Genomic DNA, 54,868 nt, shown 5'->3' on the forward strand with positions numbered 1-54,868 from the left:
GTGGTGCGGCCGTCCGCGCGTACCACCGAGACGGGGCGGCCGTCCTCGTCGTACGCGAAGAGAGTGGCTGAGCCCAGCGGGTCCGTACGGGACAGAAGGCGCCCCCGGCCGTCCCGCTCGTAGCGGATGACCGCGCCGGTCGGATCGGTTTCCGCGACGATCTGCCGACGGTCGTCCACCTCGTACCGCGTGGTGTGGCCGAGGGCGTCCGTGATCGTCGTCAGGTCATCGGCCCAGGTGTACTGGAAGGCCATGACCCCGTCCGTGCCCGATTGGGAGACACAGCGGTGCCTGTCGTCGTAGACGTACTCGTAGCGACTGTCGTTGGTATCGGTCCAGGAGGTCATCCGGCCGTGCTCGTCGTAGCCGAAGCTCAGCGGGCGGCCGGAGGAATTGGTTACGGAGGACAGATGGCCGTCGGTGTAGCCGTATCGGAGGATCTCCTGCTCGCCCAGGTGCAGCGCGGTCACACGGGTGCCGTCGGTCGTCAGTTTCAGGTGGTATCCACCGTGGTGGACGATCGAGGTCGGGGCGCCGGAAGCTTCGTACTCGAAGGTGATCCAGTTGCCGTTGCGGTCGTCGATCTGCGTGAGGAGAGCCAGGGCGGCGGAGTGCACGGTGAAGTGGAGGACGCGGCCACTGTCCGGGTCCGTGACCGTGTACGTGTCGTCCTCGCGGTCCAGAGACCAACGGCGGAGGCCATGCGTAGGCAGTACGGGCGCGCCGGGAGCCGGGTGCGGGTACGCGAGGAGGCTGGTGTCGGCGCAGTGGAGGACGACCCCTTCGCTGTCGATCTCCAGATGCTGGTCAAGCGTGCTCGCCCATGTCGGCCCGAACCAGCGGCCCGCACGGTAGGAGGATTCGAAGGTGCGAGTGAGTACAAGGGGCAGGTTGCCCGGCAGGGTGACATCGGTCTGCGGCAGGATCACCCTGCCCGTGGCCATGTCGACGGGGTCGCCGCCTTCGCACTTCTCCCCGCCCGCACGGCATGTGCCGTGCGGATCCTCTGTGTGCCCGGTCCGGCCCTTGCCCTTGGGGTTGCCCGGGAGGTCGGCCACCCGCGTGAGGGCCTTCGCGCCGCCGAGGCCCTTCGTCCCCACTGCCTCCGGGACCAGCCTGCCGAAGAACTCGGACGGGTCGCCTTTCGCGGCGTCCCAGGCGTTCTTCAGGGCGCGGTCCGGGTTGGCGACGGTGGAGACGAGGCCGGCGAGCGTCATGTTGACGCCCTTGTAGTAGTCAGCCGGGTGGGTCAGGTTGTAGGGGTCGACGGGGTTGACGGAGCGGACGAAGTTGACCAGGCCGGCCGTGCCCTTGATGATGCCGCCGCCGAAGTGGGCGAGTTCGATGCCCTGGCCCAGGCCGTAGTCCATCAGTTCCAGCTTGGCCCGTTCGCGGCCCGTCGGCTCCTGGGGCGCGTGTGCCAGCGCGGCGCGTACGGCGGCTTTCGCGGTCTCGCCGGCCTCGTTGCGTGCCCTGCGGGCATCGCTCAGGATCTGCCGGGCGCGGGCGCGTTTGGCCTTGCCGGGGTCGGTGAACTCGCCGGGATGGGGCAGCGGACTGTCCCCGGTGCGGGCCGCGTTGTACGCGTCGACCTTCTTGTTGTACGTGTCGACCGCTGTCTTGGAGTCGTTGTCGCCCTCCTTGTACAGCGCTATCGCCTCACGCGCCTTGCCCTGCGCGCTGACGATCGCGTGCGAGTACGCCTCCAGCGCCTTGGCCGCGTTCTCCATCGCGTCCGAAGCGTGCAGCCAGTCGGTCGGCAGGGTCTGGAACTTCTCCCGGAAGGTGTCGGCCGCCTCGCCCTTCCAGTGATCGGCGTCGAGCTTCTTCATCCCGCCGCCGACCAGGTCGAACGCCTTCTGGAAGTCCCGCAGGTTCTTCACCGTCGCGGCGACCTTGTCCGGCTTGCCGTGGACGAGCTCGTTCGCTTCCTCGGTCTGCCCGAGCTGCTGCTCGCCGACTTCCGCGCCGAGGGAGGACGCCGTCTCGTCACCCCAGTCCTCGACCTCCTCCGCGAGGCTGTCGTATCCGTAGTGCCGCAGGCCCTCGCCGGCCTTGTCCGTCACATAGTCGACGCCTTCACCGACGAGCTCCTTGCCCTTGTCGATGCCGTCACCGATCTTGTCGATGCCCTTGTCGACCAGACCGCCCCAGTCCACCATCAGCGGTTCTCCCCCCACCGCGGCTGCTCGGCCTGATCGATGGTCGCCTGATCGGGATCGAGCATGTCCTTGAGTTCCTCGTCCATCCCGTCACGCAGCTTCGGGTCCAGCACACCCGAGCGCTCCATCGAGTCGAGCATCGAGTCCTCGACGTCGTACGCGGTGTTCTTCCAGGTCTGCTTCACCTCGCCGTGCGCCTCGGTGAACGACTCCCTGCTCCAGTCGGCGTCGTCCCACATGTGCTGGTCACGGATCGTGTCCCAGCGCATCTGCTTGACCTCGTCCTCGGACAGATGCGGGTTCCCGTTCAGCGAGTTCACCCCGATCTTGAACGAGTCCTTGACGTACTGCTCCTGCTCCGCGAACGAGCCCGCCGACAGGCCCACCCCCTGCGCAAAACCGTTTCCGCGAAGAGTCAGAGCACGTACGCCCCACTCCCACCGGTTGCAGAAGGTCTCGAACTCCGACGTCAGACCACCGTGACCCAACTCAAGACCCGACAAGGCCAGATCGGAAAACCCCCGACCCGTCGACGCCTCCCCGATCATCCCGAGCTCCTTCAGCTCGGTATGCGCCAGATCGATACCGTTCGCGATCTCCACCAACGCCCACGTCGGCGCCGCCAGATGCGGCTTCTCCCCACTCACCGCATCCCCCCGAGATCCACCGCCACCGCATCCGGCACTATGCCCCTGACCGGCGGAAACAACACCCCGTCCGCACTGCCCGCATCCAACGCCACCCCACCAGGACCCGGCAGCATCGGCACCATCACATCCAACAGCCGCGCACCCAGAACGCTCTGGTACGTCCACTCACGCGCCGCGTCCCCACGCGCCACCGCGAAGCGGGCCAGCGCCTCCTCGTCCGAGAACGCGCAGATCCACCGGACACCGCCGAAATCCGCGGTCCACAGACTTTCCTGTTCGTCGTACGGCACCAGCACCGCAGTACGCCGAAACTCCCCCAGCAAACGCGCAAACTCTCGCCGCGCCGTCTCTTCCATGTCGGGCGGTCCGGCGTCCGGCGCCGTCCCCGTAGGTACGGGCGGCGTGAGCGGAGCCACCTCCGGCTCCTTCTCGTGCGAACTCGCCGGCGCCGACGCATCCGCCAAGTCCGCCAGTTTCGAAAGCCGTTCCGGCCGCGATATGGCATCCCCGTCGTCAGTCACTCACGCATGGTGTCACGTGGCAGTTTTCACCAGCAACGAACTAAGTGGTCAAGCGAGGCACTTCTGGCCGATGGATACCGCCGGCGGCGCGGGGCGCGGGCCGCCGACGGGGAGAGCCCCGGAACCGATCCTGGTTCCGGGGCTCTCCTCGCGTGTGTGACGCGGCCGCGTCAGTCCTTCTTCGGCTCCTCCAGGCGCGGGAAGAGCACCGCGCCCTTCGTCACCGTCGAGCCCGCCGGGAGTCGGCCCCAGTCGCCGGCCGACTGGACCGGCTGGGTGGACAGGGCGCCCAGGGTGGCTTCCGCGCCGAGGGAGTCCCAGAGCTTCTGGGAGGTCTCCGGCATGATCGCGTTCAGCAGGACCGCGACCGCGCGCAGCGACTCGGCCGCCGTGTACAGGATCGTCGCCAGGCGGGCGCGGCCCGTCTCCGACTCGTCCTTCGCGACCTTCCACGGCTCCTGCTCCGTGATGTAGCCGTTGACCTGCTTCACGAAGTCGAAGATCGCCAGGATGCCGCCCTGGAAGTCCAGCTCCTCGCCGATCTTCAGGTCGGCCGTCGCCACGGCCTTCGCCAGGCCCTCGTGGATCGTCTTCTCCGCGTCACCGTCGGCCGTCGCGGCCGGCAGGGCGCCGTCGAAGTACTTGCCGACCATCGCCGCGACCCGGGACGCCAGGTTGCCGTAGTCGTTCGCCAGCTCGCTCGTGTAGCGGGCGGTGAAGTCCTCCCACGAGAACGAGCCGTCCTGGCCGAACGCGATCGCGCGCAGGAAGTACCAGCGGTACGCGTCCACGCCGAAGTGCGAGGTCAGGTCCTGCGGCTTGATGCCCGTCAGGTTCGACTTCGACATCTTCTCGCCGCCGACCATCAGCCAACCGTTCGCGGCCACGCGGCCGGGCACCGGCAGGCCCTGGGCCATCAGCATCGCCGGCCAGATGATGGCGTGGAAGCGCAGGATGTCCTTGCCGATGAGGTGGACGTTGGCAGGGAAGGTCTCGTTGAACTTCTCCGGGTTCTCGTTGTAGCCGACCGCCGTCGCGTAGTTCAGCAGCGCGTCGATCCACACGTAGATGACGTGCTTCTCGTCCCACGGGACCGGCACACCCCAGTCGAACGTCGAGCGCGAGATCGAGAGGTCCTCGAGGCCCTGCTTGACGAAGTTCAGCACCTCGTTGCGCGCGGACTCCGGCTGGATGAAGCCAGGGTTCGACTCGTAGAACTCGATGAGCTTCGGGCCGTACTCGCTCAGCTTGAAGAAGTAGTTCTCCTCCTTGAGGATCTCCACCGGCTTCTTGTGGACGGCGCACAGCTTCGTGCCGTCCTCGGCCTCGATGAGATCGCCCGGGAGCTTGTACTCCTCACAGCCCACGCAGTACGGGCCTTCGTACCCGCCCTTGTAGATCTCGCCCTTGTCGTACAGGTCCTGCACGAACTCCTGGACGCGGTCGGTGTGACGCTTCTCCGTCGTCCGGATGAAGTCGTCGTTCGCGATGTTCAGGTGCTCCCAGAGGGGCTTCCAGGCCTCCTCGACGAGCTTGTCGCACCAGGCCTGGGGCGTGACGTTGTTCGCCTCGGCCGTGCGCATGATCTTCTGACCGTGCTCGTCCGTGCCGGTGAGGTACCACACCTTCTCGCCGCGCTGACGGTGCCAGCGCGTGAGCACGTCGCCTGCGACGGTCGTGTAGGCGTGGCCCAGGTGAGGAGCGTCGTTGACGTAGTAGATGGGGGTCGAGACGTAGAACGCCTTCGCCCCCTGCTTCTCGGATCCAGTGGCCGCCATGGTCGAAATCCTAACGGGCAGTTCAAGATCCACTCACATCGATAACGGGTGGTGGGCGCACGGAGACGTCCGCGAAACGTTCGGCCCCGTAGAAAGTACCGGTGAGGCAGGGGCGAGGGAGGAACGTATGCGGGTACTGGTCGCCGAGGACGAAGAGGTCCTCGCCGAGCTCGTCGCCACCGGACTGCGGCGCGCCGGCTTCGCCGTCGACACCGTCTACAGCGGCGACGCCGCCCTCGCCTACCTGGGCCTGCACGACTACGACGTCGTCGTCCTCGACCGCGACCTGCCCCGCGTCCACGGCGACGACGTCGCACGCCGGCTCGTCGCCGAGGCCGCCCGGACCCGGATCCTGATGCTGACCGCCTCCGCCTCCACCGAGGACCGGGTCGAGGGGCTCGACCTCGGCGCCGACGACTATCTCGGCAAGCCCTTCGAGTTCCCCGAGCTGGTGTCCCGGGTGCGGGCGCTGCGGCGGCGCAGCGCCCGTCCCGTACCGCCGCAGCTGCAACGGGCGGGGATCGCCATGGACACCGTGCGGAGGTCCGTGACCAGGGACGGCCGCGCGCTCGACCTCTCCCCGAAGGAGTTCTCCGTGCTCCAGATCCTGCTGGAGGCGGACGGCGCCACGGTCTCCGCCGAGGAGCTGCTGGAACGCGCCTGGGACGCGCACATCGACCCCTTCACGGGCGCGGTACGGGTCTGCATGAGCAAGCTGCGCGCGAAGCTCGGCGAGCCCGCGCTGATCCGGACGGTGCAGGGCGTGGGGTACGCGTTGTGAGCGCGGGTCTCCTCGGGGCGGGCTCGACGATCCGGACCCGGATCGCGCTGGTGTACGGGGGAGCGTTCGTCGTCCTCGGCGGTTGTCTGCTGGGGGTCGTGAACCTGCTGTCCCGGGCCGGTACGGAGGGGGAAGCGGAGGCCATAGCGGCGCGGGTGCGGGTGGTGGCGCCGTTCGAGACGGTCACCGCGTACCGGCTGAGCGACGACGTCAGCCGGGCGGCGGGCGAGCAGTGGCTCATGTGGTCCTGCCTCGCCCTGGTCGTCATGGCCTTCGGTGCGGTCGTCGTGGGCTGGTGGACCGCCGGGCGGGTGCTGCGGCCGGTCCACGAGATGACCGCGCGGGCGCGGCGGCTCTCGGAGCGGAACCTGCACGAGAGGATCGCGGCGGGCGGGCCCGACGACGAGCTGAAGGAGCTCGGCGACACGATCGACGCGCTGCTCGGCCGGCTGGAGGCGGCGTTCGACAGCCAGCGGCGGTTCATCGCGAACGCCTCGCACGAGCTGCGGACCCCGCTCGCCACACAGCGCGCCGCGATCCAGGTCGGGCTGGACGACTCCTCCGAGGTCAAGCAGGTGCTGCTGGACAGCAACCGCCGCAGCGAACGGCTCATCGAGGGGCTGCTGCTCCTGGCCCGGAGCGAGCGGGGCCTCGAGGCGCGGGAGGACGTGCGGCTGGGGGAGGTCGTCGAGGAGGAGTGCGAGACATATGGGGTGGGGGTGGCGGCCGGGCCGGCCGCTGTGGCTGCGGGGGGCGCCGGGGGCGGTGTCGTGCGGGGGAACCGGGTGCTGCTCGGGCAGCTCGTACGGAATCTCGTCGCGAACGCGGTCGCGTACAACGTGCCCGGCGGGTCGGTGGAGGTGTCCGTCCAGGGAGGCGTGCTGACCGTCGTCAACACCGGATCCGTGGTGGCGGCCGACGACGTGCCCGGGCTCTTCGAACCCTTCCGGCGAGGGGAGGGGCGCGACCGGATGGGGCCGGGGGCGGGGCTCGGTCTGTCGATCGTACGGTCGATCGCGGCGGCGCACGGGGGAACGGTCGGGGCCGTGGCGCGGGGGGTGGAGCAGGGCGGGGGCCTGGTGGTGACGGTGACGTTGCCCGTCACCACCAGGCCCTGAGGTCTCGCGCCCCTGCTAGATCCGCCAGTCGGCGAGCAGCCCGCCGTAGAACGCGGAGTGCGCGGTCTCGGACGGGGTCGCGCCGGCGAGGAAGTGGCCGGTGCGGGGGGCGGTGAGCTTACGGAGGTAGTCGAAGGCCTTGTTGTCCTCCTCGCCCCAGGCCACGAACTGCCAGTGGATCGGGCGGTCGGCGGCCTCGGCGAGGGCCTGGGTGGCGGCGGTCTTCGACTCGGGGGCGCCGTCGGTCTGGAAGACGACGAACGCGGGTCGGGTCGGGTCGGCCTTCTCGTGGTGGGCGAGGACCTCTTCGACGGCGCGGTGGTAGTTCGTACGGCCCAGGCGGCCGAGGCCCGCGTTGATCTCGTCGATACGGCCCTCGAGGCCCTGGGGGCGCAGCTCGGCGGTGCCGTCGATGTCCGTCGAGAAGAAGACGGCGGTGACGGTGGCGTCCTCGTCGAGGTGGGCGGCGAGGGCGACGGTCTGCTCGGCGATGCGCTGCACGGAGCCGTCCTTGAAGTACCCGCGCATCGACCCGGACCGGTCGACGACGAGGTACACGGCGGCCCGCGCCCCGACGAGCCCCTGCTTCTTGAGCGCGGCCCCGGCGGCCTTGTACGCGTCGACCAGGTGGGGGGCGTCGGCCTTGACCCGGGCGAGCGAGGTGGCGGGGGTGCCCTGCGCCTTCGGCTCGGGGGACTCGGCGACCGGGGCCTCGACGGCCTCGACGGCCCCGACGGCCGCGGCGACCGGCTCGGGCGTGGTCTCGTCCGTGACGAGTGCGGCCTCCGGCTCGGTGGTGGCGTCGTCGGCGGACGTCTCCGACTCGGCCTCCGGCCCGGGGGCGGTGTCGGGCGCGACGTCTGCCTCCGGCGCGGTCTCCGTGACGGGAGCGGTGTCCGAGGCAGCCGCGACGAGCTCGTCCTGAGCCTGCGGCTCTGCCACGTCGGCCTCGGTGTCGTTCTGCGCCTCCGGCTCGGCGACAGCTTCGGCCTCCGGCTCGACGGGAGCTTCGGCCTCCGGCTCGGCAACGGCCACTTCCTGCGCCGTGGTTGCCTCAGCATCGCCCGCCGCCGTCACGACGTCGTCGTCTCCGGTCGCGTCCGCCGGCTCCGCCTCGGCCTTTGCTGCCTCGGCCTCGACCTCGGCCTCGACCTCCGCGTCCGCCTCGACCTCGACCTGAGCCTCGCCCTCAGCCTTCGCCTCAGCCTCCGGCTCGTCCGCGTCCGCCGCCGCGTCCGCCGCCGCGTCCGCCGTCGTCTTCGGCTCCGCCTTGGCGTCAGCCGCCTCAGCCTTCGCCTCAGCCTTAGCCTCGGCCTCCGGCTCGACCTCGATCGCCGCGTCCGTCGTGAGTGCCTCCGGCTCGGCCTCGGTCGCGTCCGCCGCCTCGACGTCCGGCTCGGTCACCTCGGTAGCGTCCGAAGCGAGCGCCTCGGCGTCCGGCTCAGCCGCCGCCTCCTCCGGCGTCGGCTCCGCCTCGGCGACAGCCGTCTCGACCTTGGCCTCGGCCGCAACCGTCTCCGGCTGAACCGCGGCCACAGCCGCCGTCGCCGCCGTCGCCTCCGTCGCCTTAGGCTCCGCCGACCTCGCGCCCGGGACCTTCGGGTTGTCGAAGGCGGCCGCCACCAGGTCGTCCGCGGCGCGCTGGGCCGCCGACTCCTTCGAGCGGGTGGGTGCCGGCGTCGACGCGCGTGCCCGCTCCGGCGCCGCAGCGGCCGTTCCCGCCGGCTCCGTCGTCCGTTCCGCGGACGTCGGAGAGGGGAGCGTCACCGACTGCTGCTCCTCGGACGTCGCGCGGTCCGCCTGGGGCGGGACGGAGGTTGCCGGAGTTTCGTCGTGCTGGTCCGCACGGTCGCGTCCGAACACCTTGCGCAGCAAGCTCCGAATGCCCATGGGCGAGGCCTTTCGCATGAGTTGGGTGCGATGAATGTCCGTACTGGGAGGAATCATCCCTGGCCAGGGCGGACACGTAAGGTTAGCGGCCCCTGGTGTGTCGCCATCGGCGCCCCATCGACCACCTGTCCGGCCCTCAAGTGGCCCCATGATCGGCCCCTCGACCGGCCCCCGACCGGCCCCTCAAGCGGACCCCCGGCCCACCCTGGCCCCACCCTCGCCCCGCCCTCCCGCTCCCTCGCCGATCCGCCCTCGACGGGATCCCAACCGCCCACCAACCGCCCCCGGTTCCCCCGCATTCATCCGACGTTCACTCCGCCGCCGCCCCCGTGCAGATGTGCACACATAACGTCACCGCGGACGGAATCCCGACACCATGTCGGGACCAAGGGGCGGCGCAAGTACGCGCCGGAGGAGGACCAAGTGCGCAAACTGCTGCCGCTGCTGAGCACCAACCCGCACGGAGGCGGCCGTTCCGCCCTCACCTGTCGGTTTCGCTGTGGTGACGCCTGCTTCCACGAGGTGCCCAACACCAGCGACAACGAGTACGTCGGCGACGTCATAGCGGGCGCCTACTCCCGCCGTTCGATGATGCGCACGGCCGCCGTCGTCACCGTCGCGGCCGCCGCCGGTGGCGCCGTCGTCGGTTCGGGCAGCACCCCCGCCGTCGCCTCCCCGGTCGAGGGCCAGGGCTACGGGCACAAGCCCGGCAAGCCCGCCGACGGCGCCCGCGGCCTGCGCTTCGCGCCCGTCGCGCCCAACACCGCCGACAAGGTCACGGTCCCCTCCGGCTACGAGCAGAACGTCGTCATCCGCTGGGGCGAGCCGATCCTCCGCGGCGCCCCGGCCTTCGACGCCGACAAGCAGACCGCCAAGGCGCAGGCCGGACAGTTCGGATACAACAACGACTTCCTGAGCCTGCTTCCGCTCCGTGGCGAGCGCAACCGCCAGGTCCTCGTCGCGAACCACGAGTACACCGACGAAATCCTGATGTTCAAGGGTTACGACGCCGCCAACCCGACCCGCGAGCAGGTCGAGATCGCCTGGGCGGCCCACGGTCTCTCCGTCGTCGTGGTCCAGGAGGAGCACCGCTCCGGCAAGCTCACGCCCGTCACCCGGCACCCGCTCAACCGTCGCCTCCACACCACCAGCGCGTTCGAGCTGACCGGCCCCGCCGCCGGTTCCGCGCTGTTGAAGACCTCCGCCGACCCGTCCGGCCGCAAGGTCCTCGGCACCCTCAACAACTGCGCCGGCGGCACCACCCCGTGGGGCACCACCCTGCACGGCGAGGAGAACTTCAACCAGTACTTCGCCAACGGCTCCAGCGCCACCGACAAGCGCTACGGCATCGGCACCGGCGCCACCGAGCGCAAGTGGGAGCGGTTCGACAAGCGCTTCGACCTCAAGCAGGAGCCCAACGAGGTCCACCGCCAGGGCTGGGTCGTCGAGCTCGACCCGTACGACCCCGACTCCACCCCGAAGAAGCGCACCGCGCTCGGCCGCTTCAAGCACGAGGCCGCGCAGCCCCGCCTCACCGAGGACGGCCGCCCGGTCGTCTACATGGGCGACGACGAGCGTTTCGACTACTTCTACAAGTTCGTCTCGTCGAAGCGGATGAAGAAGGGCAGCTCCCGCGCCGCCCGCGAGCACAACCTCACCCTGCTCGACGAGGGCACCCTCTACGTCGCCAAGCTGACCGGCGACAGCCCGGCCGCCGAGATCGACGGCACGGGCAAGCTGCCCAACGACGGTGAGTTCGACGGCAGCGGTCAGTGGATCCCGCTCGCCACCGGCAACGTCTCCCACGTTCCCGGCATGACCGCCGAAGAGGTGTACGTCTTCACCCGCCTGGCCGGTGACAAGGTCGGCGCCACGAAGATGGACCGCCCCGAGGACGTCGAGCCGTCCCCGCGCTCCGGCCGCGTCTATGTCGCGCTCACCAACAACACCGACCGCGGCAAGGCCGGCAAGGCCGGTGCCGACGAGGCCAACCCGCGCAACCTCAACAAGCACGGTCAGATCCTGGAGCTCGCCGAGCACTGGGACGACCCGTCCTCCGACGGTTTCGCCTGGCGCCTCTTCCTCGTCGCCGGCGACCCGAACGACCCGGCCACGTACTTCGCCGGCTTCCCCAAGGAGAAGGTCTCCCCCATCTCCTGCCCGGACAACGTCGCCTTCGACCCGCACGGCAATCTGTGGATCTCCACCGACGGCAACCAGCTCGGCTCGCACGACGGCCTCTTCGGTGTCGCCACGAAGGGTGAGCGCCGCGGTGAGCTCAAGCAGTTCCTGACGGTCCCGAAGGGCGCCGAGACCTGCGGACCGATCATCCAGGACCGCCGCGTCGTCGTCGCCGTCCAGCACCCGGGCGAGATCGACGGTGCCTCCGTCGAGAACCCCAAGTCGGAGTGGCCCGACGGACCCGGCAAGATCGTCCGTCCGTCCGTGGTCGCCGTCTGGCGCAAGGACGGCCGCGACATCGGCGTCTGAGCCGAGTGAGAGACGTGGTGTGGGGGGCGTGGCACCGTCCCTCACACCACCCCCAGGCCCTCCCTGAACCGTACGAACTGCTCCTCCGGATCCCCGGTGTACGACCACGGCACCCACGACGCCCGCGCCCCGAGCATCCCCAGCACCTCCCGTGCCACCTCCACCTGGCCCGCGTAACAGGCCGCGTGGGCCAGGTAGTTGAGGTCGGGCACCTCCTCCGGTGCCACCGGACGCCCCGGTTCACGGCCGCCGATCCAGCGGGCGTGCGTCCGGCGCAGCTCCGTCACCGCCAGCTCGTGCTTCCAGTGCTGGTCGAAGCCGCGCACCGGGCCCCGCCCGAGCGCCCCGTCCGCGATGTAGCGGTACTCCTCCACCCGCGCGAGCTGGACCAGGATCGGCAGCGGCGAGCCCGGTGGCGCCACGCCCGCCGCGTCCCGGGCGAAGTCGTACATCGCGCCGTGCGTGCCGTGCCACCGGGCCGACCAGTAGCGCAGCAGCTGCGCGTGACCCTCCGTGTTGTACGGGTCTCTCCGCCGCAACTCGTCGAACCACTGCCGCAGTTCGCGCCGCTGCACCCCGCCCTCGTAGAGCCGTGCCACCGACAGCAGTGAGACCCACGGCATCGGGTCCGCGGGCGCCGCCTGCGCCGCGCCGAGGCAGGTGTCCACGGTCGCGTCGAGCCGCCCCCGGTCCACGATGCTGCCCCGGCCGGCCGCGATGGCCGTGTCGAAGACCCGGACCACCTCGGTCGCGGCCCGTAGCACCGCCGCGTCCGGGCTGTCCGGTTCGGCCGCCCGCCAGGCGTCGACCGTCGAGCTGCCCGCGGCGGCGTGTGCCAGGAGCCGCAGCCGGTGCGTCCGGCGCGGCCAGTCCTCGCCCGTCGCCCGCAGCAGGTCCCGTACGCCCTGCCAGCGGCCGATGACCATGTCGTGGCGCGCCTCGGTGAGCGCGCGGTCCCCGAAGTCCGGGTCGAGGTCGGGCGTGAAGCGCGCCGAGCGCGCTGAGCGGGACGGTCGGCGGAGAGCGGCCATCCGGGTCCTCCCTCGGAAACCAGTAGTTCAGTGACCAGTAGTTCAGTGACCAGTAGTTCAGTGACCAGTAGTTCAGAAACCAGAAGCTCAGTGACCAGTAGCTCAGTGACCGGTGGTCGAGTGGCGAGCGGGAGCCCCGCCGTCAGAAGTCCGTCGCCAGGCTCTCGTCCGCCCGCCGCGCCCGCGGCCTCGTCGGGCCGAACGGGTCCGCAGCCGCCAGCGCGCGCGCCGCGTCGAGTCGGGCCGGGCGGTAGTACGCGCTCCCCTTCCGCCAGTACACGAGCATCGGGACGACCCCGGCGATCAGCCCGCCGAGGCCGATGGTCAGGGACGTCGTGGAGAGTTCGCCCAGCGACTCGACGAACGCCCACAGCATGAACGCGGCGCCGAGGAGCGGCCAGGCGCCGCCGACGAGGAAGTTGCGTACGGAGGTCAGCAGCATCCCCTTGTACGCGACGACCGCGGCGATGCCCGCGAGGCCGTAGTAGAACGCGATCTGGAGGCCGATCGCGGAGACCGCGTCGCGGAGGATCGACCCCATGGAACCGGCGGCGGCCGCCGCGCCGAACATCAGCAGCGCCGCGGCCCCGACGGCCGCGATCGCCACCCACGGTGTGTTCCAGCGGCGGTGCACGGTGCCGAGCGCGGCCGGCATCGTGCGGTCGCGGCCCATCGCGAACAGCGAGCGGGTCACCTGGATGAGGGTGGTCTCCAGAGTGGCGACCGTGGACAGCAGCACCGCGAGGATCAGCAGTTTGCCGCCGACGCCCGGCCAGATCTGCTGGCCGAGGACGGCCAGGACGTTCGCCCCCGCGGACTCGATCCGACCCGCGCTCAGCAGCACGTTGACCGCGACCGTGAACGCCTCGAAGAGGAGGAAGACGACGCCGACGCCGACGAGGGCGGCGAGCCCGGCGGTGCGGCGGCTGTTGCGGGTCTCCTCGCTGAGGTTGCTGGTGACGTCCCAGCCCCAGTAGTAGAACGCGGCGATCAGCGCACCCGAGGCGAAGCCGGCCGGGCCGTCGAAGTGCTCGAAGCCGAACCAGGACCAGTCGAAGGCGGTGGCGTGTCCGCGGTGCAGGACGGCGGCCAGGACGAAGGCGACGAGGATCAGCAGCTCGACGCCCGACATGAGCAGTTGGGCCCGGACGGTGAGCCGGGCGCCGCCGAGGACCACGAGCAGCATCATCAGGAACCAGCCCGCGCCGACGGCGGCGGCCAGCGGGGTGTTGTCGGCGAGTTCCGGATCGATCAGGGAGAGCGTCATCGCGCCGGCGGGCAGCGATCCGGCGACCATGAAGACGGTCGCGGAGACGACGAGGGCCCAGCCGGAGAGGAAGCCGAGGAAGGGGTGGAGGGTGCGCCCCACCCAGGAGTATCCGGCGCCCGCGTTGACGTCGATCCGGCCGAGGCGGGCGTAGGCGAGCACGATGCCCAGCATCGGTATCGCGCAGTAGAGCAGCGCCGCCGGCCCGGCGAGGCCGACCGTGCCGAAGAGGACGGCGGTGGTGGCGGCCAGCGAGTAGGCGGGTGCGCTGCCCGCGACGGCCATGACGATCGTGTCGAAGGTCCCGAGGACATTGGGCTGGAGGCCTCTGCCGGTAGTGGTGCGCATGGCGGATGTCCTTGGGGGCACGTGGGGGTGGCGCAGGACGAAGTGACCGTGTCGCCGGGTCACTTGTTCGCCGGAACGAGCACGGATCAAGGTGAATCGAGCGCATCGTAGTCGCACCTGTGGATTCCGGTAACGGCGGTATGGAGGGTTCCGTTCAGTGACCGCCGGTAAGGGCATCCGTACGCCCCGCGTCGGGTGTTTAGTCCGTCTCGCGCCGGGGAGTGGCGATGGCCCGGGCCGCGCTCACCTCCTGGCGCAGCGGTGCGAGCACCCCCTCTTCGTCGCCCCGCAGCTCCGTCCGTACCTCCACCAGGACGGCGCTGCTGCGCAGCCCGGCGGCGAGCTCCCGCAATTGCTGTTCCACTTCCGCCACTTCCGCAGGGTCGGGGGCGGGTGCGCCGTGGTTGACGCGGACCCGGGCGGCGGTCGTCGCGTCGACGATCCGTTCGACGGCGACGACCAGCGGCCACCAGGCGGAGGCGACGGTGCCGGTCGGCGGGGGTTCGGTCAGGGCGCGCTGGAACTCGGAGCGTACGGCCGACAGGTCGCGGTAGAGCCTGCGCCGGGCCCGGATCCGGGCGGCCTGGTCCGCCTGCTCGGGCGCGCAGAAGGCGCGGTTCACATAGGCCGCGGAGTCGGCGACGGCGTCCGCGAGCCGGTCGCCGATCCGGCTGTGCCAGGACTCCGGCCAGAGCAGATAGCCGGCGATCAGCGCGATCGCGCAGCCGACGAGCGAGTCCCACAGCCGGGGCAGGACGAGGTCGAAGCCCTGGTGGTTGAGGAGGTCGGAGAGCAGCAGGATGACGGGGGTGATCGCCGCGGTCTGGAAGGCGTACCCCTTCGCGGAGAAGGCGGGGATCAGCCCGGCGAGCACCAGCATGATCGGGACGTACCACCATCCGCGCGGCACCTCGGCGAAGACCAGGGCGGCGGTGACGAGTCCGATGGCGGTGCCTGCGGCGCGCAGCACGGCGCGGGAGAAGACGGAGCCGAAGTCCGGCTTCAGGACGAAGGTGACGGTGAGGGCGACCCAGTAGGAGCGGGGTACGTCGATGAGCGAGACCAGCGCCTGGGCGAGGCCGATGCAGAGCGCGAGCCGCAGCCCGTACCGCCAGGACGCCTCGGAGAACAGGACGGAGCGGGCCGTGCGCCGGACCCGTACGCGCAGGGCGGCGGGGCGGCCGAGGCGGTCGTCGACGTTGAAGGGGTTCGGTTCCGCTTCGTGGACGACGGTCGCCGCGTGGCGCAGGGCCTGGTCGACGGCCTTCTCGGACGGGCGCACGGCCTCCGGGAGATCGAGCACGGGGGTGCCGGTACGGCCGCCTTCCTCGATCGTGTCGGCCAGCTCGCGCACGGCGGCCGGGATCTCGGCGGGCAGCGGCCGGTGGAACCGCCGGGCCGCGAAGTGCGCGGCAGGGGCGGCCTCCACCAACGGGATCACCACGTTCAGCTGGGCGAGCAGCCGGACGAGGGTGGGCGCGCGGCCGTGGAAGCGGGCGCGGCGGGCGAGGACGAGGTCGTAGGACTGGTTGAGGGAGGTGGTGACGGCCTGGCGTTTCTCTTCGTACGTCTCCGAGCCGGCGGCTTCGAGGACGTCGGCGACGGCCCGGTACGTGCCGGCCACCGCCGCCCGCTCCGGGACGCCGCCGCGCAGTGGCCAGCCGAGCAGGGTGAGGAACAGGACCACGACCCCGCCGAGGGCGAGCAGCAGAGGCGCCTTCCACCAGGGCTCGGGCATGGGCAGGCCGGCGCCGACGACCGCGTTGAGGAGGAGCAGCAGGCCGGAGACGGAGGCGACGGCGCCGATCGAGGAGATCATCCCGGAGACGAGCGCGACGAGGGTCAGGACGACGACGGCGAGCCAGCCCTGGTCGAAGACGAGGGTGCCGAGGGTGACGCCGAGCGCGCCGAAGAGCTGGGGGACGGCGATGTTGTAGAACCGCATCCGGTACGCGTCGGCGGTGTCGCCGATGACGCCGGAGAGGGCGCCCATGGAGACGAGGGCACCGTAGACGGGCTCGTCGATCGCGAACCCGACGGCGAGGGGCGCGGCGAGCGCGACGGAGGCGCGGGCGACGGCGGCCCAGGGGATGGGCGCGGCGGCGGGTCGAAGCCCGGCGGTGAGCCAGGGGGGCGGGGTGAGCCGGGGGGTACGCGCCATGCGACCAACTTACGGCGCGGAGCCTTTCCACCCCTGTTGTGGGCATTCGTTCCGCGGGCGGCGCCCACGCGCCTCTCCTCCGCCGCCCCACCCCCGTGTGGGCAATCGCCCGCTGGGCCGGCCCCCAGCCCTGCGGAACGCCTGCCCACAACCGGGTGGGGCGGGGTTGAGGGTGGGTACCGCCCTGCGGGGGCGCCGGTTCGCAGACCGGGGGCGTCAGCTGCGGTAGCTTTCCACCTCCGCGGCCGGGCGGACCGCCGCCGTGTCCGGGTCCTCGCCGAATTCCGCTTTCGCTCGCCGCTGGCGCAGCAGGTCCCAGCACTGGTCCAGTTGCACCTCCAGCTCGGCGAGCCGGGTTCGCTCCTCGTCGAGCAGCCCGCCGACCCGCTGCCGCAGGGCCCGCTCCTCCTCGACGAGGGCGCCGATGTTCGCCAGTATCTGCTCGTCGTCGTACATCTGGTCCATGTAATCCAGCGTGGCCGATCAGCGGCCCGTGTGCAGGTCGAGCTCGGCGAGCACGGCCCGGTGGTCCGACCCCGCGAGGTCGAGGAACCGCACCCCGCGCACCCGGAAGTCGTCGCTGACCAGCACATGGTCGATCTGGACGTACGGCGGCAGCGCCCCCTGGCCCTCCCGCGGCCACGTCGGAGTCCGGGCCGCGTCCGCGAGCCGGGCGGCGTCGTGGAGCCGGCCGGCGTCGAGGAGCGAGCGGAACGCGGCGTGGTCCTGGGAGGCGTTGAAGTCGCCGGCGAGGATGACGGGCCCGCTGTCGCGGTGCGCGGCGGCGAAGTCCGCCACCCGCCCCAGCTCGCGCTTCCACCGGTCGACCTGGCGGGGGATCGGCGGCAGCGGGTGCGCGAGCCGGAGCTGCACGGTCCGGCCGCCGATCCGCGCCGTGGCGCCCGGCATTCCCATCACGGCCGGGATCGGGGGCTGCGCGGCCAGCGGGTACGCGCTCAGGACGACCGATCCCTTCGCACCCCAGTCGTCCACGACCGCGCGATGGGGGAGGTCCGCGCCCACGGCGGCGGTGAGGGTGCGGACACAGACGCGGTCGCACTCGGAGACGTACACGAGCTGCGGCCGCTCCCGGCGCACCGTCTCGGCCAGCGCCTCCGTGGCCTGGCCGAACTCGACGTTGGCGGTGAGCACGCGGAGCCGTTCGACGACGGGGCCGCGGGCGGTGGTCGTGTCCGGGCCGTACGGCGGGACGAACCAGGCGGTCACCGCGAGGACGACCGCCGCCCATCCGGCGAGCAGCCGCCGCCGCGCGACCAGCGCGAGCAGCAGTCCGAGACCTGCCGGGACGGCCAGCCAGGGCAGGAAGGACAGCAACTGCGGTACGGGGGTGACCGCGTCGACGCCGATGAGCCGGCATCCGACCACCACGCTCGGCACGGCGAGCGACAATCCCGCGGCCCAGGCGGCGAGGCGCCGTCCGGGCCGTACGGGGGGCGGGAGGGACTCGACGGCGGTACGGACAGAGGTCACGCCCTCAGTGTCGCAGCGCCTGCTGGACCTCCGCCGTCGTCTCTCCCGAGAGCGTGCGATTGCTGCGCGCCGTCCCGGTCTTGGACTTCCCCGGCTCCACGCCGTCGATGTTCACGACGACGGCGTCGAGCAGAGTGCCGCCGTCGTCACGGAAGTTGACCAGGACCGTGTAGTCCGCGTTCTTGTCGAGCGGGTTGGTGGCGGTGAGCTCCGCGGTGGTCCGGTCGCCGTCGACCTCGGTCGGGCCGGCCTTCACATCGCCGGTGGCGTTCACCCCGTCCTTGACCTGGTTCATCTTCTCCTGGGCCGCCGAGGCGGCCGCCGCCGTGGCGGAGGCGACGACGTCCTCCGCCGCCTGCTGGCTCTCCTCGGTGCAGCCGGTGACGCCCGTCATCGCCAGGGCGAGGAGGGCGGTGGCGGAGACGGCGAGGGCGCGGCCCCGGATCATGCCACGCCGCTCTTGCGGAAGGAGGTGTCGTCCGTGGCCAGTGCCCAGATCACGAAGATCGAGATGGCCATTGAGAAGAGCGCCCACCAGGGGTGATAGGGCAGGAAGAGGAACTGGGCGACGACGTTCAGGGAGGCCAGGGTGATGCCGCCCATCCGTCCCCACTCGGATCCCTTGAGGATCCCGGCGCCCGCGAGGCCGACGAGGATGCCGAGGATGAGGTGGATCCAGCCCCAGCTGGTCAGGTCGAACTTGAAGACGTAGTCGCCGACGCGGGTGTAGACGTCGTCCTCGGCGATGGCGGCGATGCCTTGGAGGATGTCCAGGATGCCGATGACCACCATGAGGACACCGGCGAACAGAGTGCCGCTGGAGGCCCCAGTGCCACCGGAAGCGGCCTGCGGTGCGCGGGGTGCGGTGTTCTGGCTCATGGGCTCATCGTCCGGCCGTTGCCCTGGAAGCGATCGTTCAACTGCTCCGAACGAGTGAGCGGCCGCCGGACGCACACGGCGCAGGCAGCCGGACGCACGCGCACGGCGCAGGCACCGCACGCACGCGCAACGGCCCGGGCAGCCGGACGCACGCGCAACGGCCCGGGCAGCCGGACGCACGCGCACGGCCCGGGCAGCCGCACGCGGCCGGACGCACGCAGTCGGGCCACAGCCGGACGCACGGCCGAGCTCAGACAGCGTCGAGGAACGCGGCGAGCGCCGCGTCGAACTCCTCCGGACGTTCCAGGTTCGGCATGTGCGCCGCCCGTTCGACGACCACGAGTCCGGAGTCGGGGAGCAGCGCGTGCATCGCCTCCGCGTCCGCCACCGGGGTGTACGCGTCGTCGCGGCCGACGACCACCAGCGCGGGCACGGAGACGGTGCGGAGCATGTTCGTGTAGTCGGGGCGCTCGGCCCGGCCGCGCAGCGCCGCCGCCGCTCCCTCGGGATCGGTGGCGCACATCATCCGGTGGACGTGGGGCGAGGCATGGGTGTTGTACGGCGCGACCATCCGGTCGATGACCTCGTCGGCGTACCCCTTCATGCCCTCCCGGACCAGCCGGTCGGCGACGGCGCGGCGGCCGGCCTTCCCTTCCTCGGTCTCGGCGCCGGGGAACGTGTCGGCGAGGATCAGGCCTCGGATGCGGTCGGGGAAGAGGCGGTGGCACTCCATGACGATCTGGCCGCCCATGGAGAGCCCGCCGAGGACGAACTCCTCGATGCCGAGGTGGTCGAGGAGGGCGGCGAGGTCCTCGGCGAAGGTGGAGAGCGGGGTGGTGCCGGGGACGACGGTGGTCGCTCCGTAGCCGCGCAGGTCGGGGGCGACGACCCGGTGCGTGGCCGAGAAGCGGTCGATCTGGGGCTGCCACATGGTGCGGTCGAAGGGATGGCCGTGGACCAGGACGAGCGCGGGGCCGGTGCCCCGGTCCTCGTAGCCGATCGTGAGTCCGTTGATCTCTGCGGAGGGCATGGTGCCGAGGCTAGGCAGCCGCTCCCGCTCGCTGCAATGGCGCGTCGGGTCCGGAGTGGGCTCCGGGGCGGCGGACGCGGTGCGGATGGGGATCGCCTCGCCCGTGCTCCCGGTCCCGGACGACGCGCTGCCGCGGCTCGTCGCGCTTGCGTCGGGGATCCTGGACATCTAATATCCAGAACATGAGGATGAACGAGGGCGTCGAATGGGCGCTGCACAGCTGCCTCAATCTGGCCTGGATCGGGCCGGAGCGGGCGGTGACGGCAGCGCGGCTCGCGGCGTACCACGAGCTCCCCGCCGCCTACCTCAACAAGCAGCTCCAGGCCCTCTCCCGGGCCGGGATCGTCAGCTCGGTCTCCGGCCCCAAGGGCGGCTTCCGGCTGGCGCGGCCGCTCGACCGGATCACCCTCATGGACGTCGTCACGGCGATCGAGGGCCCGGAGGAGGCGTTCCGCTGCTCCGAGATCCGACAGCAGGGGCCCGGTGCCGGACCGGCCGGGAGCTACGGGGCCGAGTGTGCGATCGCGGGCGCCATGGGTGCGGCGGAGCTGGCCTGGAGGCGGGAACTGGCGGCCCGCACCCTGGACGACGTACGGGAACGGGCGGAGCTCCAGGCACCCGCGGCCCCGGACCGTATCCGCCACTGGTTCGCCAACGCCTGACCGGCCGGCCGATTTGATCAGGGGTCCGATGCCGACGTGCCCTCCCGGATGGGAGGGCTTTTCAAGGGGGTGATTCTGGATGTTAGGCGTCCAGGTTAGAGAGCAGGGGAGCTGGGCCCGCGTCGGGGCGGTCACGCTCGGCATCTTCACCGTGATGACGGCGGAGCTGCTGCCGGTCGGCCTGCTCACCCCGGTCGCGTCCGAGCTGAACGTGTCCGCCGGTACGGCCGGCCTGATGGTGACCGTCCCGGGCCTCGTGGCAGCCGTCGCCGCCCCGCTGATCGCCCTTCGGGCGGCCCGGCCGGCGCCGACCGGCGCGCGGTCCTCGTCGTCCTGATGGCGCTCGTCGCCGCCGCGAACCTCGCCACCGCGGCCGCCGGACACGTCGCGCTCGTCCTCGGCGCCCGTGTCCTGCTCGGGATCGCCATCGGCGGCTTCTGGGCCCTCGCGGGCGGCCTGGCGCCCCGGCTCGTTCCCACCTCCGACATCGGGCGGGCCACCGCCGTGATCTTCGGCGGGGTCTCGGCCGCCTCCGTCCTCGGCGTCCCGGCGGCCACCACGGCGGCGGAATGGACCGGCTGGCGTGGGGCGTTCGCGGGAGTGGGGGTGATGGCGGTGGTGGCGACGGTGGCTCTTGCGGCGCTGCTGCCCCACCTGCCGGGCACCCGGCGCGCCCTCCGACTCCGCACCGGGTTCGGAGGGCTGCTGCGGCTGCCGCGCGACAACGCGCGCGTCCGCACCGGACTGCTCCTCACTCTCCTCCTGGTGACCGGCCACTTCCTCGCGTACTCCTTCGTCCGGCCCGTGCTCGCCGAGCACGTCCACATCTCCGAGGGACTCGTCGGCGTGCTCCTCCTCGGGTACGGACTCGCGGGCGTGGCCGGGAACTTCGCCGCGGGCCCAGCGGCCGGCCGCTCCCCCCGCCATACCCTCGCCGTCCTCTCCGCCGGCCTCACCGCCGCGCTCCTCGCGCTCGCCGTCACCGGGCGTACGACCCCGGCCGGCGCCGCCCTGCTGCTCCTGTGGGGGCTCGCCTACGGCGGGGTCTCCGTCGGGCTGCAGTCCTGGTTCATGGCCGCCGCACCCGAGGACGTGGAGACGGCGACCGGCCTCTACGTCAGCGTCTTCTGCCTCTCGATCGCGCTCGGCGCCCTCCTCGGTGGGCTGCTCGTCGACGCGACCACGCTCGTCGCGGTGCTCTGCACGGGCGCCGCGCTCCCTCTGGCCGCCTGCCTGACGGCCGTACTCCCCGGAAGGAACCGCACCTCATGACCAGCACCGACCAGCGCACGATCACCAACCCGGCGACGCTCCACGACCCGTCCCCCTTCGGCTACAGCCACGCCGCCTCCGCGCCCGGCGAACCGGTCTTCATCGGCGGCCAGTACGCCTCCGACGCGACCGGTTCCCCCGTCCCCGGGGACTTCGCCGCCCAGGTCGAGCTCTCCTTCACCAACCTCCGGCTCGCACTGGAGGGCGTGGGGCTCGGATTCGAGCACGTCGTACGGCTCGGCTCGTACATCGTCGACCACGACCTCGCGAAGCTGGAGGTGCTGGGCAAGGCGCTCCACGGCGCCTTCGGCGAACGGCTGCCCGCGCAGACGCTCAGCGGGGTCGCGTCCCTGGCGCTGCCGGGGATGCTCTTCGAGATCGACGCGGTCGCGGTGCGACCGGCGGGCTGATCCAGTTGCGGGGACGGGGGCTTCGGGTGTGCCCTTGAGGATGGAGGGGGCGAGAGTGAAGGAGCTCCTGCCATGGCCGCACACGCAGCGGTGCCGACCCGACGGCCCATGACCACCCACGGCCTGGGCCTGCCTGTGACGCTGGGCGTCATCTACGGCTTCTACGCGGCCTTCCTCGAACGTGATGGCGGACCGATCACGTGGGGCCAGGTCCTGCTCGGCTTCGTCTCCGCGATCGTCCTCGCCGGGGCGATGTACGCCCTGCACCGTGGCGGTCACGCGCTGCCGCGCGAGCTGCGGGCCACCGCGTGGGCGGCGCTGGCGGGCATCGCCATGGGGTTCCTGGTCAGTCTGTCCGACACGAGCGTGCTGTCGACGGTCATCCTGGCGCTGGTGGTGGCGGCCACGGTGGGCGGCATCGCCTTCTACTGGTTCTACACGCACGAGGACGCCACGGGCACGGACCGCACCCCGGTACGGCGGCGCGACTAATCGAGCGTCGTCAGGAGCGGGAAGCCGCCGAGGCGATACGGGTGACGTCCGCCCGTTCCGCCGTCGGCAGGGGCGCGCCGGCGCGTTCGCGGAGGGCCGTCGCCGTCGCCAGGAGAAGCCGCGCCCGACCCGGGCGGCCCGCCGCGGCCTCCGCGCCGGCCAGCCCCTCCAGGGCGAGCGCGCGGGCGCGCGGGTCCCGGATCGCGCGGGCCGCGGCGAGTGCCTGGAGATGCCAGGCGCGGGCCGTCTCCGGGTCGCCGCGGAGTTCGGCGACGAAGCCGAGTTCCACGAGGACGAGGTGGTTGCCCGCCTCCGACGACACCTCCTGGTACCAGTCCCGGATCCCGAGCAGCAGCCTCTCCGCCTCGTCGAGACGGCCCGCCCTCCGCGCCCCGAGCGCGAGCCCCATCTCCGCGTACACCTCGCCGAACTTGTAGCCGTGCTCGGCCGCTCCCCGCCGGGCCCGCTCGTGCAGCGCCGCCGCCCGCTCCCAGTCGCCCGCGAGCAGCGCGAGCCGGCCGAGGCCCGAGAGCCGGGCGGAACGTTCCGCCGCGAGCCCCAGCTCCTCCGCGAGCCGCAGCCCGTCCTCGTGCAGCCGCGCGGCCTCCGCGTAGTCCCCGTCGATCTGGGCGAGCGCCGCCAGCGGGGACACCGACTGCGACTGCCCCCAGGCGTCGCCCAGCGCGCGGAACAGGGCCCGCCCCTCGCGCCCGTGCCGGCCCTGCGCCACCAGGTCTCCCCGCAGCAGTGCGTGCGCCGCCCGCAGGGTGTGGAAGGCCGCCCCGACCCAGGGCCCGGCGTCCCCGAGTCCGTCGACGCCGTCGAGGATCCGTTCGCTCTCCGCGAGGTCGCCGGTGTTGAAGTGCCCGTACGCCACGAGCCAGCGCGCCCTCGCCCGCGCCTCCGGGTCGACGACGGCCCCGTAGGGCAGCGACTCCGTGTCGGCCTTCTCCCCGCACAGCAGCGCGAACCCGGCCTCCAGGCACCGCACTTCGGCCCCGTCACCCGCCCTCGCCAACCGGCGTCGGCCCTCGCGCAGCCGCCCGGACAGCAGCCAGTACCAGGACAACGCGACCGCGAACCGCTGCGGCGCGGAGCCGGACGGCCAGGCGTCGAACGCCGCCCGCAGATTCGCGCCCTCCGCGTCCAGCCGCCGCAGCCACTCCCGCTGCCCGGCGCCCCGGAGCAGGGGTGCGGCGCGCTCGGCGAGGGCCAGGTAGTAGGCGCGGTGCCGGTCGCTCGCGGCGGCCTCGTCGCCCCTCTCGTACAGCCGCTCCTTCGCGTACGCCGTGATCGACTCCAGCATCCGGTACCGCTCGCCGTCGCGGACCACGAGCGAGCGGTCCACGAGCCGGCCGAGCAGGTCCACGACGTCGAGTCCGTCGTCCCCGCAGACGGCCTCGGCCGCGTCGAGCGTGCAGCCGTCGCGATGGACGGAGAGGCGGCACAGCACGATCCGTTCGGCGGCGGAGAGCAGCTCCCAGCTCCAGTCGACGACCGCGCGCAGGGTCTGCTGGCGGGGCGGGACACCGCGCCGCCCGGTCGTCAGGATCCGGAACCGGTCTCCGAGCCGTACCGCCAACTCCCGTGTCCCCAGGGCCCGTACCCGTGTCGCGGCGAGTTCGAGGGCGAGCGGGATGCCGTCGAGGCGGGCGCAGATCTCGGCGACGTCGGCGCGGTTGTCGTCGGTGAGCGCGAAGGCCGGGGAGGCGGCGGCGGCACGCTCGGCGAAGAGGCGTACGGCGTCGGCGGGCGGGAGGGGTTCGAGCGGGCGCACGTGCTCACCGGGGACCCCGAGCGGCTCCCGGCCGGTGGCCAGGATCCGCAGCCCGGGAACGGCGCGCAGGAGTCCGCCGGCCAGGGCGGCGACGGCGTCCACGACGTGCTCGCAGTTGTCCAGGACGAGCAGGCCCGGCCGGTCGCGCAGCGCGGCGGCGAGGCGCTGCGTGCCGTCGCCGGGGCTGCCGAGGCGGGGCAGGGTGGCGGCCGTGTCGTCCCGGATCCCGAGCGCCCCGGCGACGGCCTCGGCGAGCTCGTCGGCATCCGCCCCACCACGCACCGCGCCGAGCTCGACGAACCACCCGCCCCCGGCCACCTCCTGCGCGAGCCGCGTCTTTCCGACACCACCGGTGCCGGTGAGCGTCACGAGACGCGCGCCGACGAGCAGCCCGCGAAGCTCACGCACCTCGTCGTGCCGCCCGACGAGCCCGGTCAGCGGCACGGGCTCCCCGCCGGGCGGGTGAGCACCGGCTTCGCGCACCGCGCCGCCGCGCGCCGGGCCGCCGCGCGCCGGGCCGCCGCGCGCCGGGCCGCCGCGCGCCGGGCCGCCGCGCACCGCGCCGCCGCGCACCGCGCCGCCGCGCGCCGGGCCGGCTCCGGCGATCGGCGGTTCGCCGGGGAGGCCCGGGTCCGGCGAGCTGGTGGGGGGTGTGTTGGGTCGGTCGGGGTGCGGTCCGGTGGTCGGGGGTGTGGCGGGTCGGTCGGGGTGCGGCGAGGTGGGCGGGGGTACGGCGGGTCGGCCGGCGTCCTGCCCCGTGGTCGGGGGTGTGGTGGGTCGGCCGGCGTCCGGCTGGGGCAGTTCCTGGCGGAGGATCGCCGTGTGCAGGGCCGTCAGTCCGGGGCTCGGATCCGCGCCCAGGTCCTCCGCCAGGTGGGCGCGAAGGTTCTCGTACGAGGCGAGGGCCTCGGCCTGCCGGCCGGCGCCGTACAGCGCGCGCAGGTGGGTCGCGCGCAGGCGTTCACGCAGGGGATGCGCGGCCACGAGCGGGGCGAGTTCGGCGGCCAGGGTCGCGCACGCGCCGGGCTCCGCCGTCACCAGCCGCGCCTCGGCGTGGTCCTCCAGGGCCGCGAGCCGCTCCTCGGCCAGGCGCCCCGCCTCCTCCCGTACGAGAGGGTGGTCGGCGACGTCCGCGTACGCGTCGTCGCCCCGCCACAGGCCGAGCCCCTCGGCGAGCAGCGTCGCCCGCTCCCGGGCGTCCGGGACGCGCACCGCGCGGGCGACGAGCGCGCGGAACCGAGCCGCGTCCGACTCGCCCTCCTCCACGGCGAGGAGGTAGCCAGGTGCCCGCAGCAGGACCCGTTCGCGACCGAGGACCCGGCGCAGCGCGGAGACCTTGACCTGGAGGGCGTTGGCGGCGCGGGCGGGCGGTCGGTCGCCCCAGAGCGCGTCGATCAGCAGGTCCGTGGGGACGGGCCGCCCCTCGCGTGCCAGGAGGCAGCCGAGCAGGAGGCGCACCTTCGCCTCGGGGACGGTCACGGCCCGCCCCGACGCGTCCCGTACGGACAGTGGACCGAGCACCCCGAACCGCATGGCGAAACCGTAACCCACCCCTCTCACCCACCCCCTCACCCACAGCTTTCCGTCAGCCGATCGTCAGCCGCCCCGCGCAGAGTCGTCCACGTACCGACCACCACACGCGGGGAGTTGCGCGCACATGAGTACGTACGCAGGTCAGAAGGCCGTCATCATCGGCGGCACCATGGGGATGGGCCTCGCCATCGCCAAGCGCCTCGTCGAGGGCGGCGCCGAGGTGCTGCTCACCGGCCGTAACCCGAAGAACCTCAAGGAGGCGGCGGTCGAGCTCGGGCCGTCCGTCCACGTCGTCTCCTCGGACCTCTCCGACATGGACGCCGTACGGGCGCTGCCGGCGCTGATCGAGGAGCGGCTCGGCGGCGTGGACCTGCTCTTCGTGAACGCGGGCATCGCGGAGCTGGCGCCGATCGCGGCGGCCACGGAGGACCAGTTCGACCGGATGTTCGCGGTGAACATCAAGGGCCCGTACTTCACCGTGCAGGGGCTGCTGCCGCTGCTGAGGGACGGCGGCGCGCTCGTCTTCACGACCTCGGTCGCCGATGTGACGGGCACGCCGGGGATGAGCGTGTACTCGGCGACGAAGGCGGCGCTCTGGTCGTTCGCGCAGGCGCTCGCGTCCGAGCTGGTCGGACGGGGGATCCGGGTCAACGCGGTCTCGCCGGGCTACATCGACACGCCCGGGGGCGGGGTCCAGGGGATCACGGAGGAGCAGCTCGCGGCGTTCCAGAAGGCCGGCGACGCGGCGACGCCGCTGCGCCGCCACGGCACGGCGGACGAGGTGGCGAAGGCGGCGCTGTTCCTGGCGACGGAAGCGACCTTCACGACGGGCGTGAAACTGGCGGTCGACGGCGGCCTGGTCCAGCACGTGACGGCCGCGGGCTGACGGGGCGGGGCCGGGGCAGCGGGGGCGGCAGGGCGGGCGCGTGGGCCGGGTCCTGGGGCGGGCGCTTCGTGCGGGCGCGTGGGCCGGAGCGGCGGGCGACCGCGGGCGCGTGGGCCGGGCGCTTCGTGCGGGCGCCTGGGCCGAGTCGGCGGGCGACCGCGGGCGGCGGGGCGCGGCCCGGGGCGGCGGGCCCCGGCGGGACCCCCTGTGCCGCGCCGCCCCGTCCGCCCCCGTCCGCCCCCGTCCGCCCCGCCATCCCGCACCGCCCCAGTGACGCCCCCGCCCCCACCCGTACAAACGACCCCCCGCCCTCCCCCTGGCATACCGGCCGGACCCGTCGGAGACTGGTTGAAGCGGAACCGACGCCGGCAGCCGGGAGGACAGCGCATGACCGACCTCGCCATCGAGACCGAGGGTCTGGTCAAGCTCTTCGGTACGAACCGGGCCGTCGACGGCATCGACCTGCGCGTTCCCGCAGGCACCGTCTACGGGGTCCTCGGACCCAACGGCGCCGGCAAGACCACCGCCGTCAAGATGCTCGCCACCCTCCTCCGCCCCGACGGCGGCCGGGCCCGCGTCTTCGGCAACGACGTCGTCAAGGACGCAGACACCGTGCGCGGCCGGGTCAGCCTCACCGGCCAGTACGCCTCCGTCGACGAGGACCTGACTGGCACCGAGAACCTCGTCCTGCTCGGCCGCCTCCTGGGCCACACCCGCCCCGCCGCCCGCGACCGTTCCGCGCAGCTGCTCGCCGCGTTCGGGCTCGCCGACGCCGCCGACAAGCAGATCAAGAACTACTCGGGCGGCATGCGGCGCCGAATCGACATCGCCGCGTCCATCCTCAACACCCCTGACCTGCTCTTCCTCGACGAACCGACGACCGGCCTCGACCCGCGCAGCCGCAACCAGGTCTGGGACATCGTCCGCGCCGTGGTCGCCCAGGGCACGACCGTCCTGCTCACCACCCAGTACCTGGACGAGGCGGACCAGCTGGCCTCCCGTATCGCCGTCATCGACCACGGGAAGGTGATCGCGGAGGGCACGAAGGGCGAGCTGAAGGCCTCCGTCGGTTCGGGTTCGGTGCACGTACGGCTCCGGGACCCCGAGCAGCGCCCGGAGGCCGAGCGGGTCCTCCGGAGCGCCCTGAAGGCGTCCGTGCAGCTCGAACCCGACCCCGTCGCGCTCACCGCCACCGTCAACGGTCACGGAACCGACCTCGGCGCCGCCGAGCAGGCCGCGCGGGCGCTGGCGGAACTGGCGCGGGCCGGGATCACGGTCGACAACTTCGGGCTCGGTCAGCCCAGCCTCGACGAGGTGTTCCTGGCGCTGACGGACAGGCCCGCGGACGCGACCGGGCCCCAAGGGAACGGCGCCCCCGCTCCCGGCGCCCACGCTCCAGGCACCCCTGCTCCCGGCGCCGACGGAACCGACGGAACCGACGGAACCGACGGAACCGACGGAACCGACACCGACCGGAAGGGACCGACGGCATGACCACCGTCACCACCGGCAAGGACACGCAGACCGCCGACACCCTCGACTTCGTCGCCCCGAAGGCGGACGAACTCGCGGCGCTGCTCGTGGGCCAGTCCCGCCCGCCGCGCCCCAGCGCCCTCTCCGCCTCGATGACCTTCGGCTGGCGGGCGATGCTGAAGATCAAGCACGTGCCGGAGCAGCTGTTCGACGTGACGGCGTTCCCGATCATGATGGTGCTGATGTACACGTACCTCTTCGGAGGCGCGCTGGCCGGTTCGGTCTCGGCGTACATCCAGTTCCTGCTGCCGGGCATCCTCGTGATGAGCGTCGTGATGATCACGATGTACACGGGAGTCTCGGTCAACACCGACATCGAGAAGGGTGTCTTCGACCGCTTTCGTACGCTCCCGATCTGGCGGCCCGCGCCGATGGTCGGCTATCTGCTGGGCGACGTCGTCCGCTATCTGATCGCCTCCGCGGTCATGCTCACCGTCGGCATGATCATCGGCTACCGTCCGGACGGCGGCATCGCCGGCGTCCTGCTGGGGGTCGCGCTGCTGCTGGTGTTCTCGTTCGCGTTCTCGTGGATCTGGACCATGTTCGGACTGATGCTGCGCAGCGAGAAGTCCGTCATGGGCGTCAGCATGATGGTGATCTTCCCGCTGACGTTCCTGTCCAACGTCTTCGTCGACCCGAGCACGATGCCGGGATGGCTCCAGGCCTTCGTGAACAACAGCCCGGTGACCCATCTGGCGACGGCCGTACGCGAGTTGATGGCCGGGAACTGGCCGGCGGCGGACATTGCCTGGTCGCTCGGGTGGTCGGCACTGTTCGTGGTCGTCTTCGGAGCGATCACCATGCGGCTCTACAACCGCAAGTAGCCCCTGCGCGACGTGAGCCGTCACTCGCCCCGCGGAGTCGTCTGCTGGACCGCCCACCGGTTGCCGTCCGGGTCGGCGAAGTAGACGAACGAGCCCCAGGGCTGGTCGTCGATCTCGCTGACCTCGATGCCCCGCGCGCTGAGGTCGGCGTGCGCCTCCTCGATGTCGGCGACGACGACCTGCATGTTGTCCAGGGAGCCCGGGGTCATCGTGGTGATGCCTTTCCCGAAGGTGATCGAGCACGCCGATCCGGGCGGGGTCATCTGGACGAAGCGGATGTCGTCGCTGACGGGGATGTCGTGATCGGCGTGGAAGCCCACCTGCTCGTAGAAGGCCTTGGCCCTGTCGATGTCGGTGACGGGGACGCCGATCAGTTCGAGCTTGATGTCCATGAAGGCATCATGCGCCCGGTTCGTCCCAGGCGCATGATCTGGCGTCACTCACCGTGAACCGCCCCGCGGCGAGCGCGACGCGGGCCTCGAGTCGCGAAACTCAGTCGAGTCGCAGGTCCGCGAGCTGGCGCTCGAACGGCACGACCTCGTCGTCGTTCGCCTCCCCCGCGGGGCCCCGCGCTGCCACGAGGTCGGCGAGGTCGTGGCCCGCCCGGGCGATCCGGGACGGCAGCCCGTCCGTGTACTCGTCGCCCCCCGAACCCCAGTCCTCCGAGGCCGCGTACACGGCCGTCGGGACGACCAGCGCCCGCAGGTAGGAGAAGAGCGGTCGCATGGCGTGGTCGAGCACGAGGGAGTGGCGGGCGGTGCCGCCGGTCGCCCCGATCAGCACCGGCTTGCCGGTCAGCGCGGCCGGGTCGATCAGGTCGAAGAAGGACTTGAACAGACCGCTGTACGAGGCGGTGAACACCGGGCTCACCGCGATGACCCCGTCCGCTCCCGTCACCGCGTCGATCGACTCCTGGAGCTCCGCCGAGGGGAAGCCCGTGACGAAGTTCTTCGCGATGTCGACGGCGTGGTCGCGCAGTTCGACGACCCGGACCTCGACCACGTACTCCTGCTCGGTGAGCCGTTCCTGGGCCGCCTTGGCGAGCCGGTCGGCGAGCAGCCTCGTCGAGGACGGGGCGCTGAGCCCGGCGGACACGGCGACCAGCTTCAGGGTCTGCATGACTCACGCCTCCTGGGTGCGTACGGCGGGGTGGAGCGGGGCGGTGGCCGGGACACCGGCCGGCCGCAGGTTGGCGAACTCCTTGCGGAGCACCGGGACGACCTCCTCGCCGAGGATGTCGAGCTGCTCCAGGACCGTCTTCAGCGGCAGACCCGCGTGGTCCACCAGGAAGAGCTGGCGCTGGTAGTCGCCGACGTAGTCCCGGAAGGAGAGCGTGCGGTCGATGACCTCCTGCGGGGAGCCGACGGTCAACGGGGTCTCGCGGCTGAACTCCTCCAGGGACGGGCCGTGGCCGTAGACGGGAGCGTTGTCGAAGTACGGGCGGAACTCCCGTACGGCGTCCTGGGAGTTCTTGCGCATGAAGACCTGGCCGCCGAGGCCGACGATGGCCTGCTCGGGGGTGCCGTGGCCGTAGTGCGCGTACCGCCGACGGTAGAGGCTGACCATCTTCTCGGTGTGCTGCTTGGGCCAGAAGATGTGGTTGGCGAAGAAGCCGTCGCCGTAGTACGCGGCCTGCTCGGCGATCTCGGGGGAGCGGATGGAGCCGTGCCAGACGAACGGCGGGACGCCGTCGAGGGGGCGGGGCGTGGACGTGAAGCCCTGGAGGGCGCTGCGGAACTTGCCCTCCCAGTCGACGACGTCCTCCCTCCACAGCTTGTGGAGAAGTGCGTAGTTCTCGATGGCGAGCGGGATGCCCTGGCGGATGTCCTGGCCGAACCACGGGTAGACGGGGCCGGTGTTGCCGCGGCCCATCATCAGGTCGACGCGGCCGTCGGCGAGGTGCTGGAGGGTGGCGTAGTCCTCGGCGATCTTCACCGGGTCGTTGGTGGTGATCAGCGTGGTCGAGGTCGAGAGGATCAGGTTCTCGGTCCGTGCGGCGATGTGCCCGAGGAGGGTCGTCGGGGAGGACGGCACGAAGGGCGGGTTGTGGTGCTCGCCGGTCGCGAAGACGTCGAGCCCGACCTCCTCCGCCTTGAGCGCGATGGCGACCGTGTTCTTGATCCGCTCGTGCTCGGTCGGCGTACGGCCGGTGGTGGGGTCGGTCGTCACGTCGCCGACGGTGAAGATCCCGAACTGCATCGTGCTCACCTCTCGATGGGGCGTTCCCGGGCTATTGGTTGAAGCTTAAACCATCCTGCTCAACCGTGAGTCCGAGCCCCGTATTCCGTGGGTGTCTCTCATCGCCTTCACCGTACCGGATAGCTATCCGTTTAGCTAGGGGTGCCCGGGCCCGCCCGTACTCCGGCCCGTACTCTGGTGGGCATGTCCGACTACGAGCGCTGGAAAGAGCGCGGCGTCCTCCTGCGCGTCTTCGTGTACGTCTTCGCCACGCACGCGTTCGCCGGCTTCGTCTGGCTGCTCTTCTACGTGGGGCAGAACGCCCAGAAGTAAGCACGGTCACGAGGAGGGGAAACGGGCCCTCCCGTAGAGTTCGCCGACGTGAGCACCGTTCCCCTGCCTGCGATATCGGTCGTCGGAATCGGCGCGGACGGCTGGGACGGGCTCCCCGAGAACGCCCGCCGGACCCTGCGCGCCGCCGAGGTCCTGATCGGCGGCCCCCGCCAGCTCGATCTGCTGCCCGCCGCCGAGTGCCCCGGAGAGCGCGTCGGCTGGCCCTCCCCGCTGCGCCCCGCCGTCCCCGGACTGCTCGCCGCCCACGAAGGACGCCGGATCGCGGTCCTCGCCAGCGGCGACCCGACGTTCTACGGCATCGGCCGCACCCTCGCCGAGACCGTCGGCGCCGACCGGCTCCACGTCCTGCCGCACCCGTCCTCCGTCTCGTACGCCTGCGCCCGCCTCGGCTGGCCCCTGGAGGCCGTCGAGACCGTCTCCCTGGTCGCCCGGCCGCTCGCCTCCCTCACCGCCTCCCTCCACGACGGGCGGCGGCTGCTGGTCCTCAGCGAGAGCCACCACACCCCGGCGCAGGTCGCCGCCCTCCTGCGGGAGAAGGGGTACGGAGGCAGCCGGATGCGGGTGCTCGAACAGCTCGGCGGCCCCCACGAGCGGCTCGTCGACGGCACGGCCGACACCTGGTCCGAGGACGAGCGGCTCGACGCCCTCAACGTCCTCGCCCTCGACTGCGTACGCGCCCCCGACGCGCTCCGCCTCGGCGCCGTACCCGGCCTGCCGGACGAGGCGTACGAGAACGACGGACAGCTCACCAAGCGGTACGTCCGCGCCGCCACCCTCGCGGCCCTCGCCCCCGCCCCCGGCGGACTGCTCTGGGACATCGGCGGCGGCTCCGGCTCCATCGGCATCGAATGGATGCGCACCGACCGCTCCTGCCGGGCGATCGCCGTCGAGAAGGACCCCGAGCGGGCCGCCCGGATCGCGCGCAACGCCACCACCCTCGGCGTCCCGGCGCTGCGGGTCGTCACCGCGGCCGCCCCCGACGGGCTCGCCGATCTCCCCACCCCCGACGCCGTCTTCATCGGCGGCGGCCTGACCGCCCCCGGCCTGCTCGACGCCTGCTGGGACGCGCTGCCCGAGCGCGGCCGGCTGGTCGCCAACACCGTGACCATGGAATCCGAGGCGCTGCTCGCGGAGCGCTACCGCCGGCACGGCGGGGAGCTGGTCCGGCTCGCCGTCGCCCAGGCCGTCCCCGTGGGCGGCTTCACCGGCTGGCGCCAGGCGATGCCGGTCACGCAGTGGTCCGTAACGAAAGCAGGAGTTGGAGCATGACCGTCTACTTCATCGGCGCGGGCCCGGGCGCGGCCGACCTGATCACCGTGCGGGGCGCCCGCACCCTCGCCGCCTGCGGCGTCTGCCTCTACGCGGGCTCGCTCGTCCCCCGCGAGCTGCTCTCCGAGTGCCCGCCGGACGCGCGCCTGGTCGACACCGCGGACCTCGACCTGGACCAGATCGTGGCCGAGATCGTCCGCGCCCACGAAGCAGGCCAGGACGTGGCCCGGCTCCACTCCGGCGACCCTTCGGTCTTCAGCGCCGTGGCGGAGCAGATGCGCCGGCTCGACGCGCTGGACATCCCGTACGAGGTCGTGCCGGGCGTCCCGGCGTTCGCGGCCGCCGCCGCCGCGCTCAAGCGGGAACTCACCGTCCCGACCGTGGGCCAGACGGTCATCCTCACCCGCATCGCCCAGCAGGCCACGCCCATGCCGGAGGGCGAGGACCTCGCCACGCTCGGCCGCAGCGGCGCCCTGCTCGTCCTCCACCTGGCCGCCCGCTACGTCGACCGGGTCGTGTCCGAGCTGCTGCCGCACTACGGCGCCGACTGCCCGGCCGCGGTCGTGGCGATGGCGAGCCGCCCGGACGAGATCGTCCTGCGGGGCACACTGGAGGACATCGCGGCGCAGATGAAGGAGGCCGGCATCACGAAGACGGCGGTGATCCTGGTCGGCCGCACACTGGCGGCCTCGCAGTTCCGCGACAGCCACCTCTACGACCCGGCGCGGGAGCGGCACGTCTGCTGAGCTCTTCCCCGCCCGTCGGCCGCCCTCGGAGCGGCGGCACCTCAATGCCCCCGTGACGCGCCCGGGCCGGACACCCGACGAGTGTCCGGCCCCGGCTTCTAGGCGTTCGGCCGCTTGCCGTGATTCGCCTTCTTCTTCTTGCGGGCGCGCTTCTTGTTGCCTCGCTTCGCCATGGGCACATCCCTCTCTCGTGGGGCGTCCTGCCCTCGCAAGCCTAGGTTCGCGGGGGAGACGGCGCATCCGGTGTCAGTGGAAGCGTCGAGCTGCCCACGAGGTCTGGTAGTAACATGTACTACATGGAGACCACGGCTCGAGAGTTCAACCAGAAGTCCTCCCAGATCCTCGCCGCGGCGGCCCGGGGTGAGACCGTGACGGTCACCAAGAACGGTGTCGCGGTCGCCCGCGTGGTGCCCATAAGCGATGAGATTCCCCCCTACCCCACCGACCCCATGGGAGCGATCGATCTTCCCGACCTCGTGCTCCCCGACCTCACCGACGACGAGATCGAGGACGTGCTCAAAGGGATGGGGACTCAGGCGTGATCGCCGTCGCCGACACCAATGCTCTCTACCGCCTTCTCGACCCGCGCCTCACCGGGCATGAAGAGCACAAGGAAGGGCTTGCGGCGATCAGCCACCTGGTGATCTCGCCGATGGTTCTGGCCGAGCTGGACTACCTGATCGCGGCGCGCGCGGGAGCGCGGCAAGCTCTGACCGCGGCCAGGTTCATCGAGCGGTACACGGCCACGCGTCGGTTCGAGGTGCCGACGGTGGCCGCGCATCTGTCCACGGCGATCGCCGTCGCCGAGGGTTACGCGGACGCAGACGGAGGAAAGGGTGTCGGGTTGACCGATGCCATGAACGTCGCGCTGGCGGCCGCCTATGGCACCGAGGTTCTCTTCACCACGGACCGTCACTTCCGCATGATCAGACCTCTGACCGGCCACAAGGCGTTCCGGCTGTTGCCCGACGACCTGTAATCGTCGCCTCACGAGGCGACCGGCCCCGCCGTCGTCGAACGGCCCACCACCGTGCCCGCGCGGTCGATGCAGACGACGTCGACCGCGACCGGGGCGCCGCGGAGGACCGCGAGGGCCTCGTCCCGGGAGCGGGCGGCCACCAGGTCGCCCAGGGGGACGCCGGCCGCCTCGCAGAGGCGGAGGGCCGCCAGGCCCGTGTTCGCCGTGGCGATCTCCTCGGCGAGAGCCTCGGACGCGCCGCCCGTACGGGCCAGGTCCGCAAGGAAGCCCTTGTCGACCTGCGAGCGGGCCGAGTGGAGGTCCAGATGGCCCGCCGCCAGCTTCGACAGCTTCGCGAAGCCGCCACAGATCGTGAGCCGGTCGACCGGATGGCGACGGATGTACTTCAGCACCGCCCCCGCGAAATCCCCCATGTCGAGCAGCGCGATCTCCGGCAGGTCGTAGAGCGTCGACACCGTCTTCTCGGACGTGGACCCCGTACACCCCGCCACATGGGTGAGACCCGCCGCCCGCGCCACGTCCACCCCGCGGCGGATGGAGTCGATCCAGGCCGAGCACGAGTACGGCACGACGATGCCCGTCGTCCCCAGGATGGACAGCCCGCCCAGGATGCCGATCCGCGGGTTCCAGGTCGAGCGGGCGATCTCCTCGCCGTGGTCGACGGAGACCGTGATCTCCACATCGCCCGTCCCGCCGTGCGCCGCCGCGACCTCCGCCACATGCGCGCGCATCATCTGGCGCGGGACCGGGTTGATCGCCGGTTCCCCGACCTCCAGGGGCAGGCCGGGCAGCGTCACCGTACCGACGCCCGCCCCCGCCCGGAAGACGACACCGGACCCGGCCGGCAGGATCCGTACCGTCGACCGGACCAGCGCGCCGTGCGTCACGTCCGGGTCGTCGCCCGCGTCCTTCACGATCCCCGCCATCGCGGCGTCGGAGGCCAGCTCCTCCGCCGCGAGCGCGAACGCCGGACGCCCGCCCTTCGGCAGCGTGATCGTCACCGGGTCGGGAAACTCGCCGGTCAGCAGCGCCGTGTACGCGGCCGTCGTCGCCGCCGTCGCACAGGCACCGGTCGTCCAGCCCGGGCGCAGACCCGTGTGCTTGAGTTGGGCGTCGCGCCCGCCGCCCGGACCGCTGCCGGCGCTCATGAAAGGACTCCCGTGCACGTACTCATTCTCGGCGGCACGACCGAGGCCCGCGCCCTCGCCACGGCCCTGCACCCCCGCGTCCGCGTCACCAGCTCCCTTGCCGGACGCGTCGCCGAGCCCCGGCTGCCGGCCGGCGAGGTACGCGTCGGGGGCTTCGGCGGCGTCGACGGACTCGTGACCTGGGTGCGCGAGCACCACGTGGACGCGGTCATCGACGCCACCCATCCCTTCGCGGAGAACATCAGCTTCAACGCGGCCCGAGCGGCCGCCACCGCCCATGTTCCCCTGCTGGCCCTGCGCCGCCCCGGCTGGGTCCGGGTGGAGGGCGACGACTGGCACGAGGCCGCCTCGCTGGAGGAGGCGGCGGAGGTGGTGGGGGACTTCGGCGAGAGGGTGTTCCTGACGACCGGACGCATGGGGCTCGCCGCGTTCGCCGAGTGCCCGCAGTGGTTCCTCGTACGGTCCGTCGACGCCCCCGAGCCCCCGATGCCGGCCCGCACCGAAGTCCTCCTGGACCGGGGACCCTTCACCCTGGAGGGGGAGTCGGAGCTGTTGAGCCGGTACGGCATCGATGTCCTCGTCACGAAGGACAGCGGCGGCGCGGCGACGGCCCCGAAGCTCCGCGCGGCGAGGGAGGCGGGGATCCCGGTGGTGATCGTCCGGAGGCCTCCGGTGCCGGAGGGCGTCGCGGTGGCGGGGACGGTGGGGGAGGCGGTGGAGTGGGTGGGGGGTTTCTGAGGGGGTTGGGGTGGGGGGTTTGGTGGGGTCGGGTTTCTGAGGGGCTTGGTGTGGGGGGTCTCGCGGGCTTCTGGTTTCTGAGCGTCCTGGTGTGGGCGTTCTTGCGGGCTTCTGGTTCGGCCGCCCTCGTTCCGAGTGTGGCGACCGGAGTCGGTGGGTCAAGGGCGCTCCTGCGTCGCGTCGGCTCCGCCGATTGCGCTTCGCTTCACCCTTGACCCACCGCCTCCGGTCGCCTTTTCACACTCGGAGGGCGGCCCGGGGGCGTGGCCACGCGACAACTCCCTCGGTCCTGGACGGGGATCGGCGCCTGCGGGTGCGTGGGTGGGATTGCGCGGCAGTTGAATGGGGTGGCCCGGCGGCGCTCAGCGTGTGCTGGCCGGTGAGTGGCTGGGATTCATGCCCCGCTGGTCACTCCCGGTTGGTGGTGGGGTGAGTTGATCAGCTGAGCGACCCTAAGACTCCACAACTCGCCTTCGGCGGGCCCCAAGGGGCGCTATCCGGGGAAGTTACCGCGAGTAGTGGAGAGTTAGGGACACACTCGCCGTCTGCCGAGCAGCACGCGGAATGGGCGTGCGCCTTCGCCGTGTGAACGCCTAGAGTCTGCGCGTTCATCAGGAGAGGGAATTCATGCAGGTCAGACATGTCAGAGGGCTGGCTGCTGCCGTCGCGCTGGGGGCTGTCGCGATGGGCACCGCCGGCTGCGAGCGGGGAGCATCTGCGGCCGAACAGCCCGCGATCACGGCACCGGAACCGTACGAGGGGATCGAGGAGCTGCCGGAGGCGCTGTCCTCGGACGGTACGACGATCACGGTGGGGGATCCGCTCGTCGCGATGAGCGTGCGGCTCTACGAGGACCCCCGTTGCCCGGTCGTCGAGGAGTTCGAGGCGACGGGCGCCAAGGCGGTCCGCGCCATGACGATCAAGCGCGAGGCGAGGACCGAGTACACCTTCGCCTCCTTCAAGGACCAGCGGCTGGGAGGGGACGGCTCCAAGCGGGCCGTCAACGCGCTGCGTTCGGCGCTGGACGCGCAGAAGTTCGCCGAGTACCACGCCGTACTGGTGAAGAACCAGACTGCGGTCGAGATGTCCGGTGGCTTCACCACCTCCCGGCTGCTCGAGCTCGCCGACGAAGTACCCGGGCTGCGCAGCAAGACCTTCGACGCGGCTGTCTCCACCATGAAGTACAGGGACTTCGTGACCGCTTCGCAGCAGGCCTACCAGCAGACCGGGGACGACCCGATCGGACCGGGTACCCCCACCGTCGTCGTCAACGACCGGCAGATCCCCGAAGCCATCTACGGCGTCATCTTCGACGAGAAGACCCTCGCCGGAATGCTGACCCGGATCCACGAGGACCCAACCGTCTGGAGACAGTAGGTCCGCCCACCTCCCTGGATCGGATCCGCGAGCGCCCCATGCAGGGAAGTTGCTGCCAGTGGAGCGTAGTTACGTCCATCCGCTGCTCGGCAGACGGCGAGTGTGTCCCTAACTCTCCACTACTCGCGGTAACTTCCCCGGATAGCGCCCCTTGGGGCCCGCCGAAGGCGAGTTGTGGAGCCTTGGGGTCGCTCAGCTGATCAACTCACCCCACCACCCACCGGGGGGTGACCAGCGGGGCATGAATCCGAGCCGACCGACGGCCGCAGCACGCTGAGCGTCGCCGGGCCACCCCATTCAACTGCCGCGCAATCCCACCCACGCACCCGCAGGCGCCGATCCCTGCCCAGGACCGGGGGAGTTGTCGCGTGGCCACGCCCCCGGGCCGCCCTCCGAGTGTGAAAAGGCGGGTGGAGGTGGCGGGTCAAGGGTGGAGCGAAGCGGAATCGGCGGAGCCGACGCGACGGAGGAGCGCCCTTGAGGCGTCGCCGGAACCCGCCACACTCGGAGAGAGGGCGGCCGAGCCAGAAGCCGACGAGGGGCGGTCAGCCGGTGAGCCCCGCGACGAACATGGACCAGGCCTCGGCGGCGACCCCGAACGTCGGGCCGTCGGTGACCTTGGAGACACGGAGGTGGACGGAGTGGGGCAGGCGGCGACCTCGACGCAGTCGCCGCCGCTACCGGAGCTGTAGGACGAACTTGCGCCGGTCGAACGCGACCTCGACGCAGTCGCCGCCGACCTGCTCGACAAGCCGGACGGGAAGTCCGTCCGCGTCGAGTATCTGGACACCGAAGGGCTGGGGACCTTCACCCGTTGACGTGCAGTGCGAGTCCGGCGCCCGGGCCCGGTGACGACGACCGGCCCCGTCGCGACGTTTCGCCCCGCCGCGACCGGACCCGTCCCCGCGCCCCGCCCGTCATTCCTCCGGTACCGCCGCGGCCCCGTCATTCCTCCCCTACCGCCGCGGCCCCGTCACTCCTCTGGGTACCGCCGCGGTGTCCAGGTGATCGTGCGGCCGTCGCCGCGTTCGACCGCGCGCGTCTGCGACGAGCCGATGAGCAGCAGCGTCCGCATGTCGACCTCGCTCGGCTCCAGGGTCTTCAGGGTCACCACCCGTACCGACTGCTCCGGGCCGCCGACGTCCCGTGCCACGACCACCGGGGTCTCGGGCGAGCGGAGTTCGAGCAGCAGGTCGCGGGCGGCCGCCACCTGGTGCGTACGGGACTTCGAGCCCGGGTTGTAGAGCGCCAGGACCAGGTCCGCCCGGGTGGCGGCGCGCAGGCGGGCGGCGATCACGTCCCAGGGCTTGAGCCGGTCCGAGAGGGAGATCGTGGCGTAGTCGTGGCCGAGCGGGGCGCCCGCCGCGGCGGCTGCCGCGTTCGCGGCCGTCACACCCGGGAGGACCCGTACGGGCACGTCCGCGTACCGCTCCTCCGACGCGACCTCCAGGACCGCCGTGGCCATGGCGAAGACACCGGGGTCGCCGCCCGAGACGACCGCGACCCGGCGCCCGCGCCGGGCGAGGTCGAGGGCGAACTCGGCGCGCTCGGACTCGACCTTGTTGTCCGAGCCGTGCCGGCGCTGGCCGGGGCGCAGCGCCGGGACGCGGTCGAGGTAGGTGGTGTAGCCGACCAGGTCGTCGGCGTTGACCAGCGCGCCGCGCGACTCCGGCGTCAGCCAGGGAGCGCCCGCCGGGCCGGTGCCGACGACGACGACCTCGCCGCCGGTCTCCCGGGACTCGGGGGTGACGGCGTCGATACGGGAGGGCAGGACGGCGACCGAGAAGTACGGGACGGTCTCGGCGTCCACCTCGGCGAGGATCTCCGTCCGTTCGCCCGCCATGAACGCCCGCTCCACGTACCGCGCGTCGTCGAGACGGCCCGCGCGCTCCAGGGCGCGGCGCACGGTCGGGAAGGTGCGGCCGAGCTTCATCACGACCGCCGAGTCGGTGCCCGCGAGGCGGGCCGTCAGCTCGTCCTCCGGCAGTGTGCCGGGGATGATCGTCAGGACCTCCTCCGCCTCGCACAGCGGCTCGCCGAGCCGGGCCGCGGCGGCGGACACGGAGGTGACGCCGGGGATGACGGTGGTGTCGTAGCGGTCCGCGAGCCGCTTGTGCATGTGCTGGTACGAGCCGTAGAAGAGCGGGTCGCCCTCGGCGAGGACGGCGACGGTGCGGCCGGCGTCGAGGTGGGCGGCGAGGCGGGCCGCGGCCTCCTCGTAGAAGTCGTCGAGCGCGCCCCGGTAGCCGCCGGGGTGGTCGGTGGTCTCCACCGTGAGCGGGTACATCAGCCGCTCCTCGATGTGGTCCTCGCGGAGGTGCTCGGCGGCGATGGAGCGCGCGATGGAGCGGCCGTGGCGGGCCGAGTGGTAGGCGACGACGTCGGCGGACGCGATGGCCTTCACGGCGGCGACCGTCATCAGGTCGGGGTCGCCGGGGCCGAGGCCGACTCCGTACAGCTTGCCGGGGGCGTTGGCGCTCATGCCTGGATCTCCGCTTCCGTCGCGATGGCGTTGATCGCGGCGGCGGTCATCGCGCTGCCGCCGCGCCGGCCCCGTACGACGAGGTAGTCGAGGCCCAGGGTCTGGGCGGCGAGGGCGTCCTTCGACTCGGCGGCGCCGATGAAGCCGACCGGTATGCCGAGGACGGCGGCCGGGCGGGGCGCGCCCTTCGCGATCATCTCCAGGAGGTGGAAGAGGGCGGTGGGCGCGTTGCCGATGGCGACGACGGAGCCTTCGAGGCGGTCGCGCCAGAGTTCGAGGGCGGCGGCGCTGCGGGTGGTGCCGAGCTCGGCGGCGAGGGCGGGCACGGAGGGGTCGGAGAGGGTGCAGACCACGTCGTTGTCGGCGGGCAGCCGCTTGCGGGTCACTCCGCTCGCGACCATCTGCGCGTCGCACAGGATCGGTGCGCCGGCGCGCAGGGCGGCGCGGGCGCGGGAGACGACCTGCGGCGAGTAGGCGAGGTCGCGGACGAGGTCGGTCATGCCGCAGGCGTGGATCATGCGGACCACGACCGTGGCGACGTCGGCGGGCAGATCGGCGAGGTCCGCCTCGGCGCGGATCGTGGCAAAGGACTGGCGGTAGATCTCCGCGCCGTCCTTCTCGTAGGCGAACATCGTGTCGTTCTCGCTCATCTCGTTGTGCGGGCCGTTGCGACTGCTTCGGTCAGGGAGGTACGGGGGGTGGGGCGGCCGTCCACGAGGTAGGTGCCCTCGGCGGTGGCGAGGACGTCGACCCAGCTGCCGGGGGCGCCTTGGGGGTGGCCGCACCGGCGCTCGCACCCCGAGAAGTGGACGGGGAGGCCCGGAGTGCCGGGTACGGCGTCCGCCCGGACGTCGGCGAGGGACTTGGCGCAGCCGGGGCGCCCGGTGCAGGCGCCGACGCCGACCCAGGGGGATTGGGGGTCGGTGATCAGCCCGGCTGCCTCCAGCTCGGGCAGCCGCGTTCGGGAGGCCCCGACGACGACGGCCCCGCGCCAGGGCGTGAGCCGCACCTCGTCGGCGGGCAGCAGCGCCCGCAGCTGGGTGGCCGTCAGCCGTCCGAGCGGCGCGAGCACGTGCAGTGCGTTCCCGCCGAGGGGCCCGGGCGCGGGCGGCGCGCCGTGCGGCAGCGGCGGCGCGGGGACGACGGGCCGGGCGTCGACCCCGGCCCGTGCGAGCGCGGCGGCGAGGTCGAGGAGGCAGGTTCCGGCATCCGGCGCGGCGGCTGTTCCGGCGCTGGGAGTCCCGGTGTCCGGCATGGCTGTCACTCCGGCGGCGTCGACGGCCTCCGTGTCCGGCGCGCCCGCGTTCGGCAGCTCCTTTACACGCCATGCCCCGTTCCCGGCGGCCTGTGCGGCCCGCAGGAACGCGTCGGTCGCGGCGAGCGCCGCGCGCGGGGCGTCGGCGCCCGCGACGCGGAACGCCTGCCCGCCGACGTACAGCAGGGCGTCGGCCGCGCGCGGGGCCGGGCCTTCGCAGCCGCCCGCGAAGGTGTCTGTCTCGCCGGGCGTCGGGCTCTCGCCCGCGGAGGCTCCGGTCCCGCCGGGGGACGGACGACCGGCCGCGGAGGCTCCGGTCCCGCCGGGGGACGGACGACCGGCCGCGGGGGCGTCTGTCTCGCCGGGCGACGGGCTCTCGCCCACCGAGGCTCCGCTCCCGCCGGGCGACGGACTGCCGGTCGCGAAGGTGTCTGTCTCGCCGGGCGACGGACTGCCGCCCACCGAGGCTCCGGTCCCGCCGGGTGACGCGCTCCCACCCGTCCACCGGTCGCCGGCCGCCGACGGCGCTCCTGCGATCAAGGTCACATCTCCGCCCAGCCCCGCCACGTCTCCGCGGCCGTCGTCCAGGACGAAGAGGAAGCGGCCCGAGAGGGCCGCCGTCCAGGGGGTCGCGCAGAGCAGGGTGTCCAGCTCACGGGCCCACAACTGCACGTCCGCGTGGCCGAGTCCGTCCAGTCCCGCGGTCGGGGAGGCGACGATGTTGCGGACGCGTTCGTGGGTGGCCGAGGGCAGCAGGCCCGCCTCCGTCAGCCGCTCCGCCAGATCGACCCCGCAGCCCTCGCCGAGGCCGCGCAGCTCCACGTTCCCCCGGGATGTGACCGTGACCCGGCCGTCGCCCAGCGACTCCGCCGCCGACGCCAGGACCTGGACCTGGCGAGACGTCAACAAGCCTGCGGGCAGGCGCAGTCGGGCCAGGCCGCCGTCGTCGGCGGGGTGCAGGCGCAGCGCGCCGGGGCAGGCATCGCCACGGTCCCGTATGAGAGGTTCGCCCCGGTTGGGCGTTGTGGGCGGGGTGGGCGGCATGGCGGCGAGCATACCCACGTGGATCGGGGCGACCCCTGGGGACGACCCCTGCCCGTCGTGAGCACGATCTACTATGCAGACGGCATGGGGTCCCAGGACCCCGGGGAGGAAGCCCGGTGAGAATCCGGCGCGGTCCCGCCACTGTGAGCCAGGTCGCACCAGCGGCCGGGTGAGTCAGGAACTCCCGCCGTCCATACGACCACCCGGGGCGCGGACAACCCCGAGGAAGGCCTGCGCACGCATGCGAATTCTGTTGCTGTCGCACTCCGACACCGACCTGCTCAGCGCCCGCGCGGCCGGCGGCCCCGTCGAGTACCGGTTCGCCAACCCCTCCCGCCTCGCCCTGGACGACCTGCCCGGGCTCCTCGACGGCTCCGACCTCGTCGTCGTCCGTCTTCTCGGCGGTCTGCGCGCCTGGGAGGAGGGCCTGCAGGCCCTGCGTGCGGCGGAGAAGCCGCTGGTCGTACTCTCCGGCGAACAGGCCCCCGACGCCCAGCTCATGGAGACCTCCACCGTCCCGGTCGGTGTCGCCACCGAGGCCCACGCCTACCTCGCGCACGGCGGCCCGGCCAACCTGGAGCAGCTGGCCCGCTTCCTCTCCGACACCGTGCTGCTCACCGGCCACGGCTTCGACGCCCCGGCCGCCGCGCCGACCTGGGGCCCGCTGGAGCGCACGCCCCGGACGACCGACGGCCCGACGGTCGCCGTGCTCTACTACCGCGCCCACCACATGAGCGGGAACACCGCCTTCATCGGCACCCTCTGCGAGGCCATCGAGGACGCCGGTGCCCAGGCCCTGCCGCTGTACGTCGCGTCCCTGCGCGCCCCCGAGCCGGAGCTGCTCGACCGCCTGCGGGGCGCCGACGCGATCATCACCACCGTCCTCGCGGCCGGCGGCACCAAGCCCGCCGAGGCGCAGGCCGGCGGCGACGAGGAGGCCTGGGACGCGGGCGCGCTCGCCGCCCTCGACGTACCGATCCTCCAGGCGCTCTGCCTCACCGGCTCGCGCTCGGCCTGGGAGGAGAACGACGAGGGTCTCTCCCCGCTGGACGCCGCGAGCCAGGTCGCCGTCCCCGAGTTCGACGGCCGGCTCATCACCGTCCCGTTCTCCTTCAAGGAGATCGACGAGGACGGGCTGCCCGCCTACGTCGCCGACACCGAGCGCGCGGCCCGCGTCGCCGGGATCGCGGTCCGCCACGCCCGTCTGCGCCATATCCCGAACGCCGAGAAGAAGCTTGCGCTCGTCCTCTCCGCGTACCCGACGAAGCACTCCCGGATCGGCAACGCGGTCGGCCTCGACACCCCCGCCTCCGCCGTCGCGCTGCTGCGGCGCCTGCGGGAGGAGGGCTACGACTTCGGTCCGGTCGAGGAGATCCCCGGCCTGGTCTCCGGCGACGGCGACGAGCTGATCTACGCCCTGATCGAGGCCGGCGGCCACGACCAGGACTGGCTCACCGAGGAGCAGCTGGCGAAGAACCCGGTTCGCATCCCGGCGGCCGACTACAAGCGCTGGTACGCGCAGCTCCCGGCCGAGCTGCGCGAGGCGGTCGAGGAGCACTGGGGCCCGGCGCCCGGCGAGATGTTCCTGGACCGGTCCCGTAACCCCGAGGGTGACATCGTCCTCGCCGCCCTGCGGCGCGGGAACCTGCTGATCCTCATCCAGCCGCCGCGCGGCTTCGGCGAGAACCCGATCGCGATCTATCACGACCCCGATCTCCCGCCGTCCCACCACTATCTGGCCGCCTACCGCTGGATCGCGGCGCGCGCCGAGGACGGCGGCTTCGGGGCGGACGCGATGGTCCACCTCGGCAAGCACGGCAACCTGGAGTGGCTGCCCGGCAAGAACGCCGGCCTGTCGGCCGCCTGCGGCCCGGACGCGGCGCTCGGCGACATCCCGCTGGTCTACCCGTTCCTGGTCAACGACCCGGGCGAGGGCACGCAGGCCAAGCGGCGCGTGCACGCGACGCTCGTCGACCACCTGGTGCCGCCGATGGCGCGCGCCGACTCGTACGGCGACATCGCGCGCCTGGAGCAGCTGCTCGACGAGTACGCGCAGATCTCTTCCATGGACCCGTCGAAGCTGCCCGCGATCCGCGCGCAGATCTGGACGCTGATCCAGGCGGCGAAGCTCGACCACGACCTGGGGCTCGAGGACCGTCCGGAGGACGACGGGTTCGACGACTTCCTGCTGCACGTCGACGGCTGGCTGTGCGAGGTCAAGGATGCGCAGATCAGGGACGGTCTGCATGTGCTCGGCGGGGCGCCGGTGGGCGAGGCGCGAGTGAACCTCGTGCTGTCGATCCTGCGCGCCCGGCAGATCTGGGGCGGTACGCAGGCCCTGCCGGGTCTGCGAGAGGCCCTCGGCCTTGACGAGTCGGCCGCGACCCGGACCACCGCCGACGAGGCCGAGGCGACGGCGCGCGAGCTGGTCGAGGCGATGGAGGCGGCGGCCTGGTCCGTGGACGCGGTCCCGGCGGTCGCCGCCGCGTACGGCGCAGATGTCCAGGCCGTGCTCCGCTTCGCCTGCGAGCAGGTCGTTCCGCGACTCTCCGCCACGACCGACGAACTCACCCACGCCGTCCACGCGTTGGACGGCGGCTTCGTGCCGGCCGGCCCGTCCGGCTCGCCGCTGCGCGGTCTGGTGAACGTGCTGCCGACCGGCCGGAACTTCTACTCCGTCGACCCCAAGGCCGTTCCTTCCCGCCTCGCGTGGGAGACCGGCCAGGCGCTCGCCGACTCGCTCCTGGAGCGCTACCGCTCCGACAACGGCGAGTGGCCGACGTCCGTCGGTCTGTCCCTGTGGGGAACGAGCGCGATGCGCACGGCGGGCGACGACGTGGCCGAGGCGCTGGCCCTGCTGGGCATCCGCCCGACCTGGGACGACGCCTCGCGCCGGGTGAACGGTCTGGAGCCGATCCCGCTCGCCGAGCTGGGCCGTCCGCGCATCGATGTGACGCTGCGCATCTCGGGCTTCTTCCGGGACGCGTTCCCGCACGTCATCGGCCTTCTCGACGATGCCGTGCGGCTGGCCGCCTCACTGGACGAGCCGGCCGAGGACAACTTCGTACGGGCGCACGCGCAGGCCGACCTGGCCGAGCACGGCGACGAGCGGCGGGCGACCACCCGTATCTTCGGCTCGCGGCCGGGCACGTACGGCGCGGGCATCCTCCAGCTGATCGACTCGCGCGACTGGCGTACGGACGCGGACCTCGCCGAGGTGTACACGGTGTGGGGCGGGTACGCGTACGGGCGTGGTCTCGAAGGGCGCCCGGCGCGCTCGGAGATGGAGACGGCGTACAAGCGGATCGCCGTCGCCGCGAAGAACACGGACACGCGCGAGCACGACATCGCCGACTCGGACGACTACTTCCAGTACCACGGCGGCATGGTGGCGACCGTCCGCGCGCTGACGGGCTCGGCGCCCGAGGCGTACATCGGCGACTCCACCCGTCCGGAGACGGTCCGCACCCGGACCCTGGTCGAGGAGACCTCGCGGGTCTTCCGCGCCCGGGTGGTCAACCCGAAGTGGATCGAGGCGATGCGCCGCCACGGCTACAAGGGCGCGTTCGAGCTGGCGGCGACGGTCGACTATCTCTTCGGCTACGACGCGACGACCGGTGTGGTCGCCGACTGGATGTACGACAAGCTCACGGAGACGTACGTCCTCGACCCGGAGAACCAGGCCTTCCTGAAGGAGGCCAACCCCTGGGCCCTGCACGGCATCGCGGAGCGCCTCCTGGAGGCCGAGTCGCGCGGCATGTGGGAGAAGCCGGACCCGGAGACCCTGGCGGCGCTGCGGCAGGTGTTCCTGGACACGGAGGGCGACCTGGAGGACGACGGGGAGGGCTGACGGCCCGCCCGCCGACGGTACGATTCCGGCCGCACGAACGTGCGGATCAGGTCTCCAGGGGTGGGGTGAGGGGCATGCGTGCCCTCGGCGGAAGAGGATCCGGTCCGGCGGCGGTGGCGCTGCTGGCCGGGCTGGTACTGAGCGGGTGCGGAGGGGGCGGCGGTACGGACGGGGACCGGAGCCGTCACCCGTCCCCGTCAGGTTCCCCTTCCGCCTCCTCGGCGTCACCGACGGCGACGCCTTCGCCGAGTGCGTCGACGTCGGTGAGCCCGTCCGCGACGACGTCCGCGACCCGTACGACCCCGCCGCCGACGGCGTACATGTCACCGCGCCCGAAGGCGAGCGCGAAGCGGAAGACCGGCACCCGGTCGCGGACGGAGCCGCAGAACCCGAACTCCGGGCCCAACCCGGTCCCGGCGCCGGACCGCCCGTCGCCCACGCCGGAGATGCCTCCGCCGTACACGCCAGGGGACGATGTGATCGTGATCCCCGTACCGACCTTCGAGCAGTCCCCCTTCACGCCGGACAGGGTGCGCTAGGTCGTGTCCGGGCGCCAAGTTCGAGCCGTCGGCCCCGGAAGCCCGCTCGGATGCGGCGGTCGTGGGTGACGATCACCAGGGTGCCCGGGTAGGTGGCGAGGGCTGCCTCCAGATCTTCCACCAGGCCGGGGGCCAGATGGTTGGTCGGTTCGTCGAGGAGGAGCAGGTCCGACGGGCGGGTGACCAGGCGCGCCAGTTCCAGCTTGCGGCGCTGGCCCGTCGACAACTCCCGTACCGGCGTGGACAGATCGGCTGCCCGGAAGAGCCCGAGCCGTAGCAGCTCCTCCTCCCGGCCCTCCCCGAACGCCGCGGCGACGGTGCGGGGGTCGTCCGGCAGCTCGGTGTCCTGGCGGAGCATCCCGACCCGGGGAGGGGCCGTCATCGTCCCGCCGTCCGGGGTCAGTTCGCCCGCGAGGATCTTGAGCAGGGTGGACTTGCCGGCGCCGTTCGGGCCGGTGACCAGGAGGCGTTCACCGGGGGCCAGGTGCAGGGAGGCCGGCCGCAGCCGGCCCTCCATCCGTACGTCCGTCAGCGCGACCGCGCCCGCCGCGCCCTCGATGGACGCCGTGAACCGCAGCGGCTCCGGCGGTGCCGCCACCGCGTTCTCGGTGAGCCGCTGGAGCTTCTCGCGGGCGGCCCGGATCCTGCTCATCGCGCCGTGCGCCCGCGAGCGGGCGCGGAAGGCGCCGGCTCCGCTGAAGGCCGCCGGGGCCTTGCGAGGGATGGCGGAGAAGCGGTCGATGGTGGTGTCGGCGAGTGCCGTGTGGCGGGCGAGTTCCGCCCGCCACTCCTCGTACTCCCGCTCCCACCGGGCCCGTTCGGCCGCCCGGCCGGTCAGATAGCCGGCGTAGCCGTTGCCGTATCTGCGGACCGTGCGCAGCTCGCCGTTCACCTCCAGGACGGAGGTCGTGACCCGGTCGAGGAAGACCCGGTCGTGGGTGACGGCGACGACCGTCCCCCGGTGGGCGCGCAGCCGTTCCTCGAGCCAGGTGACGGCCTCGTCGTCGAGGTCGTTGGTCGGCTCGTCGAGCAGCAGCAGTTCGGGGTCGGCGGCCAGGGTCGCGGCGAGGGCGAGCCGGGAGCGCTGTCCGCCGGAGAGTGTGCCGAGCGGGCGGTCGCGGTCGAGCGGCTCCCGCTCGCCGAGCTGCCGCAGGGTCGTCTCGACCCTGCGGTCGGCGTCCGGCCCGCCGCGCGCCTCGTACGCGGCGAGGAGGGTGGCGTACCCCTCGAGGTCGCCGGTGCGGGCGAGCTCCGCCTCGGCGGCCCGGATCGCCCGCTCCAGCTTCCGTACGTCGGCGAGCGCGAGGTCGACCGCGTCGCCGACGCGTGCGGTGCCGGGGAGGTCCTGGGTCTGGGCGAGGTGGCCGAGACCGCCGGGGGAGTCCACGGCGACGGTGCCGTTGTCGGGCTGTTCCAGGCCGGCGAGGAGCCGGAGGAAGGTGGACTTTCCGGAGCCGTTGTCGCCGACGACGCCGACGCGTTCGCCGGGGCGGACGGTGAGGGAGACCCGGTCGAGGACGAGCCGGTCGTCGTAGCGCTTGGTGACGTCGGTGAGTTGGACACGGAACAAGGGCGGATCCTTTGCCTGGGCGACGATGGAACGAGACGTCTCGTCTCGTTCCATCGACCATAAAGGGTCGCTCGCCATTCCGCAAGACGTTGCGTCTCGTCAGTTCTGGGATCGTTCGCCCAGCACCCGCACGGCCTCCACGATCAGGTCCCAGAAGCCCGGCACGTCGACCTCCATGCCCACCTCCGCGTTGGCCGGCCGGCCCGTCACGCCGTCCAGGTCCACGACCGTCGCCCCGCGCGTGTGCGTGCCCGTCAGCTCGATCGTCACCGCCGCCCGCACCAGGCTGATCAGTGAGGGGTCGATCAGATGCGCCACGGTCAGCGGATCGTGCAGCGGCGGTGCGTCGAAGCCGTAGACCTCGCGGTAGGTGGCGGCGAAAAAGGTCAGCAGCTCGATGCAGAGCTTGGCGAGCGGCGTGCCCAGCGCGGCGATACGGGAGATGACGTCCGGGGTCGCCTGGGCCTGATGGGTGGCGTTGAGTCCGAACATCGTGATCGGCAGCCCGCTGTCGAAGACGATGTCCGCCGCCTCCGGGTCGCACAGGATGTTGAACTCCGCGGCCGGTGTGGTGTTCCCGCGCCCGGTCGATCCGCCCATCAGCACGATCCGCTCGATCCGGTGCGTCAGCTCCGGATGGGCGAGCAGCAGCGTCGCGATGTTGGTCAGCGGTCCGGTCGGGACGAGCGTCACGGGCGCGGGCTGGGTGAGCAGGATGTCCCGGGTGAGGGTGAGGGCGTCGCGCGGATCCTGCGGCACGTCCGGCTCACCCTCGCCGAACCCGGGTCCGTCGAGCCCCGAGCCGCCGTGGATGTTCTCGGCGACCAGCGGCGCGCCGTGCAGCGGCCGGGACCGGCCGGCCGCGATCGGCACTCCGCGGATCCCGGCGACCGCACACACCCGGCGGGCGTTGAGGGTGGTCTTCTCCACCGTCTGGTTGCCCGCCACGGTGGTGATGGCCAGCAGGTCGACGGCCGGATGGGCCGCGGCCAGCAGGATGTTGAAGGCGTCGTCGTGACCGGGATCGCAGTCGAGGATCACGGGTACCGGCATGCGTCCACCGTCCCACACGGCCGCCCGGTCGTCACCCGTCCAAGCATCCCGAGCACTGAGCGCATTGTTCTAGTAGAGTACGAACAACTTCACCGTCTGGGAGGTTTTCGTGAACCGTGTCCCGACCCGCCTGCGCGCCTTCGCCGCCCTGCCCTTCCTGCTCGCGCTCGCCCTCCACCTGACCCTGCTCGGACTCTCGGGCGACCGGCTGCCCGACCCGCTCGCCACCCACTTCTCCCCCAGCGGGCGCGCCGACGGATGGACCGGCCTGGCGGCGTTCGCCCTCATCAGCTCCGTGCTGCTCCTCGGGCTGGGCGCGGGCTGGGTCGCGCTCGTACGGCGGCGCGCGCTCTGGGGCGCGTGGCTGACCGCCGGTGCCATGGGCACGCTGCTGGTCCTGGTCGTACGGGACAACCTCGACGCGGCCGACGCTGCCCAGGTCGTGTCGCCCCTGGTCAACCTCACGGTGGCGGCGGGAGTCGGCGGTGTCGCCGCGCTGGTGGGGTGGGCGCTGGCCCGGCTCGTACCGGAGGGGGAACTCCTCGCCCGTGCGCAGGAGGGGGACGTGGAGACGCTGCCGCTCGGCCCGAACGAGGTCGCCGGCTGGTCGCGCGGTACGGGCTCGCGTCCGATGACCGTGCTGGGGGCGGTGCTTGTGGCGGCCGGTCCGGCCCTGCTGCTCCTGGCGCCGTGGCCGGTCGGGCTCGTCGTGTGCGCCGCCGGAGCGCTCGTCCTGGTCCTGGCCCAGGTTCGCGTCACGGTCGACCGGCGCGGGCTGACCCTGCGCTCCGCGCTCTCGCCCTGGCCCCGCCTCCGGGTGCCGCTCGACGAGGTCGCGAGCGCGAGCGCGCGGGAGATCGACGCGCTCGCGGAGTTCGGCGGCTGGGGCTACCGCGTCCGCGCCCATCGCACGGGCATGGTGATGCGCTCGGGCGAGGGTCTGGTCGTACGGCGGGACGGCGGACGGGAGTTCGCGGTCACCGTGCCCGACGCGCGGACGGCCGCGGCCCTGTTGAACACCCTGGTCGAGCGGCGTGGGAGGGTCTGACCATGCTCTTCCGGGTCGACCCCGCCTCCGCCGTGCCCCTCGGCGACCAGATCGCCGCCTGTGTGCGCGGGGCCCTCGCCGACGGCTCGGCGAACCCCGGCGAACGCCTTCCGGCCGCCCGGGAGCTCGCCGACTCCCTGGGGGTCAACGTCCACACCGTCCTGCGCGGCTACCAGCGGCTGCGGGAGGAGGGCCTCATCGAACTCCGCCGCGGCCGGGGCGCGGTCATCGTCCCGGACGCCCCCGCCCCGGACCGCGCCCGGCTCGTCGAGCGCGTCCACGGGGTCGTGGCGGAGGCCCGCACACTGGGCCTCACGGACGACGAGCTCCTGTCACTGGTCCGGACGAGCCTCGCGGGGCCGTAGGGCCGACCTCGCCGGGGTCGGGTGCCCGTGCCGGGGCCGACTACCGCGGCGCCCGTACGCGCGCCGACGGGCGCAGGGCCGCTGTCGACTCCGGCCGACCCGGCGCCGGCCGACCCGGTGTCCGTCCTGGCGTCGAGCGACCCTGCGGCGTCCGACCCCGCGCGCCCGTCCCAGCGCCAGCCGACCCGGCGTCCGTCCCGGCGCCCGCCGATCCCGCGCGCCCGCCCCAGCGCCGGCCGACCCCGCGCCCGTCCCAGCGCCAGCCGACCCCGCGTCCGTCCCCGCGCCACCTACCCCAGAACCCGCACCGGCTCCCCCGTCAGGTACGCCTCGATGTCCTCGACCGCCTGCCCGAAGTAGCGGGCGTAGTTGCCCTCCGTCACGTACCCGAGGTGCGGCAGCGCGAGGACGTTCGGCAGGGTGCGCAGTAGGTCGTCGGGGGCGAGCGGTTCGGTGGCGAAGACGTCGAGCCCCGCCCCCGCGATCCGGCCCTCGCGCAGCGCCCGCAGCAGCGCCTCGCCGTCGACCAGGCCCGCGCGGGAGGTGTTGACCAGGTACGCGGACGGGCGCATCGCGTCGAGTTCGGCCTCGCCGACGAGCCCCCGGGTGCGGTCGGACAGGACCATGTGCAGCGAGACGATGTCGCTGCGTTCCATCAGCTCCCGCTTGTCCGCCGCGAGGGTCACCCCGTGCTCGGCGGCCCGTTCCCGCGTCAGGTTCGGGCTCCAGGCGAGGACGTCCATACCGAAGGCGAGACCGATGCGGGCGACCCGGCCGCCGATCTTGCCCAGGCCCACGAGCCCAAGGGTCCGGCCGGCCAGGTCCATCCCGACCGTCGACTGCCAGGGCCCGCCCTCGCGCAGCGCCTGCGCCTCGGTCCGTACCTGGCGGGCCAGGCCCAGGATCAGGGCCCAGGTGAGTTCGGCGGGCGGCTCGGAGCTGCTGGCCGTACCGCAGACGGTGATCCCCAGTCCGGCCGCTGCGTTCAGGTCGATCGAGGCGTTGCGCATCCCGGACGTGACGATCAGCCGCAGTCGCGGCAGCCGCTTCAGCAACTCGGCGTCCAGCGGCGTCCGTTCCCGCATGACGACCACGATCTCGCAGTCCTCGATCGAGGCGACGAGCGCGTCCCGGTCGGTCAGGTGCTCGCGCAGCACGCGTACGTCGACGCGGTCGGCGAGCGGAGTCCAGTCGGCGGAGGAGAGGGCGACGCCCTGATAGTCGTCGAGTACGGCGCAGCGCTGCTTCATGACCATGCCCCCATGATCGCGCGGACGGCCGACCGTACGACAGAGGTCCGTGGCCCGCTCGCCGGTGCTGCGGCACCCGGGTGACGGGGCGCGATCGGCCCACCTGGATCCTGGTGGCCGCGGCGATCGTCGTGTACATCCCCGGCCATCCGACGGGCTGGGTCGTCGTGGGCCTGGCGCTGGCGCCGCTGTTCGCGCCGGCCGTGACGGAGTTCCTCGCGCAGGACGAGAAGGACGAGAAGGACGAGAAGGACGAGAAGGAGGGGGAGGGCGGGGAGAAGGGGCCGGAGCGGGAGCCCGTGTGAGGGCTGTACGAGGTCAGTCCCCCACCCGGACGAGCGCGAGGGTGATGTTGTCGGGTCCGCCGGCGTCGATGGCGGCCTTCCACAGCTCGAAGGCCGCCTTGCCGTCGTCGTGCACCCGCAGCAGGTCCTCGATCTCCTCGTCCGGCACCGGGTCGGTGAGACCGTCGCTGCACACCAGATAGCGGTCGCCGAGGGAGAGCGGGAAGCTCGCGACATGGGGCGTGACGGCGTTGTACGTGTGGCTGCCGCCGAGGGTCTGCAGGACGGCCGAGGTGGTGCGCTGCCCGGGTGGGGGCGGCGGGCTGTCGTCCACGCTGACCTGGCGCAGCCCGGCCCGCGCCGCGTTGTAGACCTTGCTGTCGCCGACGTTGAACGACAGCAGCGACCCCTCCAGGACGAGCGTGCCCGCCACCGTGGTCCCCATGGTGGCGAGGTCCGGGCGGCCGTCGGCCGCCGCGTACACGGCCCGGTTGCACAGCTCCAGCGCCTCGCCCATCGCCTCGGTGCCGACCAGCGCCGGGGCGAGCGCGGCGAGCCGGCGCACGACAAGACCGCTGGCCACCTCACCGGCCGGCTGCCCGCCCAGTCCGTCGGCGACGGCGACCAGAAGGGGCCGGTCGAGGGGGAACAGCATCGTCTGGGGGCTGTCGGTCACGGTCCCGCAGAGCGTCCACGGCCCGACGACGAGACTGTCCTCGTTGTGGTCGCGCAGCAGCCCCGCATGGCTCAGGGCGGTCACGGCTATGTACGGCGTCACGGTGTCCGCCTCCTCATGCCCTCCGTGCACGCTCCCCGGCCTCTCCTCGCGTCCTCCCCGCGCCCTCCTCGTCCCTATTGTCCCGCGCTGACATGCGGGGCGCGGCCCGCCGTCGCACGCTGGTGCTGAGCTGCCTGGCCGCCGAGGAAAGGACGTCCGTCGATGTACGCGAGGCTGAGCACGTACCAGGGGTCACCCGTTCCCGTGGAGGGCGACCTGGCCGCCAAGTCGGAGGTGATCGTCAAGCTGGTGGAGACGCTGCCGGGTTTCAAGGGCGCGTACTACCTCGTCGACCGCGCCACGGGGAAGGCGACGTCGCTGACCCTGTGGGAGGACGAGGGGGCGATGGTGGCCAGCGAGGACCGGGCGGCCGAGGTGCGGGACGAGTCGTCGCAGCGGGAGGGGCAGCGGGTGGTGTCGGTGGAGCACTTCGAGGTGGCGTTCAGCCGGCTGGCACCGTAGAAGACCCTGGCAGCGGATCCCATATCTGAGATAGGTTCTCAGGTATGGGATCAGTGGGACCGGGTGCCGAATCCGAGCCGACCGCGCTCGACACCCGCCTGGCGGGCCGCCTCGCCGAGCTGCGGACGGAGCGCGGTTGGTCGCTGGACGACCTGGCCGGCCGTACGGGAGCGAGCCGGTCGACCCTGTCGCGCCTGGAGCGGGTCGAGCTGAGCCCGACGGCGGTACTGCTGGGCAGGCTGTGCGCGGCGTACGGGCTGACGATGTCCCAGCTCCTCGCGGAGGTCGAGTCCGAGCCGCCCCTGGTGCTCCGCGCCGGGCGGCAGGAGGTGTGGCGTGACGAGTCCGTGGGGTTCACCCGCCGCTCGGTGTCGCCCCCGCATCCCGGGCTGCGCGGCGAGCTCGTCGAAGGGGTGCTGGGGCCCGGTGGGGACATCGCGTACGACGGGCCTCCGGTCGCGGGCCTCGAGCAGCACATCTGGGTCCTCGAGGGCGCCCTGGAGGTGACCGAGGGCGGTCGCGTGCACGAGCTGGCGGCGGGGGACTGTCTGCGGTTCCGGCTCTGGGGACGCTCGCGCTTCCGCTGCCCGGGCGCGGAGCCGGTGCGGTACGCGCTCCTGATCGTCCTGCCCTGAGCGTGCCGCTCCGAGAACTCAGAGGAACCGACACCGTGCCCACCATCACCCACCTCTCCCCCGAAGCGTTCGCCCCGGCCGTCGACGGCCTCGCCGACGTCCTGGTCGACGCCGTCGCGAGCGGCGCGTCGCTGGGCTTTCTCCAGCCCTTCGACCACGAGGCCGCGGCCGCCTGGTGGCACACCCGACAGCCGGCGCTCGACTCCGGCACCCTGAGGGTCTGGGCCGCCCACACCCCCGACGGCCTCGTCGGCACGGTGAGCCTGGCCCTCGAACCGAAGGCCAACGGCCGCCACCGCGCCGAGATCGTCAAGCTGATGGTCCACCGGAAGGCCCGGGGCCAGGGCCTCGCCCGCCGCCTGCTGACCGCGGCCGAACGGGCCGCCCGGGAAGCGGGCGTCACCCTGCTGTTGCTCGACACGGAGACCGACAGCACGGCCGACCGCCTCTACGCCACGACCGGCTGGACACGCTTCGG

The 54,868-nt window shown here is 72.5% G+C and carries 53 protein-coding genes and 1 riboswitch (2 of these 54 cut by a window edge); of the genes, 26 read left to right on the forward strand and 27 right to left on the reverse strand.

Translation table 11 applies throughout. From position 1 onward, the window contains the following. The 4 genes from ACZ561_RS22190 to metG form a co-directional block, all read right to left on the reverse strand. Positions 1–2,162, reverse strand: the 5' end (the start) of a protein-coding gene (locus tag ACZ561_RS22190; RefSeq protein WP_470997693.1) for a putative T7SS-secreted protein. 2,458 nt of this gene lie to the left of the window's left edge; only the first 2,162 of its 4,620 coding nucleotides appear in the window; it begins with the start codon at positions 2,160–2,162; its stop codon lies off the left edge, out of view. Further along, entirely contained in the window at positions 2,162–2,809 is a 648-nt protein-coding gene (locus tag ACZ561_RS22195; RefSeq protein WP_470997696.1) for a hypothetical protein, read from the reverse strand. The genes ACZ561_RS22190 and ACZ561_RS22195 overlap by 1 nt, the downstream gene beginning before the upstream one ends. Further along, positions 2,806–3,333, reverse strand: coding sequence for an SseB family protein (locus tag ACZ561_RS22200; RefSeq protein WP_470997699.1), 528 nt, complete (start codon positions 3,331–3,333; stop codon positions 2,806–2,808). Before ACZ561_RS22200 ends, ACZ561_RS22195 begins: the two co-directional genes overlap by 4 nt. A 170-nt stretch (positions 3,334–3,503) precedes the next feature. Further along, positions 3,504–5,111, reverse strand: a complete 1,608-nt coding sequence (metG, locus tag ACZ561_RS22205; RefSeq protein ID WP_470997702.1) for a methionine--tRNA ligase — start codon at positions 5,109–5,111, stop codon at positions 3,504–3,506. Between the two features lie 127 nt (positions 5,112–5,238). Between metG and ACZ561_RS22210 the strand changes: the two genes are divergently transcribed. Continuing rightward, positions 5,239–5,892, forward strand: a complete 654-nt coding sequence (locus ACZ561_RS22210) for a response regulator transcription factor (protein ID WP_470997704.1) — start codon at positions 5,239–5,241, stop codon at positions 5,890–5,892. Next, positions 5,889–7,010 carry a sensor histidine kinase gene (locus ACZ561_RS22215; protein WP_470997705.1) on the forward strand — a complete coding sequence of 374 codons (1,122 nt, stop codon included), beginning with the start codon at positions 5,889–5,891 and terminating at the stop codon, positions 7,008–7,010. The genes ACZ561_RS22210 and ACZ561_RS22215 overlap by 4 nt, the downstream gene beginning before the upstream one ends. A 15-nt stretch (positions 7,011–7,025) precedes the next feature. On the opposite strand, the gene ACZ561_RS22220 is transcribed toward ACZ561_RS22215, so the two are convergent. Further along, the gene (locus ACZ561_RS22220; RefSeq protein WP_470997708.1) at positions 7,026–8,900 is read right to left on the reverse strand and encodes a VWA domain-containing protein; all 1,875 of its coding nucleotides are present in this window, start codon (positions 8,898–8,900) and stop codon (positions 7,026–7,028) included. 423 nt (positions 8,901–9,323) lie between these two features. Between ACZ561_RS22220 and ACZ561_RS22225 the strand changes: the two genes are divergently transcribed. Then, positions 9,324–11,390 carry a PhoX family protein gene (locus ACZ561_RS22225; RefSeq protein WP_470997711.1) on the forward strand — a complete coding sequence of 689 codons (2,067 nt, stop codon included), beginning with the start codon at positions 9,324–9,326 and terminating at the stop codon, positions 11,388–11,390. Between the two features lie 41 nt (positions 11,391–11,431). Here the strand turns inward: ACZ561_RS22225 and ACZ561_RS22230 are convergent, their stop codons facing one another. From ACZ561_RS22230 to ACZ561_RS22265, 8 genes are all read right to left on the reverse strand, one after another. Continuing rightward, positions 11,432–12,421: a hypothetical protein gene (locus tag ACZ561_RS22230; protein WP_470997713.1), complete on the reverse strand. Its 990-nt coding sequence runs from the start codon at positions 12,419–12,421 to the stop codon at positions 11,432–11,434. Positions 12,422–12,563: 142 nt separating this feature from the next. Further along, entirely contained in the window at positions 12,564–14,036 is a 1,473-nt protein-coding gene (locus ACZ561_RS22235; protein WP_470997716.1) for an APC family permease, read from the reverse strand. A 199-nt stretch (positions 14,037–14,235) separates the two neighbouring features. After that, positions 14,236–16,197, reverse strand: a complete 1,962-nt coding sequence (locus ACZ561_RS22240; RefSeq protein ID WP_470997719.1) for an FUSC family protein — start codon at positions 16,195–16,197, stop codon at positions 14,236–14,238. Between the two features lie 216 nt (positions 16,198–16,413). Further along, a complete protein-coding gene (locus ACZ561_RS22245) occupies positions 16,414–16,653 on the reverse strand; it encodes a DUF2630 family protein (protein WP_376438838.1) in 240 nt (79 codons plus the stop codon). Positions 16,654–16,680: 27 nt separating this feature from the next. Then, positions 16,681–17,688 carry an endonuclease/exonuclease/phosphatase family protein gene (locus tag ACZ561_RS22250; protein WP_470997721.1) on the reverse strand — a complete coding sequence of 336 codons (1,008 nt, stop codon included), beginning with the start codon at positions 17,686–17,688 and terminating at the stop codon, positions 16,681–16,683. A 4-nt stretch (positions 17,689–17,692) separates the two neighbouring features. Next, the gene (locus ACZ561_RS22255) at positions 17,693–18,136 is read right to left on the reverse strand and encodes a hypothetical protein (protein ID WP_470997724.1); all 444 of its coding nucleotides are present in this window, start codon (positions 18,134–18,136) and stop codon (positions 17,693–17,695) included. Beyond that, positions 18,133–18,567, reverse strand: coding sequence for a DUF7144 family membrane protein (locus ACZ561_RS22260; RefSeq protein ID WP_376438794.1), 435 nt, complete (start codon positions 18,565–18,567; stop codon positions 18,133–18,135). The genes ACZ561_RS22255 and ACZ561_RS22260 overlap by 4 nt, the downstream gene beginning before the upstream one ends. A 250-nt stretch (positions 18,568–18,817) precedes the next feature. Then, a complete protein-coding gene (locus tag ACZ561_RS22265) occupies positions 18,818–19,597 on the reverse strand; it encodes an alpha/beta fold hydrolase (RefSeq protein WP_470997727.1) in 780 nt (259 codons plus the stop codon). Here ACZ561_RS22265 and ACZ561_RS22270 point away from each other — a divergent pair. From ACZ561_RS22270 to ACZ561_RS22295, 6 genes are all read left to right on the forward strand, one after another. Continuing rightward, entirely contained in the window at positions 19,596–19,769 is a 174-nt protein-coding gene (locus ACZ561_RS22270; RefSeq protein WP_470997730.1) for a hypothetical protein, read from the forward strand. The genes ACZ561_RS22265 and ACZ561_RS22270 overlap by 2 nt on opposite strands. Before the next feature lie 16 nt (positions 19,770–19,785). Further along, positions 19,786–20,259, forward strand: a complete 474-nt coding sequence (locus ACZ561_RS22275; RefSeq protein WP_376438835.1) for an RrF2 family transcriptional regulator — start codon at positions 19,786–19,788, stop codon at positions 20,257–20,259. A gap of 154 nt (positions 20,260–20,413) precedes the next feature. After that, positions 20,414–20,596, forward strand: a complete 183-nt coding sequence (locus ACZ561_RS22280) for a hypothetical protein (protein ID WP_470997732.1) — start codon at positions 20,414–20,416, stop codon at positions 20,594–20,596. After that, on the forward strand, positions 20,596–21,531 hold the full coding sequence (locus ACZ561_RS22285; protein ID WP_470997734.1) for an MFS transporter: 936 nt from the start codon (positions 20,596–20,598) through the stop codon (positions 21,529–21,531). The genes ACZ561_RS22280 and ACZ561_RS22285 overlap by 1 nt, the downstream gene beginning before the upstream one ends. Continuing rightward, on the forward strand, positions 21,528–21,941 hold the full coding sequence (locus ACZ561_RS22290) for a RidA family protein (RefSeq protein WP_470997737.1): 414 nt from the start codon (positions 21,528–21,530) through the stop codon (positions 21,939–21,941). The genes ACZ561_RS22285 and ACZ561_RS22290 overlap by 4 nt, the downstream gene beginning before the upstream one ends. 72 nt (positions 21,942–22,013) lie before the next feature. Continuing rightward, positions 22,014–22,433 carry a hypothetical protein gene (locus ACZ561_RS22295; protein WP_470997739.1) on the forward strand — a complete coding sequence of 140 codons (420 nt, stop codon included), beginning with the start codon at positions 22,014–22,016 and terminating at the stop codon, positions 22,431–22,433. Between the two features lie 10 nt (positions 22,434–22,443). On the opposite strand, the gene ACZ561_RS22300 is transcribed toward ACZ561_RS22295, so the two are convergent. Beyond that, positions 22,444–25,743, reverse strand: coding sequence for an AfsR/SARP family transcriptional regulator (locus ACZ561_RS22300; RefSeq protein ID WP_470997742.1), 3,300 nt, complete (start codon positions 25,741–25,743; stop codon positions 22,444–22,446). 124 nt (positions 25,744–25,867) lie between these two features. Between ACZ561_RS22300 and ACZ561_RS22305 the strand changes: the two genes are divergently transcribed. From ACZ561_RS22305 to ACZ561_RS22315, 3 genes are all read left to right on the forward strand, one after another. Then, a complete protein-coding gene (locus tag ACZ561_RS22305; RefSeq protein WP_470997745.1) occupies positions 25,868–26,629 on the forward strand; it encodes an SDR family oxidoreductase in 762 nt (253 codons plus the stop codon). Between the two features lie 387 nt (positions 26,630–27,016). Further along, positions 27,017–28,123 (forward strand): ATP-binding cassette domain-containing protein, encoded by a 1,107-nt coding sequence (locus tag ACZ561_RS22310; protein ID WP_470997748.1) that lies wholly within the window; start codon positions 27,017–27,019, stop codon positions 28,121–28,123. After that, positions 28,120–28,986, forward strand: a complete 867-nt coding sequence (locus ACZ561_RS22315; RefSeq protein WP_470997750.1) for an ABC transporter permease — start codon at positions 28,120–28,122, stop codon at positions 28,984–28,986. The genes ACZ561_RS22310 and ACZ561_RS22315 overlap by 4 nt, the downstream gene beginning before the upstream one ends. 20 nt (positions 28,987–29,006) lie before the next feature. Here the strand turns inward: ACZ561_RS22315 and ACZ561_RS22320 are convergent, their stop codons facing one another. The 3 genes from ACZ561_RS22320 to ACZ561_RS22330 form a co-directional block, all read right to left on the reverse strand. Beyond that, a complete protein-coding gene (locus ACZ561_RS22320) occupies positions 29,007–29,378 on the reverse strand; it encodes a VOC family protein (RefSeq protein ID WP_470997753.1) in 372 nt (123 codons plus the stop codon). Positions 29,379–29,478: 100 nt separating this feature from the next. Then, complete coding sequence (locus ACZ561_RS22325; protein WP_470997756.1) at positions 29,479–30,105, reverse strand: FMN reductase; 627 nt, start codon at positions 30,103–30,105, stop codon at positions 29,479–29,481. A 3-nt stretch (positions 30,106–30,108) separates the two neighbouring features. After that, positions 30,109–31,185 carry an LLM class flavin-dependent oxidoreductase gene (locus tag ACZ561_RS22330; protein WP_470997759.1) on the reverse strand — a complete coding sequence of 359 codons (1,077 nt, stop codon included), beginning with the start codon at positions 31,183–31,185 and terminating at the stop codon, positions 30,109–30,111. A 183-nt stretch (positions 31,186–31,368) separates the two neighbouring features. Here ACZ561_RS22330 and ACZ561_RS22335 point away from each other — a divergent pair, with 183 nt between their 5' ends. From ACZ561_RS22335 to cobM, 3 genes are read left to right on the forward strand one after another with little or no spacing between them, the layout of a single operon-like run. Continuing rightward, positions 31,369–31,497, forward strand: a complete 129-nt coding sequence (locus ACZ561_RS22335; RefSeq protein WP_329118674.1) for a DUF6126 family protein — start codon at positions 31,369–31,371, stop codon at positions 31,495–31,497. A gap of 48 nt (positions 31,498–31,545) precedes the next feature. Beyond that, positions 31,546–32,787, forward strand: coding sequence for a precorrin-6y C5,15-methyltransferase (decarboxylating) subunit CbiE (gene cbiE / locus ACZ561_RS22340; RefSeq protein WP_470997762.1), 1,242 nt, complete (start codon positions 31,546–31,548; stop codon positions 32,785–32,787). After that, positions 32,784–33,533: a precorrin-4 C(11)-methyltransferase gene (gene cobM, locus ACZ561_RS22345; protein ID WP_376438757.1), complete on the forward strand. Its 750-nt coding sequence runs from the start codon at positions 32,784–32,786 to the stop codon at positions 33,531–33,533. Before cbiE ends, cobM begins: the two co-directional genes overlap by 4 nt. Positions 33,534–33,631: 98 nt before the next feature. On the opposite strand, the gene ACZ561_RS22350 is transcribed toward cobM, so the two are convergent. Beyond that, positions 33,632–33,706, reverse strand: a complete 75-nt coding sequence (locus tag ACZ561_RS22350; protein ID WP_099895366.1) for a 50S ribosomal protein bL37 — start codon at positions 33,704–33,706, stop codon at positions 33,632–33,634. Between the two features lie 123 nt (positions 33,707–33,829). Between ACZ561_RS22350 and ACZ561_RS22355 the strand changes: the two genes are divergently transcribed. Beyond that, a complete protein-coding gene (locus ACZ561_RS22355) occupies positions 33,830–34,075 on the forward strand; it encodes a type II toxin-antitoxin system Phd/YefM family antitoxin (protein ID WP_384528005.1) in 246 nt (81 codons plus the stop codon). Continuing rightward, entirely contained in the window at positions 34,072–34,512 is a 441-nt protein-coding gene (locus ACZ561_RS22360; RefSeq protein WP_470997767.1) for a PIN domain-containing protein, read from the forward strand. The genes ACZ561_RS22355 and ACZ561_RS22360 overlap by 4 nt, the downstream gene beginning before the upstream one ends. A gap of 8 nt (positions 34,513–34,520) precedes the next feature. Here ACZ561_RS22360 and ACZ561_RS22365 read toward each other — a convergent pair whose 3' ends face one another. Next, positions 34,521–35,660 (reverse strand): cobalt-precorrin-5B (C(1))-methyltransferase, encoded by a 1,140-nt coding sequence (locus ACZ561_RS22365; protein WP_470997770.1) that lies wholly within the window; start codon positions 35,658–35,660, stop codon positions 34,521–34,523. A 12-nt stretch (positions 35,661–35,672) separates the two neighbouring features. Between ACZ561_RS22365 and ACZ561_RS22370 the strand changes: the two genes are divergently transcribed. Together ACZ561_RS22370 and ACZ561_RS22375 are read left to right on the forward strand one after the other, a co-directional pair. Beyond that, positions 35,673–36,398 (forward strand): cobalt-precorrin-6A reductase, encoded by a 726-nt coding sequence (locus ACZ561_RS22370; protein ID WP_470997773.1) that lies wholly within the window; start codon positions 35,673–35,675, stop codon positions 36,396–36,398. A gap of 627 nt (positions 36,399–37,025) precedes the next feature. Further along, positions 37,026–37,775: a DsbA family protein gene (locus ACZ561_RS22375; RefSeq protein ID WP_470997775.1), complete on the forward strand. Its 750-nt coding sequence runs from the start codon at positions 37,026–37,028 to the stop codon at positions 37,773–37,775. 973 nt (positions 37,776–38,748) lie between these two features. Here the strand turns inward: ACZ561_RS22375 and ACZ561_RS22380 are convergent. From ACZ561_RS22380 to ACZ561_RS22390, 3 genes are read right to left on the reverse strand one after another with little or no spacing between them, the layout of a single operon-like run. Beyond that, positions 38,749–40,257, reverse strand: coding sequence for a precorrin-2 C(20)-methyltransferase (locus ACZ561_RS22380; RefSeq protein WP_470997778.1), 1,509 nt, complete (start codon positions 40,255–40,257; stop codon positions 38,749–38,751). Beyond that, positions 40,254–40,907 carry a precorrin-8X methylmutase gene (locus ACZ561_RS22385; protein WP_470997781.1) on the reverse strand — a complete coding sequence of 218 codons (654 nt, stop codon included), beginning with the start codon at positions 40,905–40,907 and terminating at the stop codon, positions 40,254–40,256. Before ACZ561_RS22385 ends, ACZ561_RS22380 begins: the two co-directional genes overlap by 4 nt. Then, positions 40,904–42,556 (reverse strand): cobalamin biosynthesis protein CobG, encoded by a 1,653-nt coding sequence (locus tag ACZ561_RS22390; RefSeq protein ID WP_470997784.1) that lies wholly within the window; start codon positions 42,554–42,556, stop codon positions 40,904–40,906. The genes ACZ561_RS22385 and ACZ561_RS22390 overlap by 4 nt, the downstream gene beginning before the upstream one ends. A 63-nt stretch (positions 42,557–42,619) precedes the next feature. After that, positions 42,620–42,762: riboswitch (cobalamin riboswitch) on the forward strand. A gap of 35 nt (positions 42,763–42,797) precedes the next feature. On the opposite strand from ACZ561_RS22390, the gene cobN reads away from it, so the two are divergent. Next, on the forward strand, positions 42,798–46,406 hold the full coding sequence (gene cobN / locus ACZ561_RS22395) for a cobaltochelatase subunit CobN (RefSeq protein WP_470997787.1): 3,609 nt from the start codon (positions 42,798–42,800) through the stop codon (positions 46,404–46,406). A gap of 184 nt (positions 46,407–46,590) precedes the next feature. Here cobN and ACZ561_RS22400 read toward each other — a convergent pair whose 3' ends face one another. Genes ACZ561_RS22400 through ACZ561_RS22410 form a run of 3 tightly spaced genes read right to left on the reverse strand, consistent with a single transcriptional unit; the run spans position 46,591 to position 49,568 of the window. Next, positions 46,591–46,926, reverse strand: coding sequence for a hypothetical protein (locus tag ACZ561_RS22400; protein ID WP_470997790.1), 336 nt, complete (start codon positions 46,924–46,926; stop codon positions 46,591–46,593). After that, a complete protein-coding gene (abc-f, locus tag ACZ561_RS22405) occupies positions 46,923–48,569 on the reverse strand; it encodes a ribosomal protection-like ABC-F family protein (RefSeq protein WP_470997793.1) in 1,647 nt (548 codons plus the stop codon). Before abc-f ends, ACZ561_RS22400 begins: the two co-directional genes overlap by 4 nt. A gap of 45 nt (positions 48,570–48,614) precedes the next feature. Further along, positions 48,615–49,568 (reverse strand): nucleoside hydrolase, encoded by a 954-nt coding sequence (locus ACZ561_RS22410; RefSeq protein WP_470997796.1) that lies wholly within the window; start codon positions 49,566–49,568, stop codon positions 48,615–48,617. Between the two features lie 109 nt (positions 49,569–49,677). Between ACZ561_RS22410 and ACZ561_RS22415 the strand changes: the two genes are divergently transcribed. Next, entirely contained in the window at positions 49,678–50,616 is a 939-nt protein-coding gene (locus ACZ561_RS22415) for a DUF1648 domain-containing protein (protein WP_470997799.1), read from the forward strand. A 2-nt stretch (positions 50,617–50,618) separates the two neighbouring features. After that, complete coding sequence (locus ACZ561_RS22420) at positions 50,619–50,981, forward strand: GntR family transcriptional regulator (RefSeq protein ID WP_470997802.1); 363 nt, start codon at positions 50,619–50,621, stop codon at positions 50,979–50,981. A gap of 290 nt (positions 50,982–51,271) precedes the next feature. Here ACZ561_RS22420 and ACZ561_RS22425 read toward each other — a convergent pair whose 3' ends face one another. Next, the gene (locus ACZ561_RS22425; RefSeq protein ID WP_470998567.1) at positions 51,272–52,231 is read right to left on the reverse strand and encodes a D-2-hydroxyacid dehydrogenase family protein; all 960 of its coding nucleotides are present in this window, start codon (positions 52,229–52,231) and stop codon (positions 51,272–51,274) included. Between the two features lie 80 nt (positions 52,232–52,311). Here ACZ561_RS22425 and ACZ561_RS22430 point away from each other — a divergent pair, with 80 nt between their 5' ends. After that, on the forward strand, positions 52,312–52,536 hold the full coding sequence (locus tag ACZ561_RS22430) for a hypothetical protein (RefSeq protein ID WP_470997804.1): 225 nt from the start codon (positions 52,312–52,314) through the stop codon (positions 52,534–52,536). A 13-nt stretch (positions 52,537–52,549) separates the two neighbouring features. On the opposite strand, the gene ACZ561_RS22435 is transcribed toward ACZ561_RS22430, so the two are convergent. Then, positions 52,550–53,293, reverse strand: coding sequence for a PP2C family protein-serine/threonine phosphatase (locus ACZ561_RS22435; RefSeq protein ID WP_470997807.1), 744 nt, complete (start codon positions 53,291–53,293; stop codon positions 52,550–52,552). A 162-nt stretch (positions 53,294–53,455) separates the two neighbouring features. Between ACZ561_RS22435 and ACZ561_RS22440 the strand changes: the two genes are divergently transcribed. The 3 genes in view from ACZ561_RS22440 to ACZ561_RS22450 are tightly spaced (at most 44 nt apart) and all read left to right on the forward strand, a layout consistent with a single transcriptional unit that may run on beyond the window. Continuing rightward, a complete protein-coding gene (locus ACZ561_RS22440) occupies positions 53,456–53,755 on the forward strand; it encodes a hypothetical protein (RefSeq protein WP_470997810.1) in 300 nt (99 codons plus the stop codon). Positions 53,756–53,799: 44 nt separating this feature from the next. Continuing rightward, positions 53,800–54,390, forward strand: coding sequence for a helix-turn-helix domain-containing protein (locus tag ACZ561_RS22445; protein WP_470997813.1), 591 nt, complete (start codon positions 53,800–53,802; stop codon positions 54,388–54,390). Between the two features lie 35 nt (positions 54,391–54,425). Beyond that, a protein-coding gene (locus tag ACZ561_RS22450) for a GNAT family N-acetyltransferase (protein ID WP_470997816.1) crosses the window boundary here: on the forward strand, positions 54,426–54,868 show its 5' portion. The gene runs 76 nt beyond the window's last position; only the first 443 of its 519 coding nucleotides appear in the window; its start codon is at positions 54,426–54,428; its stop codon lies off the right edge, out of view.

It is taken from the genome of Streptomyces sp. NPDC039609, assembly GCF_055596705.1.

Excerpts from the sequence above, each read along its gene's own strand:
- metG (WP_470997702.1), bottom strand. The coding sequence starts at position 5,111 with ATGGCGGCCACTGGATCCGAGAAGCAGGGGGCGAAGGCGTTCTACGTC.
- ACZ561_RS22210 (WP_470997704.1), top strand. The coding sequence starts at position 5,239 with ATGCGGGTACTGGTCGCCGAGGACGAAGAGGTCCTCGCCGAGCTCGTC.
- ACZ561_RS22220 (WP_470997708.1), bottom strand. The coding sequence starts at position 8,900 with ATGGGCATTCGGAGCTTGCTGCGCAAGGTGTTCGGACGCGACCGTGCG.
- ACZ561_RS22230 (WP_470997713.1), bottom strand. The coding sequence starts at position 12,421 with ATGGCCGCTCTCCGCCGACCGTCCCGCTCAGCGCGCTCGGCGCGCTTC.
- ACZ561_RS22235 (WP_470997716.1), bottom strand. The coding sequence starts at position 14,036 with ATGCGCACCACTACCGGCAGAGGCCTCCAGCCCAATGTCCTCGGGACC.
- ACZ561_RS22240 (WP_470997719.1), bottom strand. The coding sequence starts at position 16,197 with ATGGCGCGTACCCCCCGGCTCACCCCGCCCCCCTGGCTCACCGCCGGG.
- ACZ561_RS22245 (WP_376438838.1), bottom strand. The coding sequence starts at position 16,653 with ATGTACGACGACGAGCAGATACTGGCGAACATCGGCGCCCTCGTCGAG.
- ACZ561_RS22255 (WP_470997724.1), bottom strand. The coding sequence starts at position 18,136 with ATGATCCGGGGCCGCGCCCTCGCCGTCTCCGCCACCGCCCTCCTCGCC.
- ACZ561_RS22260 (WP_376438794.1), bottom strand. The coding sequence starts at position 18,567 with ATGAGCCAGAACACCGCACCCCGCGCACCGCAGGCCGCTTCCGGTGGC.
- ACZ561_RS22270 (WP_470997730.1), top strand. The coding sequence starts at position 19,596 with ATGGTGCCGAGGCTAGGCAGCCGCTCCCGCTCGCTGCAATGGCGCGTC.
- ACZ561_RS22265 (WP_470997727.1), bottom strand. The coding sequence starts at position 19,597 with ATGCCCTCCGCAGAGATCAACGGACTCACGATCGGCTACGAGGACCGG.
- ACZ561_RS22275 (WP_376438835.1), top strand. The coding sequence starts at position 19,786 with ATGAACGAGGGCGTCGAATGGGCGCTGCACAGCTGCCTCAATCTGGCC.
- ACZ561_RS22280 (WP_470997732.1), top strand. The coding sequence starts at position 20,414 with ATGACGGCGGAGCTGCTGCCGGTCGGCCTGCTCACCCCGGTCGCGTCC.
- ACZ561_RS22285 (WP_470997734.1), top strand. The coding sequence starts at position 20,596 with ATGGCGCTCGTCGCCGCCGCGAACCTCGCCACCGCGGCCGCCGGACAC.
- ACZ561_RS22290 (WP_470997737.1), top strand. The coding sequence starts at position 21,528 with ATGACCAGCACCGACCAGCGCACGATCACCAACCCGGCGACGCTCCAC.
- ACZ561_RS22295 (WP_470997739.1), top strand. The coding sequence starts at position 22,014 with ATGGCCGCACACGCAGCGGTGCCGACCCGACGGCCCATGACCACCCAC.
- ACZ561_RS22300 (WP_470997742.1), bottom strand. The coding sequence starts at position 25,743 with ATGCGGTTCGGGGTGCTCGGTCCACTGTCCGTACGGGACGCGTCGGGG.
- ACZ561_RS22305 (WP_470997745.1), top strand. The coding sequence starts at position 25,868 with ATGAGTACGTACGCAGGTCAGAAGGCCGTCATCATCGGCGGCACCATG.
- ACZ561_RS22310 (WP_470997748.1), top strand. The coding sequence starts at position 27,017 with ATGACCGACCTCGCCATCGAGACCGAGGGTCTGGTCAAGCTCTTCGGT.
- ACZ561_RS22315 (WP_470997750.1), top strand. The coding sequence starts at position 28,120 with ATGACCACCGTCACCACCGGCAAGGACACGCAGACCGCCGACACCCTC.
- ACZ561_RS22320 (WP_470997753.1), bottom strand. The coding sequence starts at position 29,378 with ATGGACATCAAGCTCGAACTGATCGGCGTCCCCGTCACCGACATCGAC.
- ACZ561_RS22325 (WP_470997756.1), bottom strand. The coding sequence starts at position 30,105 with ATGCAGACCCTGAAGCTGGTCGCCGTGTCCGCCGGGCTCAGCGCCCCG.
- ACZ561_RS22330 (WP_470997759.1), bottom strand. The coding sequence starts at position 31,185 with ATGCAGTTCGGGATCTTCACCGTCGGCGACGTGACGACCGACCCCACC.
- ACZ561_RS22335 (WP_329118674.1), top strand. The coding sequence starts at position 31,369 with ATGTCCGACTACGAGCGCTGGAAAGAGCGCGGCGTCCTCCTGCGCGTC.
- cobM (WP_376438757.1), top strand. The coding sequence starts at position 32,784 with ATGACCGTCTACTTCATCGGCGCGGGCCCGGGCGCGGCCGACCTGATC.
- ACZ561_RS22355 (WP_384528005.1), top strand. The coding sequence starts at position 33,830 with ATGGAGACCACGGCTCGAGAGTTCAACCAGAAGTCCTCCCAGATCCTC.
- ACZ561_RS22365 (WP_470997770.1), bottom strand. The coding sequence starts at position 35,660 with ATGAGCGCCGGCAGCGGTCCGGGCGGCGGGCGCGACGCCCAACTCAAG.
- ACZ561_RS22375 (WP_470997775.1), top strand. The coding sequence starts at position 37,026 with ATGCAGGTCAGACATGTCAGAGGGCTGGCTGCTGCCGTCGCGCTGGGG.
- ACZ561_RS22380 (WP_470997778.1), bottom strand. The coding sequence starts at position 40,257 with ATGAGCGCCAACGCCCCCGGCAAGCTGTACGGAGTCGGCCTCGGCCCC.
- ACZ561_RS22385 (WP_470997781.1), bottom strand. The coding sequence starts at position 40,907 with ATGAGCGAGAACGACACGATGTTCGCCTACGAGAAGGACGGCGCGGAG.
- ACZ561_RS22390 (WP_470997784.1), bottom strand. The coding sequence starts at position 42,556 with ATGCCGCCCACCCCGCCCACAACGCCCAACCGGGGCGAACCTCTCATA.
- cobN (WP_470997787.1), top strand. The coding sequence starts at position 42,798 with ATGCGAATTCTGTTGCTGTCGCACTCCGACACCGACCTGCTCAGCGCC.
- abc-f (WP_470997793.1), bottom strand. The coding sequence starts at position 48,569 with ATGGAACGAGACGAGACGTCTCGTTCCATCGTCGCCCAGGCAAAGGAT.
- ACZ561_RS22410 (WP_470997796.1), bottom strand. The coding sequence starts at position 49,568 with ATGCCGGTACCCGTGATCCTCGACTGCGATCCCGGTCACGACGACGCC.
- ACZ561_RS22420 (WP_470997802.1), top strand. The coding sequence starts at position 50,619 with ATGCTCTTCCGGGTCGACCCCGCCTCCGCCGTGCCCCTCGGCGACCAG.
- ACZ561_RS22425 (WP_470998567.1), bottom strand. The coding sequence starts at position 52,231 with ATGAAGCAGCGCTGCGCCGTACTCGACGACTATCAGGGCGTCGCCCTC.
- ACZ561_RS22440 (WP_470997810.1), top strand. The coding sequence starts at position 53,456 with ATGTACGCGAGGCTGAGCACGTACCAGGGGTCACCCGTTCCCGTGGAG.
- ACZ561_RS22445 (WP_470997813.1), top strand. The coding sequence starts at position 53,800 with ATGGGATCAGTGGGACCGGGTGCCGAATCCGAGCCGACCGCGCTCGAC.